The 57,671-nt window shown below is 25.5% G+C and carries 52 protein-coding genes, 3 tRNA genes and 1 pseudogene (1 of these 56 running past the window's edge); 28 read left to right on the forward strand and 28 right to left on the reverse strand.

Going from position 1 to position 57,671, the window contains the following annotated elements; translation table 11 throughout:
• Both HF862_RS00005 and HF862_RS00010 read right to left on the reverse strand, forming a co-directional pair.
• A tRNA-Ala gene (locus tag HF862_RS00005) sits at positions 1-77 on the reverse strand.
• A 97-nt stretch (positions 78-174) separates the two neighbouring features.
• Entirely contained in the window at positions 175-1,338 is a 1,164-nt protein-coding gene (locus HF862_RS00010) for an aminotransferase class V-fold PLP-dependent enzyme (RefSeq protein ID WP_035945548.1), read from the reverse strand.
• Positions 1,339-1,546: 208 nt separating this feature from the next.
• Between HF862_RS00010 and HF862_RS00015 the strand changes: the two genes are divergently transcribed.
• From HF862_RS00015 to HF862_RS00025, 3 genes are all read left to right on the forward strand, one after another.
• The gene (locus tag HF862_RS00015) at positions 1,547-1,822 is read left to right on the forward strand and encodes an HU family DNA-binding protein (RefSeq protein WP_170185881.1); all 276 of its coding nucleotides are present in this window, start codon (positions 1,547-1,549) and stop codon (positions 1,820-1,822) included.
• A gap of 225 nt (positions 1,823-2,047) precedes the next feature.
• Positions 2,048-4,129, forward strand: coding sequence for an elongation factor G (gene fusA / locus HF862_RS00020; RefSeq protein ID WP_027128957.1), 2,082 nt, complete (start codon positions 2,048-2,050; stop codon positions 4,127-4,129).
• Positions 4,130-4,491: 362 nt separating this feature from the next.
• Positions 4,492-5,685, forward strand: coding sequence for a MalY/PatB family protein (locus HF862_RS00025; protein ID WP_170185882.1), 1,194 nt, complete (start codon positions 4,492-4,494; stop codon positions 5,683-5,685).
• A gap of 102 nt (positions 5,686-5,787) precedes the next feature.
• Here HF862_RS00025 and HF862_RS00030 read toward each other — a convergent pair whose 3' ends face one another.
• The 4 genes from HF862_RS00030 to HF862_RS00045 all read right to left on the reverse strand — a co-directional run bounded on the left by HF862_RS00030 (position 5,788) and on the right by HF862_RS00045 (position 11,035).
• Complete coding sequence (locus HF862_RS00030) at positions 5,788-6,276, reverse strand: prolyl-tRNA synthetase associated domain-containing protein (protein ID WP_170185883.1); 489 nt, start codon at positions 6,274-6,276, stop codon at positions 5,788-5,790.
• Positions 6,277-6,369: 93 nt separating this feature from the next.
• Positions 6,370-8,424 carry a glycoside hydrolase family 13 protein gene (locus HF862_RS00035; protein ID WP_170185884.1) on the reverse strand — a complete coding sequence of 685 codons (2,055 nt, stop codon included), beginning with the start codon at positions 8,422-8,424 and terminating at the stop codon, positions 6,370-6,372.
• A gap of 140 nt (positions 8,425-8,564) precedes the next feature.
• Positions 8,565-9,404: a YitT family protein gene (locus HF862_RS00040; RefSeq protein ID WP_206038957.1), complete on the reverse strand. Its 840-nt coding sequence runs from the start codon at positions 9,402-9,404 to the stop codon at positions 8,565-8,567.
• Between the two features lie 14 nt (positions 9,405-9,418).
• On the reverse strand, positions 9,419-11,035 hold the full coding sequence (locus HF862_RS00045; RefSeq protein WP_170185885.1) for a putative manganese-dependent inorganic diphosphatase: 1,617 nt from the start codon (positions 11,033-11,035) through the stop codon (positions 9,419-9,421).
• A gap of 182 nt (positions 11,036-11,217) precedes the next feature.
• Here HF862_RS00045 and HF862_RS00050 point away from each other — a divergent pair, with 182 nt between their 5' ends.
• Positions 11,218-11,733, forward strand: a complete 516-nt coding sequence (locus HF862_RS00050) for a shikimate kinase (RefSeq protein WP_170185886.1) — start codon at positions 11,218-11,220, stop codon at positions 11,731-11,733.
• 13 nt (positions 11,734-11,746) lie between these two features.
• A complete protein-coding gene (locus HF862_RS00055) occupies positions 11,747-12,520 on the forward strand; it encodes an SDR family NAD(P)-dependent oxidoreductase (RefSeq protein WP_170185887.1) in 774 nt (257 codons plus the stop codon).
• A gap of 43 nt (positions 12,521-12,563) precedes the next feature.
• On the opposite strand, the gene HF862_RS00060 is transcribed toward HF862_RS00055, so the two are convergent.
• From HF862_RS00060 to HF862_RS00070, 3 genes are read right to left on the reverse strand one after another with little or no spacing between them, the layout of a single operon-like run.
• Positions 12,564-13,337: an ABC transporter permease gene (locus HF862_RS00060; protein WP_170185888.1), complete on the reverse strand. Its 774-nt coding sequence runs from the start codon at positions 13,335-13,337 to the stop codon at positions 12,564-12,566.
• Positions 13,330-14,169 (reverse strand): ABC transporter permease, encoded by an 840-nt coding sequence (locus HF862_RS00065; protein ID WP_170185889.1) that lies wholly within the window; start codon positions 14,167-14,169, stop codon positions 13,330-13,332. Before HF862_RS00065 ends, HF862_RS00060 begins: the two co-directional genes overlap by 8 nt.
• 1 nt (position 14,170) lies before the next feature.
• Positions 14,171-15,286, reverse strand: coding sequence for an ABC transporter ATP-binding protein (locus tag HF862_RS00070; RefSeq protein WP_170185890.1), 1,116 nt, complete (start codon positions 15,284-15,286; stop codon positions 14,171-14,173).
• 202 nt (positions 15,287-15,488) lie between these two features.
• Between HF862_RS00070 and HF862_RS00075 the strand changes: the two genes are divergently transcribed.
• The 3 genes from HF862_RS00075 to fabG all read left to right on the forward strand — a co-directional run bounded on the left by HF862_RS00075 (position 15,489) and on the right by fabG (position 17,730).
• Positions 15,489-15,583: transfer RNA gene (locus tag HF862_RS00075), tRNA-Sec, on the forward strand.
• A gap of 28 nt (positions 15,584-15,611) precedes the next feature.
• On the forward strand, positions 15,612-16,991 hold the full coding sequence (pepV, locus tag HF862_RS00080) for a dipeptidase PepV (protein ID WP_170185891.1): 1,380 nt from the start codon (positions 15,612-15,614) through the stop codon (positions 16,989-16,991).
• Between the two features lie 13 nt (positions 16,992-17,004).
• A complete protein-coding gene (gene fabG, locus HF862_RS00085) occupies positions 17,005-17,730 on the forward strand; it encodes a 3-oxoacyl-[acyl-carrier-protein] reductase (protein ID WP_170185892.1) in 726 nt (241 codons plus the stop codon).
• 144 nt (positions 17,731-17,874) lie between these two features.
• Here the strand turns inward: fabG and HF862_RS00090 are convergent, their stop codons facing one another.
• From HF862_RS00090 to eutH, 4 genes are all read right to left on the reverse strand, one after another.
• The gene (locus HF862_RS00090) at positions 17,875-18,285 is read right to left on the reverse strand and encodes a septal ring lytic transglycosylase RlpA family protein (protein ID WP_240934725.1); all 411 of its coding nucleotides are present in this window, start codon (positions 18,283-18,285) and stop codon (positions 17,875-17,877) included.
• 637 nt (positions 18,286-18,922) lie between these two features.
• Positions 18,923-19,555 carry an O-methyltransferase gene (locus HF862_RS00095; protein WP_170185893.1) on the reverse strand — a complete coding sequence of 211 codons (633 nt, stop codon included), beginning with the start codon at positions 19,553-19,555 and terminating at the stop codon, positions 18,923-18,925.
• Between the two features lie 15 nt (positions 19,556-19,570).
• A complete protein-coding gene (gene rsmB / locus HF862_RS00100) occupies positions 19,571-20,869 on the reverse strand; it encodes a 16S rRNA (cytosine(967)-C(5))-methyltransferase RsmB (RefSeq protein WP_170185894.1) in 1,299 nt (432 codons plus the stop codon).
• 13 nt (positions 20,870-20,882) lie between these two features.
• Complete coding sequence (gene eutH / locus HF862_RS00105; protein WP_170185895.1) at positions 20,883-21,965, reverse strand: ethanolamine utilization protein EutH; 1,083 nt, start codon at positions 21,963-21,965, stop codon at positions 20,883-20,885.
• Between the two features lie 199 nt (positions 21,966-22,164).
• Between eutH and HF862_RS00110 the strand changes: the two genes are divergently transcribed.
• The 8 genes from HF862_RS00110 (at position 22,165) to HF862_RS00145 (ending at position 33,772) form a co-directional block, all read left to right on the forward strand.
• On the forward strand, positions 22,165-22,710 hold the full coding sequence (locus HF862_RS00110) for a toxin-antitoxin system YwqK family antitoxin (RefSeq protein WP_170186214.1): 546 nt from the start codon (positions 22,165-22,167) through the stop codon (positions 22,708-22,710).
• Positions 22,711-22,843: 133 nt separating this feature from the next.
• A complete protein-coding gene (locus tag HF862_RS00115; protein ID WP_170185896.1) occupies positions 22,844-23,818 on the forward strand; it encodes a CCA tRNA nucleotidyltransferase in 975 nt (324 codons plus the stop codon).
• Between the two features lie 48 nt (positions 23,819-23,866).
• Positions 23,867-25,150 carry a 3-phosphoshikimate 1-carboxyvinyltransferase gene (gene aroA / locus HF862_RS00120; protein WP_170185897.1) on the forward strand — a complete coding sequence of 428 codons (1,284 nt, stop codon included), beginning with the start codon at positions 23,867-23,869 and terminating at the stop codon, positions 25,148-25,150.
• Positions 25,151-25,167: 17 nt separating this feature from the next.
• A complete protein-coding gene (locus HF862_RS00125; RefSeq protein WP_170185898.1) occupies positions 25,168-26,175 on the forward strand; it encodes a hypothetical protein in 1,008 nt (335 codons plus the stop codon).
• 12 nt (positions 26,176-26,187) lie between these two features.
• On the forward strand, positions 26,188-27,363 hold the full coding sequence (gene coaBC, locus HF862_RS00130) for a bifunctional phosphopantothenoylcysteine decarboxylase/phosphopantothenate--cysteine ligase CoaBC (RefSeq protein ID WP_170185899.1): 1,176 nt from the start codon (positions 26,188-26,190) through the stop codon (positions 27,361-27,363).
• Positions 27,364-27,450: 87 nt separating this feature from the next.
• A complete protein-coding gene (locus HF862_RS00135) occupies positions 27,451-28,677 on the forward strand; it encodes an exonuclease subunit SbcD (protein WP_170185900.1) in 1,227 nt (408 codons plus the stop codon).
• A complete protein-coding gene (locus HF862_RS00140) occupies positions 28,677-31,727 on the forward strand; it encodes an SbcC/MukB-like Walker B domain-containing protein (RefSeq protein WP_170185901.1) in 3,051 nt (1,016 codons plus the stop codon). The genes HF862_RS00135 and HF862_RS00140 overlap by 1 nt, the downstream gene beginning before the upstream one ends.
• A gap of 95 nt (positions 31,728-31,822) precedes the next feature.
• Entirely contained in the window at positions 31,823-33,772 is a 1,950-nt protein-coding gene (locus HF862_RS00145) for a fructose-1,6-bisphosphatase (protein WP_170185902.1), read from the forward strand.
• 78 nt (positions 33,773-33,850) lie between these two features.
• Here HF862_RS00145 and HF862_RS00150 read toward each other — a convergent pair whose 3' ends face one another.
• The 9 genes from HF862_RS00150 to hemL form a co-directional block, all read right to left on the reverse strand.
• Positions 33,851-35,413 carry an AbgT family transporter gene (locus HF862_RS00150; RefSeq protein ID WP_170185903.1) on the reverse strand — a complete coding sequence of 521 codons (1,563 nt, stop codon included), beginning with the start codon at positions 35,411-35,413 and terminating at the stop codon, positions 33,851-33,853.
• A gap of 24 nt (positions 35,414-35,437) precedes the next feature.
• Entirely contained in the window at positions 35,438-35,914 is a 477-nt protein-coding gene (locus HF862_RS00155) for a nucleoside recognition domain-containing protein (RefSeq protein ID WP_170185904.1), read from the reverse strand.
• Positions 35,915-35,916: 2 nt separating this feature from the next.
• Positions 35,917-36,540: a nucleoside recognition domain-containing protein gene (locus tag HF862_RS00160; protein WP_170185905.1), complete on the reverse strand. Its 624-nt coding sequence runs from the start codon at positions 36,538-36,540 to the stop codon at positions 35,917-35,919.
• Positions 36,541-36,556: 16 nt separating this feature from the next.
• On the reverse strand, positions 36,557-37,732 hold the full coding sequence (locus tag HF862_RS00165) for a M20/M25/M40 family metallo-hydrolase (protein WP_170185906.1): 1,176 nt from the start codon (positions 37,730-37,732) through the stop codon (positions 36,557-36,559).
• Between the two features lie 19 nt (positions 37,733-37,751).
• Positions 37,752-38,723, reverse strand: a complete 972-nt coding sequence (locus HF862_RS00170; RefSeq protein ID WP_170185907.1) for a methyltransferase domain-containing protein — start codon at positions 38,721-38,723, stop codon at positions 37,752-37,754.
• Positions 38,724-38,932: 209 nt separating this feature from the next.
• Positions 38,933-40,234 carry a 3-phosphoshikimate 1-carboxyvinyltransferase gene (aroA, locus tag HF862_RS00175; protein ID WP_170185908.1) on the reverse strand — a complete coding sequence of 434 codons (1,302 nt, stop codon included), beginning with the start codon at positions 40,232-40,234 and terminating at the stop codon, positions 38,933-38,935.
• A gap of 10 nt (positions 40,235-40,244) precedes the next feature.
• Positions 40,245-41,303, reverse strand: coding sequence for a 3-dehydroquinate synthase (gene aroB, locus HF862_RS00180; RefSeq protein WP_170185909.1), 1,059 nt, complete (start codon positions 41,301-41,303; stop codon positions 40,245-40,247).
• A 14-nt stretch (positions 41,304-41,317) separates the two neighbouring features.
• Positions 41,318-42,721, reverse strand: a complete 1,404-nt coding sequence (gene hydG, locus HF862_RS00185; RefSeq protein ID WP_170185910.1) for a [FeFe] hydrogenase H-cluster radical SAM maturase HydG — start codon at positions 42,719-42,721, stop codon at positions 41,318-41,320.
• 52 nt (positions 42,722-42,773) lie between these two features.
• The gene (hemL, locus tag HF862_RS00190) at positions 42,774-44,072 is read right to left on the reverse strand and encodes a glutamate-1-semialdehyde 2,1-aminomutase (RefSeq protein WP_170185911.1); all 1,299 of its coding nucleotides are present in this window, start codon (positions 44,070-44,072) and stop codon (positions 42,774-42,776) included.
• 148 nt (positions 44,073-44,220) lie between these two features.
• Between hemL and HF862_RS00195 the strand changes: the two genes are divergently transcribed.
• The 12 genes from HF862_RS00195 to HF862_RS00250 all read left to right on the forward strand — a co-directional run bounded on the left by HF862_RS00195 (position 44,221) and on the right by HF862_RS00250 (position 53,376).
• Complete coding sequence (locus HF862_RS00195; RefSeq protein ID WP_170185912.1) at positions 44,221-44,631, forward strand: thioesterase family protein; 411 nt, start codon at positions 44,221-44,223, stop codon at positions 44,629-44,631.
• A gap of 48 nt (positions 44,632-44,679) precedes the next feature.
• Complete coding sequence (locus HF862_RS00200; RefSeq protein ID WP_240934726.1) at positions 44,680-45,618, forward strand: MoxR family ATPase; 939 nt, start codon at positions 44,680-44,682, stop codon at positions 45,616-45,618.
• A 12-nt stretch (positions 45,619-45,630) separates the two neighbouring features.
• Positions 45,631-46,440 (forward strand): DUF58 domain-containing protein, encoded by an 810-nt coding sequence (locus HF862_RS00205; protein ID WP_170185913.1) that lies wholly within the window; start codon positions 45,631-45,633, stop codon positions 46,438-46,440.
• Positions 46,437-47,090, forward strand: a complete 654-nt coding sequence (locus HF862_RS00210) for a hypothetical protein (RefSeq protein ID WP_170185914.1) — start codon at positions 46,437-46,439, stop codon at positions 47,088-47,090. The genes HF862_RS00205 and HF862_RS00210 overlap by 4 nt, the downstream gene beginning before the upstream one ends.
• Positions 47,083-48,039: a VWA domain-containing protein gene (locus HF862_RS00215; protein ID WP_170185915.1), complete on the forward strand. Its 957-nt coding sequence runs from the start codon at positions 47,083-47,085 to the stop codon at positions 48,037-48,039. Before HF862_RS00210 ends, HF862_RS00215 begins: the two co-directional genes overlap by 8 nt.
• 12 nt (positions 48,040-48,051) lie before the next feature.
• On the forward strand, positions 48,052-49,011 hold the full coding sequence (locus HF862_RS00220; RefSeq protein ID WP_170185916.1) for a VWA domain-containing protein: 960 nt from the start codon (positions 48,052-48,054) through the stop codon (positions 49,009-49,011).
• Positions 49,001-49,966, forward strand: a complete 966-nt coding sequence (locus HF862_RS00225; protein WP_170185917.1) for a hypothetical protein — start codon at positions 49,001-49,003, stop codon at positions 49,964-49,966. Before HF862_RS00220 ends, HF862_RS00225 begins: the two co-directional genes overlap by 11 nt.
• A complete protein-coding gene (locus tag HF862_RS00230) occupies positions 49,944-51,581 on the forward strand; it encodes a BatD family protein (protein ID WP_170185918.1) in 1,638 nt (545 codons plus the stop codon). Before HF862_RS00225 ends, HF862_RS00230 begins: the two co-directional genes overlap by 23 nt.
• Before the next feature lie 56 nt (positions 51,582-51,637).
• Positions 51,638-51,714 (forward strand) — tRNA-Arg (locus HF862_RS00235).
• Positions 51,715-52,032: 318 nt separating this feature from the next.
• On the forward strand, positions 52,033-52,332 hold the full coding sequence (locus tag HF862_RS00240) for a hypothetical protein (RefSeq protein ID WP_170185919.1): 300 nt from the start codon (positions 52,033-52,035) through the stop codon (positions 52,330-52,332).
• A 440-nt stretch (positions 52,333-52,772) separates the two neighbouring features.
• On the forward strand, positions 52,773-53,090 hold the full coding sequence (locus HF862_RS10135; protein WP_370456835.1) for a DNA topoisomerase: 318 nt from the start codon (positions 52,773-52,775) through the stop codon (positions 53,088-53,090).
• A gap of 10 nt (positions 53,091-53,100) precedes the next feature.
• Positions 53,101-53,376 carry a hypothetical protein gene (locus HF862_RS00250; RefSeq protein WP_170185920.1) on the forward strand — a complete coding sequence of 92 codons (276 nt, stop codon included), beginning with the start codon at positions 53,101-53,103 and terminating at the stop codon, positions 53,374-53,376.
• Positions 53,377-53,775: 399 nt separating this feature from the next.
• Here HF862_RS00250 and HF862_RS10140 read toward each other — a convergent pair whose 3' ends face one another.
• The 6 genes and pseudogenes from HF862_RS10140 to pncA form a co-directional block, all read right to left on the reverse strand.
• Entirely contained in the window at positions 53,776-54,249 is a 474-nt protein-coding gene (locus HF862_RS10140; RefSeq protein ID WP_369694273.1) for a GNAT family N-acetyltransferase, read from the reverse strand.
• 51 nt (positions 54,250-54,300) lie between these two features.
• A pseudogene (locus HF862_RS10145) lies at positions 54,301-54,696 on the reverse strand (GNAT family N-acetyltransferase); the annotation flags it as partial.
• 105 nt (positions 54,697-54,801) lie between these two features.
• Positions 54,802-55,443, reverse strand: a complete 642-nt coding sequence (gene pcp / locus HF862_RS00260; protein WP_170185922.1) for a pyroglutamyl-peptidase I — start codon at positions 55,441-55,443, stop codon at positions 54,802-54,804.
• A 22-nt stretch (positions 55,444-55,465) separates the two neighbouring features.
• A complete protein-coding gene (locus HF862_RS00265; protein WP_027128997.1) occupies positions 55,466-56,380 on the reverse strand; it encodes a DUF979 domain-containing protein in 915 nt (304 codons plus the stop codon).
• Positions 56,380-57,042, reverse strand: coding sequence for a DUF969 domain-containing protein (locus HF862_RS00270; protein ID WP_170185923.1), 663 nt, complete (start codon positions 57,040-57,042; stop codon positions 56,380-56,382). Before HF862_RS00270 ends, HF862_RS00265 begins: the two co-directional genes overlap by 1 nt.
• Before the next feature lie 214 nt (positions 57,043-57,256).
• Positions 57,257-57,671, reverse strand: partial view of a bifunctional nicotinamidase/pyrazinamidase gene (pncA, locus tag HF862_RS00275; protein ID WP_170185924.1) — the 3' portion only. Its footprint extends 209 nt past the window's final position; the window shows 415 of its 624 coding nt (coding positions 210-624); its start codon lies beyond the right edge, outside the window; its stop codon occupies positions 57,257-57,259.

Genomic DNA, 57,671 nt, shown 5'->3' on the forward strand with positions numbered 1-57,671 from the left:
TGGTGGAGATAAGCGGGATCGAACCGCTGACCTACGCAGTGCAAGTGCGTCGCTCTCCCAAACTGAGCTATATCCCCGAACAAGGTATATCATACCAAAAAAAATACTCTTTGTCAATAAAAAAAATATAAAATATTTATTAAAAATGATAAAAGCTTGAAAATAAAAGAAAAGTTATAAGTTATTTTTTAAAAAATTATCTATTTTTTTTAAAGAATTAACACAATAGTCAATTTCTTCTATTGTATTAGAAAATCCAAATGAAAAACGAACACATCCAAAATCATATGTTCCTAAATATTTATGAGCTAAAGGAGCACAATGGAAACCTCCTCTTGTAAAAATATTAAATTCTTCAGAAAGAATATTAGTTAATTCAGAGGCGTTTATTCCTTTCATATTAATACCTACAACAGGTCCTCTAGGAATATTAAAATTATCATATATAATAATAGAATCTATTGAAGAAATTTCTTCAATAAAATATTTAGTAAGTTTGTATTCATGCTTAAAAATAGTATCAAGTCCTATAGAATCAATATAATCTATACCTGCTCCAAGACTTAAAATACCAGGAACATTAGATGTACCAGCTTCTAAAACTTCAGGCATTTTTGAAGGTTGTCTAGGAAGTTTTGAATAACTACCTGTTCCACCTTCTATAATAGGAGTAAGGTTTATGTTTTCGTTTACATATATTCCTCCTATACCCTGAATACCTAACAATGATTTATGTCCTGTGAAACAAAGAATATCTATATTATATTTCTCTATATCTATTTTATAATATCCAGCACTTTGAGAAACGTCTACAACAAAAATTAAGTTATATTTTTTACAAATTTTTCCAATTTTTTCTAAATTAAAAATATAACCTGTAACATTTGAAATATGATTAATAATAACAGCTTTTGTGTTAGGTGTAATATTTTTTTCTAAATTTTCCATGACTATTTCATCATTTTTATCAGGAGTAATATAAGAAACTTTTACATTTTTCTCATCTTTTAGATAATTTATAGGTCTAAGAACAGAATTATGCTCTAATACTGATGTAATGATGTGACAATCCTTTAAATTAATCCCTTTAATAGCAAAATTAAGGGCTTCAGTAGAATTTTTTGTAAAAGCTATTTGTAAAGGATTTTTAATATTAAAAAAATTAGCAAGTTTTTCTCTAACTTCAAAAACTTTTCTTTCAAGTTCTATAGATTTTTTATGTGAACTTCTGCTAGGATTTCCATTAAAAGTAGTTAATGCTTCAACAACAGAGTTTATAACAATTTGTGGTTTTGGATTTGATGTAGCACTGTGGTCGAAATAGTAATTTTTTTCCATAAAAATATAACACCTCAAAATAAAATTATAATAAAATTATATCATATTTATAAAAAACATAAAAGAAATAAAATCAATGAAAATATTAAAAAAAATAAAAAAAATCACTTGTCAATATCTGTAAAATATGATATAACTTATAAGCTATGCAAAAAATTTTTAGGTTATAATTATTTAAAAATTTATATATATTTTGGAGGTAAAAGTAATGACAAAAAAAGAGTTAGCAAACATATTATATTTAAAGGAAGTATTTGATACTAAATTAGAAGCAGAGAAAAAAATAGATTCTATATTAGATTTAATTCAAGAAACACTATTATCTGGAGAAAACGTTAATTTTATCGGTTGGGGAAAATTAGAAGTAGTACAAAGAGCTCCAAGACTTGGAAGAAATCCTAAAACTGGAGAAGAAGTTCAAATTGAATCAAGAAGAGGAATCAAATTTAAACCTGGAAAAAATTTCTTAGAAAAATTAAACTAATATAGAAAATTAATATAGATTTTAAAGAAAAGAGGATATCATTAAGATGTCCTTATTTTTTTATAACAAATAATTTTTATATAAAATAATGAATATATATAAATCTAATTGTATTAAAAATATTAAAAAAATTCAAAAAATACTTGATTTTTTAAAATTTATAAGCTATATACATAATATGAGGTTAAAATTGCTAAAATAATTTTTACAGGAGGGGTTATAACTATGAAAAACTATACTACTGATCAAATTAGAAATGTAAGCTTTTTAGGACACAGAGGCTCAGGAAAAACTTCACTTGTTGAAGCACTTTTATATAGAGCCAAAGTTGTTGCAAAACCTGGTGTTATTGAAAAAGGAAATACTTTATCAGATTATGATGATGAAGAAATAACAAGACAATTTTCAATAAATACTTCTGTTATATCTTTAGATTATCAAGATAAAATTTATAATATTTTGGATACTCCAGGATATGCAGATTTTAGAGGAGAAGTTTTATCAGCTTTAACTGTTTCTGAAGGAGCTGTTATTGTTATAGATGCTAGTGCTGGAATAGAAGTTGGAACAGAAAAAGCTTGGAGATTGTTAGAAGAAAGAAATATACCAAGAATAATATTTATTAATAAAATGGATAAAGGAGCTATAAATTATAAAAAAATTCTTACTGAATTAAAAGAAAAATTTGGTAAAAAAATTGCTCCATTCTGTATCCCTTTAGGAGAAGGAGAAGAATTTAAGGGATTTATAAACGTTGTAGAAAATAAATGTAGAATCTTTACAGGAGATTTATGTGAAGATAGACCTTTAGTAGAACATGAAGATTTTGAAAGTGTAAAAAATCTTCTTGTAGAAGCTGTAGCTGAAACAAGTGAAGAAGCTATGGAAAAATTCTTTAATGGGGAAGAATTTACTCATGATGAAATACAACAAGGACTTCGTAAAGGAGTTGTAAATGGAGATGTAGTTCCAGTAGTTGTAGGTTCTGCTATTGGAGGAATAGGATTCCAAACTTTATTTGAAATGATATATGATTATATGCCTACTCCTGTTGAATCAAAAGGTGGAGAAGTTTTAGGAATAAATCCAGATACTAAAGAGGAAATAATAAGAAAAGTTGACATGCAAGAGCCATTTTCAGCTTTTGTATTTAAAACTATAGTTGACCCATTTATTGGAAAAATATCTTTATTTAAGGTTAATTCTGGAATAGCTACAAAAGATGTAGAAGTTTTAAATGCTAGTCAAAATAAAAAAGAAAAATTAAGTAACCTTTATTTTGTAAGAGGTATAAAACAAAGAGATACAGAAAGAGTAGTGGCTGGAGATATAGCTGCTACTACAAAACTTACATATACAAAAACAGGTGATACTTTATGTGATAAAAATAGTCCAATAGTTTATGAACAAATGAAATTCCCAAGACCTTGTATATTTATGAATGTAATACCTACAAAAAAATCTGATGATGAAAAAATAAGTACTTGTCTTCAAAAGTTATCTGAAGAAGATCCAACTTTAAAAGTTATAAGAAATTCTGAAACTAAAGAATTGTTAATTGGTGGTCAAGGAAAAACTCATCTTGAAATAGTTTTAAGTAAATTATTTAATAAATTCCAAGTACAAGCAACTTTATCTAAACCAAAAGTAGCTTATAGAGAAACTATTAGAAAAGAAGTTTCAGTACAAGGAAAACATAAAAAACAGTCTGGTGGAGCTGGACAATATGGAGATGTATTTATTAAATTTGAACCATTGTATGATAAAGAATATGAATTTGTAGATAATATCAAAGGTGGAGTTGTACCAAAACAATATTTACCAGCAGTAGAAAAAGGATTACATGAAGCTGCACTTAAAGGACCTTTAGCAGGATATCCTGTTATAAACTTTAAAGCAACATTATTTGATGGATCTTATCACCCAGTAGATTCTAATGAAATTTCATTTAAACAGGCAGCAATTCTTGCTTTTAGAAAGGCTATGGAAAGTGGAGCATCACCAGTATTGTTAGAGCCAATTGTAAAAATGGAAATAATAGTTCCTGAAGAATATACAGGAGATGTAATGGGAGATATGAATAAAAGAAGAGGTAAAATTTTAGGAATAGACCCATTAACTTATGGAGAACAAAAAATTTCTGTTGAGGTTCCACAAAAAGAAGTACTAGAATATGCTATTGATTTAAAAGCTATGACTCAATCTAAAGGAAGATTTGAATTTGAATTTTTAAAATATGATTATGTACCAAATGAGGTAGCAGATAAGGTTATTGAAGAAGTTAAAAAAGATAAAGAAGAAAAATAGTATCATAGTATAACCTCAAGAAGAGAGACTTATAGAGAAATCTGAAGGTCTCTCTTTTATTAATAAAAAGTGAAATAAAAAAAGTAATGTTATCAATGCGGGCGAGACATAGATAACATTACTTATGTAGGGAGTATGGGGTTTTGAATTATCCCTTATGAAATAATTATATCATATAATAAAAAAAAAGTACAGTATTATTTTGAAAAAAGTACACTTTTGAATAAAAAAATATATATTAGTGCATCATTTCAAAACTATAATGTCTGAAAATTATAAAAATGTTTTAATAAAAATATATAATAAAGATAAAAAAATATGTTATAATTTAAATATAAGTTAAATGAATAGAGGAGGGAAAAATGAAATATAATTTTGATGAAATAATTAAACGTGGAAAAAGAAATTCTATAAAATGGAATAGTAAATATTATAAGGCTATGTTTAATAATCATGAAGATTTACTTTCTATGTGGGTAGCAGATATGGATTTTAGAGTATCTGATGGAATACAAAATAGATTAAAAAAACTTATAGATCATGGAATATATGGATATGGGGCAATAGATGATGAATATTATGAGGCAATCATAAGATGGAATAAACTTAGAAATGGTTGGGATATTCCTAAAGAAGCTATATGTCATACTCCGGGAATAGTACCAGCTATAAATTATATTTTACAAACTTATACAAAAGAAAAGGATAGTGTAATGATATTTACTCCAGTTTATGGACCTTTTAAAAGAAGTATTATAAATAATAAAAGAATTGTAGTAACATGCCCATTATTAAAAGATGAAAATAATAATTATAATTTAGATTTTCAAAAAATGGAAATGTTAATAAAAGAAAAAGATGTTAAAATGATAATCTTCTGTTCTCCTCATAATCCTATTGGGAGAGTATGGAGAAAAGAAGAAATAGAGAAAGTAGCAGATATTTGTTTAGATAATAAGGTTTTAATGATATGTGATGAAATTCATTCTGATTTAATTTTTGGAGATAATAAATTTGTTTCTTATGGAAATTTAGATGAAAAATATTTAGAAAATGGTATTATCTGTAATGCAGTAAGTAAAACTTTTAACCTAGCTGGAATGCAAGTATCGAATATAATCATTCACAATACTGTATTGAGAGAAAAATATAAACAAACACTAGCCCTTTATAATATAGGAGCACCAAATGCTTTTGCTATTGAGGCTGTAAAAGGAGCTTACTTAGAAAGTGATGAATGGTATAAAGAAATGAAAGAATATATTTATAATAATATGGTATTTGCTAAAGAATATATTGACAAAAATTTACCTAAATTAAAATATAATATACCTCAAGGGACATATTTAGGTTGGATAGATTTTAATGCTTATAACTTATATGGTAAAGAGATGGAAGATGTTTTTGAAGAAAAAATTAAAGTTGGAATAGATTATGGACATTGGTTTGGAGAAGAGGGAAAAGGATTTATAAGAATGAATTTTGCTTGTCCAAGGGAGGTTGTAATAGAAGCTTTGGTTAGAGTAAAAAAATATATAGATACTCTTGAAAAATAAAATTTTATAATAAAAAATAGGAGATGATTAAAATTTTTTAATGTCTCCTATTTTTGTTTTTTTAAAATTATTAATTTAAAGAAATTTTAAAAGTAAAATTAATTATAATTCGACTATTTCTATTTTATTTCCATGATTTTTTATTATTTCAAATAAATCTTTTATTTTCATCCAAATAGTTGCTGTATTATCATTAGGATGTACTCCAATTAATCCAGGTTCTTGAAAAAAGTCTTTATCAAAAAATACTTGTACTTTTTTTTCATTATCATTTAATATACCAAAAGGTGTTACTGAGCCAGGAGATAAATTTAAAAAAATCATTAACTCTTCTTCAGAAGCAAACCTTAATGGACGAGTTTTATATAATTCTCTAAATTTTTTTAAATCAGTTTTTTTATTTCCTTTTATTGTAATTAAATAATAATTTCTTTTTTTATCATCTCTCATAAAGATATTTTTTGCATCAGCTTCTGGGTATGGAAGCTTTATTTCAGCAAGTTCTGCCATATTGTAAACTGCCTTATGTTCACTTACTTCATACCAAATATTGTTTTCATCTAAAAATTTATATATCTCTTCTTTATTCATAAAATTTCCCCCTTATCATATAGCATAAAATTTCCCCTATCATATAGTAAAAAGATTGTCACATTATTTTGTAACAATCTTCTTATAAAATTTTTATAAACTGCAAATATCCGTATTAGAAATAATTAAATATCCTAAGTCTTTTATATTGAAATTTAATTTTCTAGAAGCAGGAATATTTCTTTTTCCATAGGATAATTCGTATATAAATTTACATTTTTTTACAGATAGAATATCATCAAAAGCAGAAAAATCAACATCTATATTAAAAGATGTAAGAGGATTTCTGCTAATTATAACTATAATAAAATTATCCATTCCCCTATTTTTTCCAAATTGGTCAACTCCATTATCTAAGAATCGAATATATCCATAAATGTCCTCATTTAGATAAAACTGTTTAAAATCTCCTGTAGAAAGTAAAGAGTGCTTATTTCTCATTTTTGTTAAGAATTTATACCAAGATAAAATCTCTTGATTTTCTCTTCCCCAAGGGTAAGTTCTACGGTTATCAGGGTCTTTTCCACCTTTTAAACCAGCTTCATCTCCATAATAAATAAGTGGAACTCCTGGGAATGTCAATTGTACAAGACTAAATAATTTTAATAATTCAAGACCTAATTTTTTTATCAAGTCCTCTTTCATAATAAGTTTATCCTTATGAAGTCCCTTTTTATAAAGATAATCTTGCATAAATCTTCCAATATCTTCACAAACTGATAATATTCTTTCAACATCATGACTTCCTATAATATTAGTTAAAGCATAGAAATTTTCTTTTGGATAATTTTCTCTCAAATTCATAAACAATTTACAAACTTTTTCAGCATTTCCTTTATTATAGAAAAAATCTAAAAGAATTTTTTTAAATGGATAGTTAGTAACAGTATCTAACTCTTTCCCACACATATACTCTCTTCTTTGGTTATAGCTAATTTTATTAGTTGCATCTTCCCAAACTTCTCCAAGAAGAACAGAATCTTTATCTATTTCATGGCATTTTTTTCTCAAAAGTTTTAAAAATTCTCCAGGTAATTCATCAGCAACATCTAAACGCCAACCTTTTATACCAGCTTTCAACCATTTTGCTACAACACTATCTTCATCTCTTATAATATAATCTAAGAAACTAGGGTTTAACTCATTTACACAAGGTAAATCATCATTTCCCCACCATGAAACATATTCATTTGGATAATTTTTAAAAGTATACCAATCATAATATGGTGAACCTACAGAGTTATAAGCTCCTACTGAATCATAATGGTTAAATCTATTGAAATATTTACTATCTCTACCTGTATGGCTAAATACTCCGTCTAAAATAACATTTATATTATTTTTTCTTAAAGTAGTTATTAAATTATTAAAATCTTCTTCAGTTCCCAATATAGAATCTACTTTTTTATAATCTCCTGTATCATATCTATGATTACTAGCAGCTTGGAAAATTGGGTTTAGGTATATTAAATTTATTCCTAACTCTTTAAAATAATCAACTTTTTTTTCTATTCCTTTGAAATTTCCACCAAAGAAATCCCAACGAAGAATTTCTCCATAAGTTCCTTTAATATAGATAGGGGTATCATACCAATTTCCATATATAAAAGTATTTTCTTTGTGGTCTGATAAAGCACCATAAGGGTTTCCATTAAAAAATCTATCTGGAAAAATTTGATAAATAATAGATTCTTTATACCAGTCAGGAGTTTTACTTTCAGGATAGAAAGTTGTCATTTGATAACTATGAGGATTATCAGAATAAACTTGTCCTACACCACCTAATCCATCATAATTATTTCCATAATATTTAAATTCTCCATTTTTTAAAATTATTTCAAAATAATAAAAAACAAGTCTTGGTTTATCCCCAACTTTATAGGTATATGTATATATATCATCAGGTTCTCCTAAATTTTTTTTGCATGTCATATGATACCTATATTCCTTTGGGGGCTTTGAAATATCTAAATTATCTATAAAAAAATGGATAAATACAGAATCTATCATAGCTTTTTCATTTATTTTTATATTAAAAGTAACTGACTCATTACAAGGAACAGCACCAAAAATAGACTTATAATTTGTATCTTGTGAATTAAAGAATATATAATTATCATCCCAAGCTAAATTTAAAAGTTCTACCATAATTAAACCTCTTTTTAAATTTATATAGTTGTATATTTATATTATAGAATAATTTTAAAAAAATGTACATAGAAAAATGAAGAAACTATTGAAATTAAAAAAGAGCTAAAAGAAAAATTCTGATAGCTCTAAAAAATATTTTATTTTAAATTTTTAAATCCTTTTCCAAGAACTTCAGCGACATCTGTGATATATACAAAAGCATTTTCATCTATAGACCTAATTATTCTTTTTATTGTAGCCACTTCATATCTACTTACAATACAAGAAAGCATATTTTTTTCTTCACCTCTGTATCCACCTTGTGCTTTTATAATAGTTGTTCCTCTTTTTGCCTCTTTCATTATTATATCTTTTATCACTAAAGACTTATCAGAGATGATTGTAATAGCTTTAGAACTGTCAAATCCATCTTGGATCATATCAATAACTTTTGTACATGCAAAAACACCAACAAGAGTATACATAAATATTTCTTTTCCAAAAAGAAAGCCAGAAATACTTAAAATAAGAAAATCCATAGAAAAAAAAGCTTTTCCTACAGGAATATCAAAATATTTAGTAAGAATTTTTACTATAATATCAGTTCCCCCACTAGAACCACCAGCAGCAAACATAGATCCCAAACCAAGTCCAACAACTATTCCACCAAAAATAGAAGCAACTAATTTATCTTCTAAAGGGTTTATGGGAATTTTAGTTAAAATATTAAAAGCTAGTGAAGTAATAATAGTACCATAAAAAGTTTTTAATATAAATTTTCCACCAATTAACTTGTAACCTAATATAATCAATGGAATATTTATAAGAGCATAAGTAATTCCCATATCAAATCTAAAAAGATAATATAGAATAAGGGAAATGCCTGTAACACCACTACTTCCTAATGAATTTGCTCGATAAAAATAATGTATACCAAAAGCTATTAAGAAAGCTCCAACAGTTATAAGAAATAAATCTCTAAAAAAATATTTTTTCAAAATTTACCTCCTAATCAATCAAGATTTTGGCTAGTAATCATAAGTACAGGAACAACTTGTTTTTTTCTAGAGATTATTCCATTAAGCCATACAATATTATTTTCTAGTTTTACATCAAAAGCTTTTTCTACTAAGTTTTGTTTTTCACCAACTGCCAAGAAATAAGAACCAGATTTAATAATATCTGTAATTATTAATATTGATAAAGAATAATCATGAATTTCATTATTAACATTCATTATATCTTCAAAATCTTTTTTCTTCTCTAAGATACCTTCAATATCTACAGTATTTATTTGAGATATAGATATTTTTACACCATTCATTGTAAATTCTTTCATATCTATTGATAAAATATCTTGTGAAGTCATATTTTTTAATGAAGTTCCAGCTATAAGCATTTTCATACCATAAGCTTCAAAATCTTTTTCTTCACAAAGTTTTGAAAGTTCTTTTACTGCTTCAATATCTTTTGTTGTGCAAGTAGGTGATTTAAAAAGAAGTGTATCAGAAAGAATAGCACTCATCATAAGTCCAGCCATCTCTCTAGACGGAATAATTCTTGCTGCCTTATATAAATCATAAATAATTGTAGATGTACAACCAACTATTTCAGCATTAATTTGTACAGGTTCATCTGTTATAAAGTTACCAAATTTATGATGGTCAACCACTTGAAGAATTTTTGCATCTTGTAATCCTTCTACAGATTGCTCTTTTTCATTGTGGTCTACTAAAATAACTTTTTTTCTTGTGAAATTAATTAAGTTTTTAGTTCTAATTGTTCCATAAACTGTTCCATCTTTTTTTGTAACAGGGAAGTTTGTTTGTGTTGCTTCTTTCATAATATCTCTTATATCATGTAAAAATTCATCAATTTTAAATGAATAGAATTTTTCTTTAGGAATTATAGAAGAAACAGAAAGAGATTGACTTATAAGACTTATAATTTTAAAAAGATTTGAATGAACTCTCATAATTGCACATTCAGAAGTAACTCTAGGACTTATAAAATCTTCCTCACTGCAAGAAACTATAATAACTTTAGCTCCTGCTTTTATAGACCTATCAATTCCATCAGCAATATATGTTGTAACAACTATATCTCCAGGTAAAACTTCATCAAGTTCTGAAACTGATTTTAAATTACCTTGAATAATTCCAGAAGGATAATTTCCACTTACAATTTCACCTTTTAAAACATTCATTAGGTTTTCATAAGTTGTAGTATATTTTCCAAATAAATCAGAGTGCTCTAAGTTAAGATAAGTATTAGCTATGTCTGATACATGTAATAAACCTTTTAGTTGTCTATTTTCATCAATTACAGGTAAACTTGAAAAGTTTTCTTTAGTCATAGTGTCTAAAGCACCTTTTAAGGAATCATTGATAGATAAAACTTTTTTCTCTACTCTTGTTAAATCAGAGATTTGAGCACTAACAGTTGTTAAAAGTTTTGGTTTTTCTATTTTAAAATAATCTAATACAAAGTTTGTTTCATTATTAGTTTCACCTAGTCTACAAGGAACAGCATTTTCTCCAAGTTGATTTTTTAAATTTGCCAAAGCAATAGAAGAACAAATTGAATCTGTATCTGGGTGCCTATGTCCAAAGATTAATATAGGGTCCATAAAATCCTCCTTTATAAATAATCTCAATATATTAGTATTATAACCTATATTTTAAAAATGAGCAAATTATTTAAATAAAAATATTTTTGAACTAAAATTGATTAAAATGAATAATTATAACAAAATAAAAAAATTTGTGATAATAATTGAAATGTGTTATACTAGAAAATGGAAGGTGAAGTATGAAAGAAAATATTGCATTGATAGGCTTTATGGGTAGTGGAAAAACTACTGTAGGTAGAGCTTTGGCAAAAGCTTTAGAAATGAAATTTGTAGATATAGATAAAGAGATTGTAAAACTTGAAAAAAGAAGTGTAGCTGAAATTTTTCAAGAAAATGGAGAACAATACTTTAGGGAATTAGAAAGAAAGATAATCGATAAGGAATCTAAAGATAACAATATAGTTATCTCTACAGGTGGAGGGGTAATTATAGATAATGAAAATATAAAAAAATTAAAAAATACATCTTTTGTTGTATATCTTAATTGTGATATAGATTGTATTTTTGAAAGAGTAAAAAATAAAAAACATAGACCTCTTTTAAATGTAGAAGACCCATATAAAAAAATAGTAGAATTGTATAATAAAAGAGAGATTCTTTATAAAATTTCTTGTGATTTTAGTGTAGATATAAATAGAGAAAGTTATCTTTATGATACTGTAGAAAAAATTAAAAATAAATATATCAATAGTTAGCAGGAGGAAAGAGATGGGTAGATTAGAAGGAAAAAAAGTATTTATTACTGGAGCAACAGCTGGTATAGGAAAAAGTTGTGCCATAAAGTTTGCCAATGAAAAAGCTCGTTTAATCCTAATGGTTAGAAACGAAGAAAAAGGAAAAAAATTAGTAGAAGAGATAAATGTAAAATATCCTAAAGTAGATGTTACTTTATTAATTGGTGACGTTAGAGATGGGAAAGTTTGTGAAGAGCTTGTAAACTCTTTACCAGAAGACTTAAAAGATATTGATGTATTAATAAATAATGCTGGTTTAGCTAAGGGATTAAATAAAGTTTATGAAAATTCTATTGAAGATATAAATACAATGATAGATACAAATATAAAAGGACTTTTATTTGTTACAAGAGCCATTGTTCCTTTTATGGTAAAATATAATAAGGGACATATTATAAACTTAGGTTCTGTAGCTGGTGTTCATGCTTATGCTGGTGGAGGAGTTTACTGTGCCACAAAAGCAGCTGTTAAATTTATTTCTGATGCCTTAAGACTTGAACTTATTGAAACTCCTGTAAAAGTTACAAACATTCAACCAGGGATTGTTGAAACAGATTTTAGTTTAACAAGATTTAATGGAGATATTGAGAGAGCAAAAAATGTTTATAAGGGAATTGAAGCTCTAACTCCAGATGATATAGCAGATATAATAGTTTCTACTGTTAGTTATCCTGATAGAGTTCAAATATCTGAAGTAACTATTGTGGCTCAAAATCAGGCTGATAGTAGAGCAATATTTAAAAAATAAACTAAATAGAAAAGAGGGTGTAATTTTTTAACACCCTCTTTTTTTAATGAATAAAATATTTTTGTAATCTTGTTGTAGATAATGTAAGTATAGTTGCAAATCCTATAAATAATACTGATAGAGAGTTTATTACAGGAGATACTCCTATTCTTATCATAGAATAAATTCTAAGTGGTAATGTTGTAGAACCTGGTCCAGCCACAAAGAATGTTGCCACAAAATCGTCAAAAGATAAGGTAAAGGCAATTAAGAATCCAGAAATTATTGCTGGTATAAGAAGTGGTAATATTATTTTTTTCAAAGTTTGAAATTCTGTAGCTCCTAAATCATAAGAAGCTTCTACTAATGAATAGTCTATTTCAGCTAATCTTGATAAAACTATAAAAAGTACAAATGGAATATTTACTGTTGTATGAACTATTATAATACTCATAAGTCCAAGTTGTAATTTTATAGTTACAAATAATATTAATAATGAAACTCCCATAATTATTTCTGGAACAATCAATGGTAAAAATACAATTATTTTTAAATATTTTTTAAATTTAAAATTATGCCAATGGAGTCCTATTGCTCCTAAAGTTCCAATAATTGTAGATATTGAACTAGAAATTAAAGCAATAAATACACTGTATCTAAAGGCTCTCCAAAGTTCATCTGAATAAAGGAAAAGTTCTCTATACCATCTCAATGAAAAACCTTGCCAAACCATAGCTTTACTATCATTGAAAGAATAAACTACTAAAACTATAAGTGGTAAATAGAAAAATACTATAGAAAATAAAAAGAAAAATAATGATGTTCTTCTCTTATCCATTTAACTCACCTCTTTCCTGCTTTATAAGTCCTATTACTAGAATTATAATTGTAACAAAAATAAGTACAGATGAGATAGTTGAAGCCATTGGCCAGTTTCTTGTTTCTGTTAAATGACGGGCAATAACATTTCCTAAGAAAATAGAGTTTGTTCCTCCAACAAGTTTTGGAACTATATAAGAACCTAACATAGGAACAAAAGTAAAAATACTTGCTGTCATTATACCATTTTTTATATTAGGTAAAAATACTTTAAAGAAAGATTGTTTATTAGTAGCTCCTAAATCTCTAGCAGCTTCCATTAGAGAAAAATCAAATTTATCTATAGTTGCATATAATGGTAATATTGCAAAAGGTAAACTTGTATATACTGAAATAAGTATAACAGCCCAAGTATTATAAAGAAATTGTATAGAATGATCTATAAATCCAAATTTCTTTAATATCATATTTACAAATCCATTACTTCCTAAAATTGCCATCCAAGCATAAATTCTTATAAGAAAGTTTGTCCAAAATGGAATTATTATTAAATAAATAAGTTTTTCTTTATATTTTGAACGGACTATAAAATAAGCTGTAGGTACTGCAATAATTATTGTAACTATAGTTACTAATATACTTATAAAAAGTGTCTTATAAACAATTGATAAAAATACTGAATTTTTAAAAATAGTGAAAGATTCAAGAGTAAATTCTAATTCTACTCCTCCATAAACTCCTTTTTTTAGGAAAGAATATACCAAAACAATAAGCATAGGGATTAAGAAAAAAGCTGTTAGCCATATTGTTATAGGTACTGTATATAAAACTCCTTTTTTACTGTTTTTCATTTTATTTTACCTCAACGAGATAACTATCTTCAAAGTTCCATGATATAAATGCTTCTTCATCCCAGCTTACATCTGTATCATCATCTTCAAAGAAAATGTCATGTTGCTTAAATGCTTTTATAAGTAAGTTTTTATCTCCGTTTACCCATGTAAAATATTTACTTTGGAAACCTGTATAAATAACCTCATCAACATAAACACTTAATGTATTATATTTCCAACTTAAATTTTCAGGTTTTTTCTTAGTAACTTTTATTTTTTCAGGTCTAACTGAAACTACAACCTTATCTCCTACTTTTACATTTCTATCCATTTCAAAAAGAATTTCTCCAAAATTAGGATTTATAAGAGTTGCACAAGTATCACTATTTATTTTTGTAACTTCTCCCTCTATAAAGTTATTTTCTCCTATAAAATCAGCAACAAACATATCTGCTGGTGATTCATAAACTTCTGCTGGTGTTCCAACTTGTAAAATATTTCCTTGGTTCATAATAGCTATTCTATCTGAAATAGACAAGGCTTCTTGTTGGTCGTGAGTTATAAATATAAAAGTAATTCCAACTTCTTCATGAATATTATCTAATTCAATAAGTAAGTTTTGTCTAAGTTTAGCATCTAGTGCTGATAAAGGTTCATCAAGAAGTAATACTTCTGGTTTATTTATAAGAGCTCTAGCAATAGATACCCTTTGTTGTTGCCCTCCTGATAATTGATTAGGTTTTTTATTTGCGTGTTCTTCCAAATCAATCATCTTTAACATTTTAGCAACTTCTGTTTTTATATATTCTTCACTTTCCTTTTTTAATCTTAAAGAAAATGCTATGTTTTCAAAGACAGTTAAATGAGGAAAAAGAGCATATTTTTGAAATATAGTATTTATAGGTCTAAGATTTGGAGGCAACTTGGTTATCTCCTTGTCTCCTAAATAAACTACACCAGAGTCAGGCTCTGTAAATCCTGCAAGAATTCTTAAAAGAGTAGTTTTTCCACATCCAGAAGGACCTAAAATTGAAAAAAATTCTCCTGGTTGAATATTTAAATTAATATTCTTCAAAACTTGGACTCCATCAAAATTTTTTGAAAGATTCTCAATAGAAATACCTTTTTTTTCCACTTATCAACCTCCTAATTACATTATTAAAATTGTCAAATTTTTTAGTACATCCTTATTATTTTATCACATTTAAAAAAAAATTACAAATTATTCTTCTCAATAAAAAAAATATATATTGACATAAATAAAAAAAACATATAAAATACATACGTAATCTGGTTTATTTTTTTTAAATTTTTTGATATACTATTATTAGAGAAATGGAAGCGGCAGAAAACTGGTGTTTTCAGCAGTCTTCAAAACTGTATTGGTGGGACATAGTTCCATGATAGGTTCGATTCCTATACGCTTCCGCCATAATATATTAATAAGAGGTGTCAAGTAAATGGATATTCAAAAAGAAGTATTAAAATATAAAGAACAATTAATTTCGTCACTTCAAGAATCAATTCAAATAAAAAGTGTTGAAGAAGAACCAAAATCTGGAATGCCTTTTGGTGAGGGACCAGCTAAAGCTTTACAACATTTCTTAAAAGTGGGAGAAAACTTAGGATTTAAAGTTGAAAACTTTGATAACTATGCTGGACATATAATTTTTGGAGAAGGAGAAGAATCTCTAGGAATATTAGGACATGTTGATGTTGTACCAGAAGGAACTGGTTGGGATTATCCACCTTATTCAGGAATGATTGTTGATAATAAAATGTATGGTAGAGGTACTTTAGATGATAAAGGACCTTTAATGATATGTCTTTATGCAATGAAATGTTTAAAAGATATGGGAATTCCTTTAAAAAAACAAATTAGAATGATAGTTGGGGCAAATGAAGAAACAGAATGGGGTTGTATGAAACATTATTTCAATACATTAAAAATGCCTGAGCCTACTTTATCATTTACACCGGATAGTAGTTTTCCTGTTACTTTTGCAGAAAAAGGAATATTAAGAGGACTTCTAAAAATAAAATGTGATGATAATTTTTCTATTCAGGGTGGAAAAGTATTTAATGCTGTTCCTGAAAAAACTTTCTTAACTTTACCTTTAGAATATAAAAATCTTATTATAGAAGAATTAGAAAAATATAATTTTGAAAATGAATATAAAATAACTTGTGAAGAAAAAAATAATAAATTAGAAATTATATCTTATGGAAAGGCTGCTCACGCTGCTCATCCAGAATTAGGATATAACTCTCTTTCAGCTTTATTATCATTTATATATGCTATTGGATTAAAAGTTACAGGTCTTTCTGAAATGGCAAAATATTTTGGAGAAAATATAAAACTTGAGTTCAATGGAAAATCAGCAGGACTTTACTTTAAAGATGAGCCTTCTGGTGAAATAACTATGAACTATGGAAAAGCTTATGTTGAAGATGGATATTTATATGTATCTCTTGACACAAGATATCCTGTAACAGTAAAAGTAGAAGAATTAGAAAATAAATTATTTGTATTACTTAACAAATATGGAATTGAATTTGTTGGTGGAAAAAAAGAAAATCCTTTATATATTAAAAAAGATAGTTTCTTGGTACAAGAACTTACAAATATCTATAAAGAAATTACAAATGATAAAGATTGTGAACCTGTTGCTATAGGTGGTGGAACTTATGCTAAGGCTGTAAAAAACTGTGTTGCTTTTGGTGCCTTACTTAAAGAAACACCTGATACTATGCACCAAAAAAATGAATGTATTCCTTTAGACACTTTGGATACATTATTAAAAATATATGTAGAAGCAATTTATAGATTAGCTAAATAAATTAGGAGGAAAAATGAATAGAATTGAAGGAAAAGTAGCTTTAGTTACTGGAGGAGCTGCTGGAATTGGAAGAGCAATAGTTGAAAGATTTGCTGCTGAAGGGGCAAAAATGGTTATTGCTTGTGATGTAAATCCATGTGAATATGAACAAGAAAATGTTGTTGGAAAAATATTAAATGTTACAGATAGAGAAGGAATAAAAGCTTTAGTCAAAGAAATAGTTGAAACTTATGGAACTATTGATATTTTAGTAAATAATGCTGGAATAACTAAAGATGGACCTTTCTTAAGAATGAGTGAAGACCAATGGGACGCAGTTATAAATATAAACTTAAAAGGTGTATTTAATGTAACTCAAGCTGTAGCTCCTGTAATGACTAAAGCAAAAAAAGGTTCTATAATAACTTTATCTTCAGTTGTTGGTTTATATGGAAATATTGGACAAACTAACTACTCTGCTACTAAAGCTGGAGTTATTGGAATGACTCAAACTTGGAAAAAAGAATTAGCTAGAAAAGGAGCTCAAATTAGAGTTAACTGTGTTGCACCTGGATTTATTCAGAGTCCAATGACTGATAAATTATCAGAAAAAGCTGTTGAAGGAATTTTAAGTGGTGTACCATTACAAAGAATGGGAACTAAAGAAGATGTAGCTAATGCTGTATTATTCTTAGCAAGTGACGAATCTTCTTATATTACTGGGGCAGTTTTACCAATTTCTGGTGGACTTTCATTTTAGTTTTATAAAATAATAAAAAATAAAAGAGGGTGTTGTTATTACAACACCCTGTTATTTTTTATATAAAATTATTAATAAAAATTTGTTCCTTTTTAAATAAAAAAGATTATATAAAAGTTTTATTTATATAATCTCTTATTTATTTTAGTTTAAATATTTTTTATATTCTTTTGTAGTAAACTTAGGACTTCCTTGTTTATATTTAAAAATATTTTCTTGACTAACCACTTTTATTTTAGCATTTACTAATCCTTTATCAAGAGAAGCAATCTTAGAGAAAGCTGCCTTACTCAAATCTAATTTTCTACCGTATTTTTCAAAACCACCTCTATCTATAACTACCACTTTAATAGATTTTTTATTTTCTTTATTAGTTACTTTTAAAACAGTTCCAAAAGGATATTCATTAGAAGCACAAGTATATTGACTAGAATCATAAATATATCCACTAGCTGTTAACTTTCCTTCAAAACCCTTTGCATACCAACTTACTTTATTAGCATATATTGAAATTGATAAAATTAACATTAATAAAATAATAAAAAACTTTTTCAAATATAACCTCCTATTTATTTTTCTGATTTTTAACTATTTTTGCTAAAATAGATTCAAGTCCAATTAAAACTATTGGCATTATGATATTTAAAATTATTTGAATATTTAATTAGGAGTAAATAATTCCATCAGATGATCTCATTTCTCCTATCATTATTGCATATGGTAAAAGTAAAACGATAATACTAATAATTATGATACTACAACTATAAACCTTTGATTAGTATAGTTGTTAATAATATTTCTGAAACACTATACAACTAGAAATATAATCATTGTTAGTGTACACTAATTAAGTTTCTTTTTATTTATCATATTTTTTCTTTTTTTATTTTGAATTTTTCGTTTCATAAAAAACATCACTAACTCTAAAATTATATCATAAATTTTAATTTAAAAAAAGTTTTTTATTTAATAAATTAAAATTGTATTAATTTTTTAACTATATTATTAAAATTTTTTAACTAAATTTATAAAAAATATCTAAATTTTTTATAAGTACTTTTTTTGATTAATATTCAGTTGTAATTCCTTTATTATTAGGAATTCTATTTAATTTTTTCTTAAATTCTTCACATTCTTTTTTATTTATTCTAGAGAATTTTCTTCTATAAATTTCAGTAATATTAAGTCCATATTATTTTTTACAACGAATTAATCCCACACCATCGCCAAAAGGTAAAAGGGTAAAATCGTAGTTCCTATAAAGATAATCTATAAATTCATCTAATTTTCTTACAATAGTTTTAAATCTTTTTGGATATTCTTTATATAAATATCCTCTAAACATAATATTATCAATAAAAACTATTCCACCATCATTAAGCATTTTATAAGAATCTTCAAAGAATTTCTTATATTGTCCTTTAGAAGCATCTATAAATATAAAATCAAACTTATCATCTAATTTTTCTATTTCAGTTGTTGCATCTCCTAATATCATCTTTACATTTTTTAAAGAAGCTTTTTCAAAATTTTTCTTAGCCTCATTAAATCTCTCTTCATCAATCTCAATAGTTGTAAGTATTCCATCATTTTTTTCAATAAGTCTTCCCATTAAAATTCCTGAATAACCAATGGCAGTTCCAACTTCTAAAACATTTTTTGCATTGATAGTTTTTATCATAAACTCTAAATATTTTGCAACCTCTTTTGTTACAATAGGAACATTATTTTCTTTAGCATATTCTTCAAGTTCTAATATAAGTTTATCTTCCTCTTTTATTTTATCAATTATATATTGATTAGCTTCTTTTAATTCTTCTAACAATTTTTTCTCCTTATTTTAACTAATTTTTTTAAGTTTTGCTATATAAAAGTTGTCTACAATCTCTTCTTTATAATCTATTAAAAATCCTCCAACTTCGTCATATTCTCCTGCTACATTTTCAGGAATTTCAACTTTAATATTTTGGAAATTTTTATGATTTTCTAAGAATTTTTTTACATTTAAAGTGTTTTCCTCTTTTGTAATAGTACAAGTACTGTAAACTAACTCTCCACCAACAACTAAATTATTACTTACACTTTCTAAAATTTCATATTGTAAATTTGAAAGTTCTTCTACATTTTCAAAATTTTTGTTGTATAGAGCCTCTGGTTTTTTTCTTATAACTCCATAACCACTACAAGGAGCATCAACTAAAATTTTATCAAATTTCTTTCCTTGCTCTTTTATTTTTCTAGCATCAAGTTTTACAGCCTTTATGATATCTATCCCCATTTTTTTACTATTTTCTTCTATAAGTTTAATTTTATGAGGATAAATATCAAGAGAAAGAAGTTCCCCTTTATTTTTCATAAATTCAGCTATTAAAACACTTTTACTTCCAGGAGCTGCACAAGAGTCTAAAACTGTTTCTCCTTCTTTTGGATTTAGATTTTTCACAGATAGATATGAAGCAGCATCTTGAGCAATTATTTTTCCATTTTTAAATTCATCAAAATATATTACAATTCCAGAATCTAAATAATAAACTGTATCAATTTTTTTTATAATATTTATATCTTTCTCTTTTAAAAGATTTTCAAATTCTTCACAAGAATATTTAAGAGTATTAACTCTAACAGCCATATAAGGTATTTTCTTTAAAGAAATTAAAACTTTTTCTATATTTTCACCATATTCTTCAGATATTTTTTCACAAAACCATTTAGGATATGAGTATAGAATATCATAAGCTTTCTCATTTTTTAATTTTTCTAAAATTTCATTTTTTTCTCTGTCATAGTTTCTTAAAACACCATTTACAAATCTTCCTACAGGAACACTAAATTTTTTCTTTGTAAGTTCTGTAGCTTCCCAAATAATTCCTTTTACGTCACTATTCATAAAAGTCATTTGATATATTGAAATTCTAAAAAGTTGTCTTTGCCATTCTTTTTTTATCTCTTTTACTTTTTGATTTATAATATAATCTAAAAATATTTTATTTCTAATAACTCCATAAAAAACTTCTGTTATAAAGCCTCTTTCCTTTGGGCTTAAAGTATTTTCTCTAAAATATTCATTTAAAGCTATATTAGAAAATTTTCCTTGTTCTACCTCTGATAATAAAACTATTATCCTTTGTTTTATATTCAAAATAACCTCCAGATTAATTATTTTTTTCTAATTTATATAATAAATTTCCTACAAACATTGCCAAAAATCCCCCTGAAAGCTTTGCTACAATCACAGGAACAACCATAGATTTTTCTATACCAGCTGTAAAACCTAAATGACTTCCAAAAACAAAGGCTCCACTTACAGAAAAGGCTATATTCATTATTTTTCCCTTAGGGTCCATATCTTTTACTAAAGCAAGCATGGGAATATTGTGAGCAAGACAAGCTATAAATCCAACCACAGAATTTTCATTCACATCTAAAATATTTCCAATTTTTATTAAAAATTTTTTAAAAATATTTGTTATAAAATATACAAGAGGAAAAGCTCCTGAAAGTACCATTGCAATTTTACAAACCGTTTCACCAGCTTCTAAAGCTGAAATCATATTATTTATTATAACTATTCCTGTCAAAACTCTAATACTTTCTAAGGCAAAACCTATTGTTATTAATATTGTAATAATTTTTCCAAAAATTAAAAATCCACTAGCTATTTTTTTTGGATATTTAAAAAGTAAAATTCCTAAAATTATTGTTAAGATAAAAGTTGGAATTAAATTTAAAATTAAAAATTTTATATTAAATCCTGCTACTAATCCGCCTAAGAAACAACCAAAAGGAACTGTAATTATTCCAGCTAAAATTCCTTTTGAAAGATATTTTTCATCTTCTTTTTTTATTATTCCCATAGAAACAGGAATTGAAAAAGATAGAGTAGCTCCTAATGTAGCACTTAAAATTAAACCTCCTAAATATCCACCCTCTTTACTATGAGCTAATTCCATTCCTAAAGAATAACCTCCCATATCATTGGCAAGAATTGTTCCAGGAAAAAGTCCAGGGTCGATACCAAAAAAGTTATATAAAGGAGAGATAATTGGATTTAAAAAATTGGCAATTACAGGAGAAAGACAAATTATTCCTATCATAGAAATTCCCAATGAACCCATTGCCATTATTCCCTCTTCAAATTTTTTTCCATAACCTAATTTATTTCCAAAAATTCTATCAATAGCCCCAACTATCATAAATAATATCATAATATATATAATCAAATCATTTATTTGCATTTTTTCCCCTATCTAAAAATATTCTTCATATATGATACCGTAATTTTAAATGAATGTCAAACTATCTAAAAATTTTGTTTTATTAAAAATAAATACTTTTATCTGTTGACTTTTTTATGAATGCAAGGTATACTATTAATATCAAAATGTTAAAATAAAATACATTTCTAATTCACTTTTTTTCAAGGAGGCGGTTATGATGGTTAATCAATACAATGGTGAAGGAAAAAAAGAAGGTTTATGGGTAAAATACTTTGAAAATGGCAAAGTAAAAGAAGAAAAAAACTATGTAAATGGAGTTAGAGAGGGTGAATATAAGTGCTACTATTCTAATGGACAAGTAGAAACTAGAAAACATTACAAAAATGGAAATTTAGATGGAGTTTATGAAACTTTTTTATCTAACGGAGCTAGAGATACTGTTTATCATTTAGTTAATGGAGAGATGGTTGGAAGATATGAATCTTTTTATCCAAATGGACAAACTAAAAAACTTGTAGAATATATAGATTCTAAAAATACAAAAACAAACTTATCTTTCTATATGGATGGAAAAGTTCAAAAAGATTGTAATATAAAAGATGGAAAACTTTCAGGTGCTTATAAAGAATACTATTCTAATGGACAGTTATATATATGTGCTTTCTATGAAAATGGTGAATTAAATGGTGAATATAAAGAATACGATGAAAGTGGAGCTTTAGTAAAAGAGTGTGTTTATAAAAATAATAAAATAGAAAAATAACTTTTAAATAAAAGAGATATTGTCAAAATTCAGTATCTCTTTTTTATTTGTGTAATTTTTATATTTAAATTTTTGTAGAAAGTCTAACAGTCTTTTATTTTTTTATGGTATATTATTATTGAGGTGATATTTTATGATAATTGAAAAATTAAAATCTCTCAACAGTAATATTGATAATTTTCTTTATGAAGATACAAAAACTACCTTAGAAAAAATCTATTTCATTTTTAAAGAAAAAAATTTTCAAGGTTATTTAGTTGGTGGAATTATAAGAGATATAATTCTTTCAAAAAATACTTTTGATATAGATATAGTATCTCCAAATTTTTTAGAAATTGGAAATTATATAATAAATAATTTTCCTGTAGAAAAATATCGAATAAATGAAAAATTTTTAACTTTTAATATAAAACTTAAAAATGGACTTAATGTGGATATAGCTTCTCCTAGAAAAGAAATTTATCCTTTTTCTGGAAGTTTACCTGTAGTTTCTCCTTGTGATATAGAAGATGATATTATAAGAAGAGATTTTTCTATAAATTCTATTTATTTAAATTTACAAGATTTTAAAATTTTTGATAGATTTAAGGGAATTGAAGATATAAAAAATAAAAAAATAAAAATTTTACATAATAAAAGTTTTTATGATGACCCTACCCGTATTTTACGAGGAATTAAGTTTGCTAGTAGATATAATTTTTCCTTTGATGAAAATACAGATTTATTAATAAAAAAAGCTATAAAAGAGAATTATTTAAAAAACATCTCAAGCGATAGACTTAAAAATGAACTTTTGCTTTTATTTAAAGAAAAAAATATAGATTTAATTTTAAATTATCTAAAAAATTATAATGTATTAAATTTTTTAGATATATTTATAAATACAAAAAATATAAAAAAATATATAATTTTTTACGATTCTTTTAATAAAAAAATAAAAGATAAATTTTTAATTGAATCCTTTGAAAATTTTATTTTTATAACTATTTTTTTTACTTTAGATAATCAGAATAGAGAAGTGTTATTTAAATTATTTAATATCTCTAAGAAAAAAATTAGAAAAATAAATGAATTTTTCCTTTATTACCTTGATATTTTCCCCTCTTAAATGATATAATAGAATTAGGTGTGGTTTATTTAGGAGAGGTGAGATGTAATGAAAGAAGAATATTCGATTAAAACTAGAGAAAATTTCCATACAGAAATTAGTATACCGGGGTCTAAGTCTATGACTACAAGAGCATTGATTCTTGCTTCTTTATCAGAAAATCCTGTTATACTTAAAAATCCACTTTTTAGTGAAGATATAGTTCAAATGATTGAATGTCTTACTAAATTAGGAAATAAAATTCTAGTTTCTGATGACAAAAAATATATTAAAATATCTGGAAATAAAAAAAGAGAATTTGGTAAAAAAACTTTACATGTAGGTAATTCAGGTTCTGTTATGAAATTTTTAATTTCTTATATTGCAACTGGAAGAGGAGAGATAACTATAGATGCTTCATCTAGAGTCACAAGTAGACCTATTCGTGAATTTGTTGATAGCATGAGAGAATTAGGAATTGAAATAGAATATTTAAAAAAATCAGGTTTTCTACCTATAAAAATATATTCTCAAGGAACAAAATCTAATATAATAAAAGTTCCAGGAAAAAATAGTAGTCAGTATTTATCTTCTGTTCTACTTTCTGCTTCACATTTTAATAGTGATATAGAGGTATTAACATCTCATAAAATCAGTTCAAAATCATATATAGATATTACTTTAAAAATGTTGCATGATTTTGGAGCTAAAATAGAAAAAACTGAAAATGGATATTTAGTTAAGAAAACTAATTTTGATACAGTAAAAGGTTATCTTATAGAAGGGGATATGGCTTCTGCTTCATATTTTTTAGCAGCAGCTCTTATAACAAATAGTACAATAAAAATAAATAATTTCTCATATAATAGTATTCAAGGAGATTATAAATTTCTTGAAATTATGGAAAGCCTTGGACTTAAAATTATTGAGAGGACAAAGACTTCTATTACAGTACAAGGAGTTGAATCTTATGAAGGTTTTTCTCTTGACCTTAATAGAACTCCAGACCTTGTTCCAACTCTTTCAATAGTAGCATTATTTGCAAATTCTCCTTCAGAAATACATAATGTTGCAAATTTAAGAACAAAAGGAAATGATAGATTAAATTCTATTCGTACAGAGTTAAAAAAAATATATGGAAGTGTTACAGACCTTCCAGATGGAATAAAAATTATTCCTAAAAAAGCAGGAACTTATAAAGGTGGAGTTATGGAAACATATAATGATCATAGACTTGCAATGAGTTTTTCTTTAATTGGTCTTAAAGTAAATGAAACATCAATTGTTAATAGTCACTGTGTATCTAAAGTTTTTCCTAACTTTTTTGAAGAATTTGAAAATATATATAAATAATTATTTATGGAGGAAATATGGGATTATTCTTTAACAAAAATCTTGAATTTAAAATAGAAGAATTAAATAACAAAATAGAAGAGTTAAACAATAAGATAAAAACCTTAAATAATATTATTGCTGAAAAAGACCAAGAGGTAGACATATTAAAATTAAAGTTAAAACATAGTGAAGAGAATACTCTTTCTGTAGAATCTTTTGAATATTTACAAGAACAAATAAGAGTTTTAACTTCAGAAAAACAAACTCTTACTAATAAAATTCAAGTCCTTGAAAAAAGTTTAGATGATTCTAAAAATTCTATTCTTTCTATGGGACAACTTGAAGTTATGGAAAAAAATTTAAAAAAGACTAAGGAAGAAAATAAAACTCTTAGTGAAAAAGTAAATATTTTAGAAATGAAAGTTAAAGAAGTAGAAAATTCTTCTGTTTCTCCTAAACAAATGGAAATTATGGAAAAAAATTTGAAAAAAGCTAGAGCAGAAAATTTAGAGTTACAAGAAAAACTATCTCATTATCAAGAGACAGCTAAAGAGGTTGTAAAAATTCAGGTTGAACATAGACCAATGGAATTTTCTGAAAATGCTATTTTCTTAGATAAATTTAAATATAAGATTTTAATTGAAGATTTCTTTGAAGGAACTAAATTTAAAGAAGTTCGTGAATTTCTTCTAAAAAAAGAATATGTTTTCTTAAATGACATTAAAAATTTTAAAGAGATTGAAGGAATTGACAAAAAGAAAAACTTTAAAGCTGCTTGTCTAAAAGTCCAAAACTTCGAAAAAGGTATTGTTCCTTTAGAGGATAGAGTTTTACTTTGTAAAGGAGCAAAAGTACAAAAAATCTTTAAATCATTTAGAAAATTTACTAATTATCTTGTTGAAAATAATTTAGAATATATGGACAATCTTGATGGAGCTGATTTTAAGGCTCTTTCTGTAAAAGCTAGTATTATGAGTAAATCTGTAAAAGATATTATGAATACTGCAGAAGAGTATTTTAATACTTACAAGATAAAAGAATAGGGGGAGATTCCTTTGAAAAATATATTACTTGGTGTTTGTGGTGGTATAGCAGCTTATAAATCTGCTAATATAGTTTCTAAATTTAAGAAAAAAGGTTATAATGTAAAAGTTATAATGACAAAAAATGCCACAGAAATTATAACACCTCTTACTCTTGAAACTCTTTCAAGAAATAAAGTTGTAGTTGATATGTGGGATAAAAATAGAGGATATGAAGTTGAACATATATCTTTAGCTGAATGGGCTGATATAGTTTTAATAGCTCCAGCTACTTATAATATCATAGGAAAAATTGCTAATGGTATAGCTGATGATATGCTTTCAACAGTTGTATCAGCTTGTACAAAACCAAAATATATAGCTCTTGCTATGAATGTAAATATGTATAATAATCCTATTCTTCATGAAAATATTCAAAAATTAAAAAAATATAATTATAATTTCATTGATGCTGATGAAGGATTCCTAGCTTGTAATACAAATGCTAAGGGAAGATTAAAAGATGAAGATGAAATTGTTGAAATTATAGAAAATGCTTTAAATGATGAAAATAAAAATTTATTAAAAGGTAAAAAAATTCTTATTACAGCTGGTCGTACAGAAGAACCTATTGACCCTGTTAGATATTTAAGTAATAATTCTAGTGGTCAAATGGGATATGCTTTAGCAAATCAAGCTGTAAAAATGGGAGCTTCTGTAACTTTAGTTTCTGGTCCTACAAATCTTCCAATTCCAAAAGGACTTTGTGAATTTGTACAAACAAGAACGGCTATGGATATGTATAATGCTGTAATGGAAAGATTTGATAGTCAAGATATAGGAATAGCTTGTGCAGCAGTAGCTGACTATAAACCTAAATTTTATTCAGAACAAAAAATAAAAAAAACTGATGATGATTTAGTTATTGTTTTAGATAGAAATCCAGATATATTATTTAATATGGGACAAAAGAAAACTCATCAAATTTTAATTGGATTTGCTGCTGAAACTGAAAATATTATAGAAAATGCCAATAAAAAACTTATTAAGAAAAATCTTGATATGATAGTTGCTAACAATGCTCACAATATGAGAAGTTCTAACAATTCAGCAACTTTTATAAAAAAAGATGGAACTTCAATAGATATTCCTGAAAAAACAAAAATTCAATTAGCTGTTGATATTCTAAAAGAGATATCAAAATTCTAAAACTTAGGAACACTTATATCTTATACTTAAGATATAGGTGTTTTTTTTATATAAATATAGTATAATAAATATGAAAGAGGTGATAAAATGAAAATACTTCATACATCAGATTGGCATCTTGGAAAAAAATTAGAAACTGCTAAAAGAATAGATGAACAAAAAAAATTTATAGATACATTGGAAAATATAGTAGAAAATGAAAATCCACAAATTATTTTAGTAGCTGGGGATATATTTGATACTCCTAACCCATCATCTGAAGCTGAAGGATTATTTTTTGATGCAATGAAAAAAATATCAAACTTTGGTAAAAGAGCCATTATAATAATTCCAGGAAACCATGATGGTGCTGAAAGATTGGCTGCTTCTAAAAATTTAGCTAGAGAATTTGGAATTATAATATATGAAAAACCTTTTGAAGTTAAAGAAGTTGGAAAATATGGAGAGTTTCAAGTGGTTAAATCCTTTGAAGGTGGACTTCTATTAAATATTGACAAGGAAGAAATATATATTTATTCTTTGCCTTATACTAATGAAAGCGTAATTGATGAAGAATATTTGAATATAGAAACTTTCAAATATAAAAAAAATCCTGATGAAATATCTTCAGAAAATATAGATTACTCTAAAAAAATTGGAATAATTTTAAAAAATGGAATAGATTTTGTAGAAAATTTAAATATACCTAAAATAATAATGTCACATTTATTTATTGCTGGAAGTAGTGGAGATGGAGATGAAAAACCTATTGAATTAGGTGGAAGTAAGGCTGTAAATTTAGGAGATTTGCCAGAAGCTGATTATATAGCCTTAGGACATATTCATAAACCTATGAAATATATTTCAAAGAGAGCTTGTTATTCAGGTTCTCCAATAGAATATAGAGTAACAGAAAATAAATATTCTAAAAAAATATTTATGGTTGATGTAAAAGGAAAATTACAAACTGATATTAAAGAAATTCAATTAGAAAATTATAAGCCTATAAAAATCTATGAAGTTTCTAGTATTGAAGAGGGAATAACTCTTTCAAAGGAGTTTATGGAAAAAAATCAATGGATATATTTAAAAATTCATACTGATAAATATCTTTCGAGTAAAGATATTAGAGAAATTAATAAAAATAAAAATATAGTTGAGATTATTCCTATTCTTGAAGGGCAAGAAAATGAAAATGGCCAAAATATAAATATTGATTATAGCCAGCTTAATATAAAAGATGCTTTTATTGAATTTTATAAATCTGAAGATGGAATAGAGCCAAGTGGTGAAGTTGTAGATTTATTCTTAAAACTTTTGGAGGAAGATAAATAATGAGACCAATATTATTAGAAATAGAAGGATTACAAAGTTTTAAAGAAAGGCAAAAAATAAATTTTGAAAAACTTGGAGAGGCTGGGATATTTGGAATATTTGGAGAAACAGGAAGTGGAAAATCAACTATTCTTGATGGAATGATTTTAGCTCTTTATGGAGAAATTCCCAAATCTTCAACTTTTGCCAATAATCAAGGAGGAATTAGAAATCTTTTGAATACTTCTTCTGATAAAATGGAAATTTATTTTAAGTTTGCTCTTGATGAAGATATATTTGAAATTTCTAGAAAATATTATCTTGGAAAAAGTAAAGGAGAATTGGATTTAAAAACTAAAGAGATAATTTTAAAAAAAAATGGAGAAGTTATTGCTGAAAAAACCAATGCTTTTAAAGAGAAAATAAATGAAGAATTTGGTTTAGAACTTGGAGATTTTACTAGAACTGTAGTTTTGCCTCAAGGACAATTTAGTGAATTTTTAAAATTAAAAGGAGTTGCAAAGAGAGAACTTCTTGAAAGAATTTTTAATATGGAAAAATATGGGAAATCTCTACAAGAAAAAGTCAACGAAGAAAAAAAGTTTTGGGCAAAAGAGATAGAAAAATATGAAAATCAAAAACTTGGTTTTGGTGAAACTTCTAAAGAGGAGATTGAGAGCTTAGAAACTAGAAAAAATCAAGAGAAAGAATTTTTAAAAGAAAAAGAAGAGGAAAAGGAAAAATTTTTAAAAGAGTATAAAGAAAAAGAAGAACTAAAAAATCTTTTATTAAAAAATGAAGATTTAAAAAAAGAAAGAGTATTTCTTGATTTAAAAAAGGATGAGATAGAACTAAATAAAAAATCTTTAAAAAGAAGTCAAGAGGCTTATGAGTTAATAGAACATATTGAAGTTTTTGAAAATATAAAAAATAAAATAGATATAAATAATGAAAAATTAGAAAAACTTTTAGTAGAAAAAACTTCTTTTGAAAATAAAATAAAAGAGTTTAATAAAGATATAGAAAATAATCTTCTAAAATTAAATGATGTTACTAAGGAAAAAGAAACTGTTGACTATAACAAAGGTGAAGAGATAAAATTAGGAAAAATAATATTTTCTAAGAAAAATCTTATTGAAAAAGAAGAGGAAAAAATAAACAAAAGTAAAGATTTAGAAAATCTTAAAACTGAAATTAAAAATATTAAATTAGATTTAGAAAACAATAAAAATAAAGCTTTAGAAATTGATAAAAAAAGAGAAGAAATTTCTAATATAGATGAAAGTATATTAGAAAAACTTTTAAATGAAAAACAAGAGTTTGAAAATATAATTAAAAAATATAAGGAAAATTCTAAAAAGAAAGAAAATTACATTAAAGAAAAAGAGGAACTTTTAGAAAAAGAGATTTTATTTTCTACTAAGAAAAATCAAATAATTGATGAAATAGATGAGTTAGAAAAATTAAAAATTGAAAATATAGCCTTACAATTAGCCATTAATTTAAAAGAGGGAGAACCTTGTCCTGTATGTGGTTCTACATTTCATCCTCATTTAATTATTGAAACAAGCAATTATGAGGGAGATATAAATAAAGATATAAAAAGTCTTAATATAAAAAGAGAAGAATATATAAATGAAGAGGGAAAAATAAAAGGAAAAATAGATACTCTTACTAGAAATATAGAAGATTTATCTATTTATTTTAAAGATAGATTAATTGATGAAAATATAACTTTAGAATTAGAAAATAAAATTCAAGAGTTAGAAAATATGTATTTAAAAGAAAAGAAAAATATTGATGAAATAAACAGTCAAAAATTATCTATTGAAAAAGAGGAGATTTTAATTAATAACACTATTAAAAATTTAGTTGAGAAAATCTTAGAAAGAGAAAAAAATGTTAAAAAGCAAGAAAAGGAGATTGAAAATATAAATGAAAAAATAGAAGATATTAAAAATTCCATATCTTTAGAGGGGGAAATATATATAAATAATTCCATAGAAAATCTTGAAGTTAGAAAAAATATCTTAGAAGAAAATGGAAAAAAAATAGATAGTTTAACAAAAGTTGAAAAAACTCTCGAGAAGGATATATCTCTTTTAAAAAGTAATCTCGAAAAATTAAAAAAAGAGTTTGATGAAGTTTTATTAGATGAAAAGGCTATAACTACAGAAAACTCCATATTTGATAAAGATAAAATAGAGAAAGAAAATATAATAAATTCTCTTTCTAATAAATATAACTTTAAAAATAATGACGAAGTTAAAGAAAGTTTTTTAGGAAAAGAAAAAGAGGAAAGTTTAAAAGAGGAGATTGAAGAATATACAAATAATTATCAAAGAATTATAACTCTTTTATTAGAGAATGAAACTCTTATAAAAGGAAGACAACTGAGGGATGAGGAGTGGGAAGGATTAAAAATAAAATCAAATGAGATTGAAACTACTTTAAATAATTTAAGAGTATCTATTTCATCATTAGAAAGGGATATAAATGAGAAAAAAATCTTGTTAGAACAGTTAGAAAAAATAGGAAAGGAAATTTTAAAGGCTCAGAAAAATTTTGATATAGCAGAAGATTTATATAAAAAATTAAAATCTGGAGATTTTATAAAGTTTTTAACTACAAAGAGATTAAAAACAATAGTTGCCAATGCTTCTGAAAGATTAAATAGGATAAGCAATGGAAGGTATCAATTAGAATCTGATGATGAATGTGATTTCTTTGTAATAGATGTATTTAATAGTGGAGATAGAAGAAGAACAGGAACTTTATCAGGTGGTGAAACTTTTATAGTTTCTCTTTGTCTTGCTCTTGCTCTTTCAAAGCAATTACAACTTAAAGGAAAAGTTCCTTTACAATTTTTCTTCCTTGATGAAGGTTTTGGTAGTCTTGACTCAAAACTTTTGGATAAAGTTATGGATTCTATTGAAAATATAAAAAATGAAGAAAGACTTACAATTGGAGTTATTAGTCATTTAGAAGATTTGAAAGTGAGAATTATAAAAAGATTGGAAGTAGAAAAAGCAATTCCAGGTGTAAGAGGTAGTAGAATAAAATTAATTTAAAAAAATATTACTATAAAATTTTTTTTATGATATAATATATCATAAATTAATCAAAAAAGTGTAAAAAAATTATATTTTTTAGAAAGGTTGGTATTATGGACGGAGATAAATTAAAATTTTTACAATTATTATCTAAATCATTTCCAACAATTGCAGCTACTACAAGTGAAATTATAAACTTAAAAGCTATCTTAAATTTACCTAAAGGAACAGAACATTTTTTAACAGATATTCATGGAGAGTATAGAGCTTTTAATCATGTACTTAGAAATGGTTCTGGAGTTATAAAAGATAAAATTGATGATATTTATGGAGATACTTTAGAAGAAAATTTAAAAAAACAATTAGCAACAGTTATTTATTATCCAGAGGAAAAAATAAATCTTATTCAAAAACAAACTGCTGATATGAAAGGTTGGTATAAAATTACTATTCTTAGATTAATTGAAGTTTGTAGAATAGTAAGTTCAAAATATACTGATTCTAAAGTTAGAAAAGCATTGCCAAAAGATTTTGCCTATATTATTCAAGAATTAATTCATGAAAAATATTCTGATGATAAAAAGGATTATGTAAGAAATATTATTGATACAATTATTGAGCTTGATATTGCTAAAGAATTTATTGTATCTTTATCTGGGCTTATCCAAAGACTTACAATAGATGTATTACATATAGTTGGAGATATTTATGACAGAGGTCCTAAACCTCATCTTATAGTTGATAAACTTATGCAACATCACAATGTTGATATTCAATGGGGTAACCACGATATGCTTTGGATGACAGCAGCAGCTGGACATAAATGTGCAATAACTAATGTTGTAAGAATTAGTAGTAGATATTCTAATACTGATATTTTAGAAGATGTTTATGGAATTAATATGTTGCCACTAGCAAGATTTGCTATGTCAACTTATGCAAATGACCCTTGCACAAATTTTTTACCAAAAGAATCAAAAGATTCTGATGTTTCTTTAATGGCAAAAATTCATAAGGCTATATCTATAATTCAATTTAAAATTGAGGGGCAAACTATATTAAAAAATCCTAATTTTAATATGAATTCAAGACTTCTTTTGGATAAAATTGATTATAAACGTGGAATTTTAAAAGTAGATGGTAAAGAATATCCATTAACTGATACTAATTTTCCTACAATAAATCCAAAAGACCCATATGCCTTAACAGAGGAAGAAAATGAAATTCTTGAAAAATTAAAACAAAGTTTCATTCATAGTGAAAAATTACAAAAACATACTAAGTTTCTTTTCTCCAAAGGAAGTATGTTTTTAAAATACAATTCAAATTTATTATTCCATGGTTGTATCCCTGTTGATAAAAATAAAGAATTTACTAAAATGGAATTATTTGGAAAAACTTTTTCAGGAAAAGCATATCTTGAAGAATTAGATAGAATTTGTAGAGAGGGATATTTTAATAAAACTGATAGTAAAATGAAAGAAGCTTGTATGGATATGATGTGGTATCTATGGTGTGGAGAAAATTCTCCATTATTTGGAAAAGATGCTATGAAAACTTTTGAGAGATATTTTACTACAGATAAAGATTTACATAAGGAAAATAAAAATTATTACTATTCATTATATGAAGATAAAGATTTTATAGATAAAATTTTTGCTGAATTTGACCTTGACCCAGAAAAATCTCATATAATAAATGGACATATGCCAGTAAAAGAAAAAAGAGGAGAGAGTCCAATAAAAGCTAATAAAAAATTAATTGTAATAGATGGTGGATTCTCAAAAGCTTATCAAAAAGAAACAGGACTTGCTGGTTATACTTTAATATATAACTCTTATGGATTAAAACTTGTATCTCATCAGCCTTTTGAAGATGTTAATACAGCCATTGCAAATTGTATAGATATTCACTCTTCTACTAGAATTATTAAAAGAGTTTTAGAAAGAAAAAAAGTTAAAGATACAGATGTTGGAGAAAATATCCAAAAACAAATTAATGATTTATATGAATTATTAAATGCTTATAAGAGAGGTTATATAAAAACTAAAGAAGAAAAATAAAATAAAAGGAGTTACAAATTAATTGTTGATTTGTAACTCCTTTTTTAGCTTTCAAGAACTTTTAAGGGTATATTTTGACTAAAAATGTAAATAAACTCCTGGACCAATTGGTAAATCTAATAAATACCAAATTATCATTGCTATGACTAAAGTTATTAATATAGCCACAGAATATGGAATCGTTAAAGAAAAAACAGTTCCAAATCCTAATTTTTCTCCTTCTTTTAATTTTAATTTTCCTTCAGCCTCATAATCAGCTAATAAACCTAAAACAACAGGGATAAGGTTTTGTACAGAGGAAACAATATTAGTAGCTGAATCTCCTATTCTAAAAGCTAATTGTGCATAGGCAGGAGATATATTTAATAAAGCAAATGTTGGAACTACTATTTGAGATAATACTAACCATTTTGTAGAACCAGAAGTCAAAAATAAATTTAAGAATGAAGTCATTAATGTAACTATTAAAAGTAATATTAAAGGAGAAACATTTAATTCTTTAATAACATTAGAACAAGCAAAAGCTAAAATTTTTAAAGAATTCGATTTGTTTAATAAATGTATAAAAATTGATGCAGGTAATAAAGTCACCATTAAAGGAATAGCTTGAGATAGTCCTTTTTGTAAATATTTTGGAATATCTCTAGAAGATTTTATTTTTTTAGTACCTATTCCATATCCAACCCCTACAAATAAGAAAAGAAAAAATATAATCATTACTATTGAGGATAATAGAGGGGATTTTGGTAAAAATCCTCCATCAGAATTTCTAAAAAATGCATTTTGAGGTATTGTTAGAATTCCCATAATTATAACAAATATTATAAAACTATAAAAAGAATATTTTAAACCTCTTTCTTCATCTTCAGTTAATTTATATTCATTTAATTGAGAAGTAGAAAGCCCTTCATAATCTCCCTCAACTTTCACTATAATTTTTTCTGTAACAAAAGTTATTACAAAAGTTAATAGTAAAGTAGCTGCAGCCATAAAATAATAATTACATAAAGGATTTACTGTAATATTATAACCTACAGAATGAGCTGCTTGTTCTGTGATACCAGCTAATAAAGCGTCTGTTCCAGCAACAAAGAAATTTGCTGTAAATCCTCCAGAACAAGCTGCAAAGCCAGCTATAATTCCTATTTTTGGATTTCTACCTAAAGCACTAAATAAAATTCCACCCATAGTTATAGCAAATATAGTCCCAGCATCAGACATAATATTTGCATTTACTGCCATAAAAATGAAAACAGTAGTTATTACATTTTTAGGAGTTTTTAATAAATATTTTCTCATTAAAACATTGAAAAAACCTATATTATCTACTACACCGATTGCCATCATCATTAAAACAACAATTTTCAATGATGGGAAATTAATAAATATAGTTGGGATACCACTTATCAAATCTCTTAAATTTTCATATGTTAAAAGATTATTAATATTAATAACATTTTCTGTTTGAGTTTTTATATCAAAATAACTAATACTTACACCAAATTTAGATAATATAAAAGATAAAAATAATATTATTATTGAGAAAATTGTAAAAAGAATAAAGGGATGAGGTAATTTATTCCCTAAAGTTTCAACTAATTTTAAAAAATTAATTAGAAAACTTTTATTATTTTTTTTCATAAATTTTCCCCCTTTTTAATTTTTTTATTTAAAAAATTCTAGAATAATTTTTGTTATAAACATAGATATAGAAGCATCTATTAGTGGAATTACTAAAAGAAGTTTATAATATTTTTTGGCAACTCCTGATACAAGAACTATTCTTGCATAATGTCCTACTAAAGTCCCCATTAAAATTACAGCAGGATATAAAATAGTAGCTTGTTCTTGATTTATAACTCCGTTTTGAAATAACATTAATCCTGTAGCTGCCCCAGCTGCCTTAGCGAAGAAAGCGGCAATAATAACTAAGGCTGCTTCTCCTGGAAGTCCAAAAATTTTCATAATTGGATTTAATCCGATAGCAATAATATCCATTAAACCTGTTGTTTCAAGAAAAACAATTAAAGCATAGGCTAAAACCATAGCTGGAGCTATTTGTTCTAAAGCTATATTTAATCCTTTTTTAGCTCCTTTCATAAATATTTCTACTGAACTAGGAGAATTTTTTATATTATCCATAATTATTTCACCTCTTTATTCCTATTTTTATATATAATAAATCTAACTATATTCGCACCTATTATTTTCATTACAAATTGAATTAATATAATTCCACCTAAAGGAAGTATAGAAATTGATAAAAGAGGTCCTCCAGCTGAAATACTATTTGTTACTACTCCAGAAGCAGCATATTGGTAAGCAACAAATATGGCTCTTTCTTCGTCATTAATATAATTTTGATCATAAAGTTCTTTTGTCATAACAGCACCTATATCAGAAGATGTAAATGAACTAACAAAAGCTAATCCAGTTACTCCAGGAATTCCCATTAATGGTTTTAATATAGGTTTAAAGAATTTTGCAGCAGCCTCAAGAGCCCCTAATTCTTGAGCTACAGCAATTAATCCAGAAGATAACATTAAAGAAGGAACTAAAGTAAGAGCTACTAGAAATCCTTGTCTAGTTCCTCCTCCTCCTTTTCCTGTAAAATCAACATTTTCATAAATTTTTCCAAATTTTCCTAAAAGATAACTAAAATCTAATGCTTTTAAAGTTTCATGATTTTTTAATAAACCAGAAAACATAGCCATCAATATAAATAAAGATATCCAACCAGTTATTGCTCTTTTTCTTTCTGTAGTCATTTTTTAAACCTCCTAATTAGAAACTTTCAGGTAAAGTTAAAATACTTTTTACAATTAATTTTGCTCTTTCAACTAAAGAACTTATTACAGCTCTTTCTCTTAAACTATGATTTTCATATCCTTTTACACCCATTCCACAAATTGTAGGAATTCCTAAAGCAACACTGTAGGCTGCATCAGAACCTCCACCTAAATAACAAGAATAAGGAGTTCCGAAGCCTAATTCTTCAGAGATATTTTTTACATGTTCAAATAATTTATGATTTTTTTCATTTTCTTCCATTGGGTCAGAAAGTGAAAGTTTTTCAAGAGTAGCTGTTGTCCCTGGAACAAAAGATGTTTCTGTCATTTCTTTTAAGAAAGTTTCTATTTTTTCTAAATCTTTTAATTTTCTAAATCTAACATTAACTGTTAAAGTACACATTTCAGGAATTGTATTTTGACTAGTTCCACCTTCTATAACTCCTACATTGTAGTGAATTCCGTTATAATCGTTTTCTTTTTCAATATTAATAATTTTATAAGCTCCTTCTCTTATAGCACTTATTCCTTTTTGTGGTTCATTTCCAGAGTGAGCAGCTTTTCCTTTTATTGTGATTTTATAGTTTGTTGTTCCTTTTCTTCCTACCACTATTCTTCCATCAACAAATCCTGTTTCACAGTCCATGGCAGCTTTAAATCCTTTTAATTCATCTAAAAAGAATTTTTTTCCTTCTCCATTACTAAATCTATGCCCTACTTCTTCATCTCCAGAAAAAGCAAGTTTTACAACTTTGTCATAACCTATATGATGTAGTGCTCTAGCTACAAGACTAGCCACTATAACTCCACCTTTACAATCTAAAACTCCTGGTCCATAGATTATTCCTTCTTTTTCATCTACTTTAACAATTTCTTCTCCAAATAATCCTTTTTTATGAACAGTGTCAAGATGTCCTAAAAGAGCCATTTCTAATTCAGTTGATTCTGTTGGATACCAAGCAGTTATACTATTTGCTCCTACTGAAAATTTGTGAATTTTAGTAGTCATTCCAAATTTTTTTAAATTTTCATCTAAGAAAGCTATAGCATTATTTACTCCTTCAATATCAGCAGATTGACTTTCTTTTTTACATAAATCAATCCATAATTGTTTCATTTCATTTTCTTTTTCGTTGATAAAATCAAAGGCTTTTTTTATATTATATTCCATAATACCCCTCCTAAACTTTTTATTTTATATTAATTATTTTAATTAGTAACATTTTTTGTTCAAAAGAAAGATTATTATTTTCAAAACTTAAATTCATTCCTAATTTTATATTATTAATAGCAAAACCTTTCATTATGTTATAAAGAATATTTTCATCATCAGAATAATTGGATAATGATATCCAATCTTTAAAATTACGTTTTTGTTTCCAAAGTTGTATTTCAGGATTAATAAAACTCTCATCTTTTAACATTTTTTTCAATGAATTTAATGTAAAAAATTTATTATGAGAAAAATCTCTTATTTTATTAAAACTATCTTGAAGTTTTGCTTCTTCTTCATTTTCATTTGCAATAATATCTATTATTATTAATTCCCCAAAATTTTTTAAAACTCTTTTTATTTCTTTCAAAACTACTACAGGATTATTAAAATGATGCATTGAAAGTCTAGTTACAATAGTATCAAAAGTATTATCTTCATATTTTAAATTGTGAGCATCTCCAACTAAATAATTTATATTACTTATTCCTTTTTTATTGCATGCTTTTTTTATTTTTTCAATCATAAGAGGACTTATATCTAAAGCATCCACTATTTCAGCATACTTAGAGAGTTCTAAAGCTATTACACCAACACCACAAGCCAAGTCTAAAACTCTTTTATTATTATATGGATAGCCACTATTAATAATTTTTTGAATTTCTGTTTTATTATTTATAAATTCAAATTTATTATAATCTTCTGCTTGTTTATTAAAGGATGATTTATTTTTTTCTAAGGAAGTTTCAACTTTTTCAATATTTATACCTAAAGCATCAAATATTTTCTTTTCTGAGTCAAAACTTATTTTTCTTCCATTTTCATAGCGATTTATAGTTTTAAAACTGACTCCTGATTTTTTTGCTAATTCAGTTTGAGTTAATTTTTGTTCCTTTCTAATTTTTTTTATTATTTTATAATAAACAGTCTCTTTAATAATTTCAATCATTTTTAACTCCTATATTTTATTAGTTATAATGTTAAATTAACATTATGATTTCTGTCAATAATATTTTTTAAAATAAGGTATTACAATATTTTATAACGATATAAATTAAATGTTGTCCTATAACTGTCCTAAAATTTTTTTGGAAAAATTATATAAAAAAAGAACCTTTTTATTGGAATTTATCCAAAAATGGTTCTTTTTTTATATTTTTATTTTAATCCTTCTATTTTTCCACCAAGATTTATAAAATCATTCCAAAAATTTGGATAAGATTTATCTACACAGTCAGCCCCAGATAAAATAAGTTTTTCTTTACATTTTATAGAAGCGATTCCTAAACTCATGGCTATTCTATGGTCATTCCAACACTCTACTTTACCACCACTTAAAAATTTTTTACCTTTTATAATAAGTCCATCAGAAAGTTCTATAACTTCTCCACCTATTTTATTTAATTCTGTAGCAATAGCATTTAGTCTATCACACTCTTTTATACGAAGTCTACTAGCATTTATTATTTTTGTTTCTCCCTCACTAAGAGCAGCTAAAACTGTAAGAATAGGAATAATATCAGGACAATCATTAGCATCAATAATTGTACCTTTTGTATGAGAATAACTAGAAATAATTTTGTCTTTTTCTATTTTTAAATTTACTCCCATTCTTTTTAAAATATCTAAAATCTTTTTATCTCCTTGAAGAGAATCTATATTTAAACCTTTAGAAATAATATTCTTATCTGTTAAAGCTCCAGCCACTAACCAAAAAGCTCCTTGAGAAAAATCTCCCTCAACATCAGAATTTATATTTTTATATTTTTGATTTCCCTTTATAATATATTTTTTATGATTATGATTTTCTATAGAAATTCCATATTTTTTTAATGTATCTAAAGTTAAATCCACATAACTTGCTGATTCTAATGATGAAGTAATCTCTATAATAGAATCATTTTCTAATAGAGGTAGAGCAAATAAAAGCCCTGAAACAAATTGAGAACTTATATTTCCTGGTAAAAAATATTTTCCACCTTTTAATTTTCCATTTATTTTTAATGGAAGATTTATTTTTTCATCATAAGCTATAAAATTTATATTATCCTGTTTAAAAATTTCAAAATATGGGTCTAAAGGTCTTTCTTTTAATTTTCCCTCTCCATTAAAAATAATTTCTTCCTCAGATAAAGCTCCTAAAGGAATTAGAAATCTTAGAGTTGAGCCTGACTCATTACAATAAATATTTTTATTTTGAAGTTTAATTTTTCCATTTACTCCCTCTATAAGAAAAGCTTTTCTATCTTTTATTTTTGAGGGAATCTCTTTTATACTAGCTCCCAAATTTTTAAGTCCATTACAAGTAGCCTCAATATCTTTTGACATACTTATATTATCAACTATACTTTCTCCTAATCCTAAGCAAGCACAAATAATTTCTCTATGTCCTATACTTTTAGAAGAGGGAATAATAATTTCTCCACTTAAAGAGTTAGGAGTTATAATTATATCTTTCATAAACTCTCCATTAAATATATTTTTCTATATCTTTAAAATCTATTTTCATTATTTTTCCATTTCCTATTTCAGAAAGGACAATAAGATTTATAGATTTTCCAAAATTTTTTTTATCTCTACCAATTGTATCTAAAGTTTTTTCTCTATTAATTTCACAATCTGTAGGTAATGAAAATTTTTCTAAAACTTTTTTTATCTTTTCAAAAGTTCCTTTTTGTGTAATTCCTAATTCTTCCATAATTTTAGTAATTTTACACATACCAATAGACACAGCTTCTCCATGAGTAAAAGTTTCAAAGTTATAGTTTTTTTCTATTGCATGACCTATTGTATGTCCAAAGTTAAGAATCATTCTTTCTCCTCTGTCAAATTCATCATTTTCCACGACTTTTTTCTTAACCATACAACAAGCTTCAATTATATTTTGAGATTTTTCTAAAACTTCTTTTTCATCTTTCATATTTTCAAAAAGTGAAAATAAATTTTTATCTCTAATACAACTACATTTTATAGCTTCTCCTAAACCATCACGGAAATATTTTATTGGTAATGTTTTTAAAAGTTCTGTATCTATATATACAGCTTTTGGTTGATAAAAACTTCCAACCAGATTTTTTCCCTCTTCTAAGTCTACAGCCACTTTTCCACCAATACTACTATCTATTTGTGCAAGTAAAGATGTTGGAACTTGTATAAAATCAATTCCTCTTAAAAATGTAGCAGCTACAAAACCTCCTAAATCTCCTACAACTCCACCACCTAAGGTTATTATTAAATCTCCTCTAGTGATTTTTTTATCTACAAGTTTTTTATAAATTTCACTTGCCATATTGAGATTTTTACTTTTTTCTCCAGGGGGAATAATAAAATAACTAACTAAAAAATTTTCTTTTTCCAAAACTTTTACTAATCTTTCAAGATAGAAAGAGGCTACATTTTCATCTGTTATTACAAAAATTTTATTATATGAAAAATTTTCTTTTATTTTTTTCCCTATTCTATTTAAAAGATTTTTATCTATTTCTATCTTATATGATTTTATTCCTAAATTTATATCTATAGTTTTCATAAATACCTCTTTAATTAAACTGATATATCTCTAGCTCCATTTTCTATATCTTTTAAGTAACCTTTTATTTTTTCTTTGAATTTTTCATCTTTAACTTTTTCAAGTTCTTTTAAAATAGTTTCATCTCCGATTTTTCTTAAATTTTCATCAGCATAATCTAATAAAAATTCTTTTAAAGTCATCATTGCATTAGCTTCACACATAACATTAATTTTTCCACTTTTAGCAATTTCCATAAATCTATCACCTGTTCTACCAGAACGGTAACAAGCTGTACAATAACTTGGAATATATCCACTTTTCATTAAACTTTCTAACATTTCCATTGGAGACCTATGGTCACCAACTTCAAATTGGGCTGTATTTTCATTGCTTTCTGAATATCCTCCAACACCTGTACAAGAACCAGCACTTACTTGTGAAATTCCTAATTCAATAACACTATCTCTAAATTTACTTTCTTCTCTTGTAGATAATATCATTCCTGTATAAGGAACTGCCAATCTTAAAACAGCCACAATCTTTTTAAATTCATAATCATTTACAAGATATGGATATTCTTTTAAAGTAACATTACTTGCTTCTCTAAGTCTTGGAACAGAAATTGTATGAGGTCCAACTCCTGTAACTCTTTCTAATTCATTTGCATACATAATCATAGCTACAGTTTCATATTTGTGGTCATAAAGTCCATAAAGAACTCCAATTCCTACATCATCTATTCCAGCTTCTCTAGCCCTAAACATAGCTGTAGTGTGATAATAATAATTTTTCTTTGGTCCACTTAAATGCATTTTATCATAAGTTTTTTCATGGAAAGATTCTTGGAAAAGAGTATAAGTTCCAATTTCTGCTGCTTTTAATTTTTTATAATTTTCTATAGTTGTTGCCGCAATATTTATATTTATTCTTCTTATATTTCCATTTTCAAATTTTATAGAATAAATATCTTTTATACAATCTAAAATATAATCTATTGAACAATTAATAGGGTCTTCTCCTGCTTCTAAAACTATTCTTTTATGTCCTAATTTTTCTAAAGCTTTTACTTCTTCTACTAACTCTTCTCTAGTAAGTTTTTTTCTTGTTAAATCGTTATTACAATGTTGGTATCCACAATATTTACAGTTATTTACACAATAGTTACTAACATAAAGAGGAGCAAACATAACTATTCTTTTTCCATAAATTCTTTCTTTAACCTCTTTAGCTATTTTAAACATTTTATTTAAAAGTTCTTCGTTAGCTACTGATAGTAATATGGCAGCTTCTTCTGGAGTAATTCCCTCACATAATCTAGCTTTCTCTAAAATTCTATCTATTTCCTCTTCACTATTAGATTTTAATTTTGCATTTTCTAAAATTTTATTAATGCTTTCCTCATTTAAAAAACTTATATCATATTTTTTTTCTATCATTTTTTTTTCCTTCCTGTAACCCTATTCTTGTATTAAAAATTTTTATTAAAAATTATTTTTTACTAATTTTTTCAAAAGCTTTTCTAGCAACTTTTAAAGTTTTATCTATATCTTCATCACTTAAAGCTAAAGAAATAAAATGTGCTTCAAATTGAGATGGAGGGATAACAATTCCATTGTCTAACATCTCATTAAAGTATATAGCAAAATTTTCTGTATTTGATGAAAGAGCATCTTCTAAATTATTAACCTCTTTTCTATCAGTGAAAAATATTGTATAAAGAGAACCTAATCTATTAATACAAACAGGCACATTATATTCCATAGCAATTTTTTCTAATTCAGTTGTAATATATTTTGTTTTTTCTTCTAAAGTTTTATAAATAGTTTCTCTGTTTTCATATAAATATCCTATTGTTTCAAGTCCAGCTCTTACAGATATAGGATTTCCTGATAAAGTTCCAGCATGATAAACTCTACCAATAGGAGCAACTAAATCCATTATCTCTTTTTTTCCACCAAAAGCTCCTACAGGGTATCCACCACCAATTATTTTTCCAAGAGTTGTCATATCAGGAGTTATTCCAAAATATTCTTGAGCTCCTCCAAGTGATAATCTAAATCCAGAAATAACTTCATCAAAAATTAAAACTGTCTTAGTTTTTGTACAAATCTCTCTTACAAATTTTAAAAATTCTACATCAGGAGTTATTACTCCCATATTAGCTGGAACAGGCTCCATTATTAAACAAGCCACATCTTCCTTTTCTAATATTTCTTGAATTTTTTCTCTATTACCAAATGGAACTGTCAAAGTATCTTGTAGAACTCCAGCAGTAATTCCATTACTATCTTGATAACCATCTGTTAAAAGTCCAGAACCAGATTTTACTAAAAGAGCATCAGAATGTCCATGATAACAACCTTCAAATTTTAAAATTTTATTTCTCATTGTATAAGCTCTGGCAAGTCTAACAGCTGACATTGTAGCTTCTGTTCCAGAAGTTGTAAGTCTAACTTTTTCTATTGATGGGCAAGATTTTGTTATTAATTTTGCAAGTTCTACTTCTAATTTTGTAGGTAATCCATAAGAACTTCCATTTTCAATCTCATCTCTCACTCCTTCAATAACTCTTTCAAAATTATGTCCAAGTATCATTGGTCCCCAAGAACAAATATAATCTATATACTCATTTCCATCTTCGTCCCAAAGTTTTGAACCTTTAGCTTTTTTTACAAAGATAGGAGCCTCTCTATTTACAGATTTAAAAGCCCTAACAGGACTGTTAACTCCCCCAGGAATAAATTTTATTGCTTCATCATATATATTTTTAGAATTTTGATAACTCATTTTTATATCTCCTTTCATACTGTACAAAGATATTATATCACAATTGAATTAATTATTTGTATATTTCTAAATTTTTTATATTTTTATTTAACAATTTTTAGTTTTTTATCAGTCTAAAAAATCGAATTAAATTTTATGGAGGTATATTATGTTTTCAATAGATTATAAAGTTATTGTATCTGATATAAATTATGGAGGTCATATGGGAAATGAGAGAGCTTTAATTATTTTCCAACAGGCTAGAATGGAATTTTTAAATTCTTTAGGATATGATGAAATAAACATTGGAGAGGAAAAGGGAATTATTCAATTAGAATCTCATGTATATTATCTAAAAGAGGTAAAACTTGGAGAGAATTTAAAATGTTTTATAAAAGATATAGATTGTACTAGAGCTTCTTTTGATACTTTTTATGAAGTTGTAAATGAAAAAAATGAAGTTGTTTTAAAAGGTTCTACTAAAAATATGGCCTTTGATTATAATAAACAAAAACCTGGAAGAATGCCAAAAGAATTTGTAGAAGTATTAGATACTTACAAAAAATCATTGACTTTATAGTGCCATATGAGAGGTATAGAATTTTTTAAAAACGAGAGGTGAATTAACTTGGAAACTAACGCTATTATTTCAATTTTAAAATCAGAAATTAGAAAAAAAGTTATTGGACAAGAAAATATGATAGATAAAATTCTTATTGGAATTTTAACAGAAAGTCATATTTTATTAGAGGGATTTCCCGGTCTTGCTAAATCTCTAACAGTAAATACTATTGCTGAAACTTTAGGACTGAAATTTTCTAGAATACAATTTACACCAGATTTATTACCAAGTGACATAATTGGTACTGAAATTTATAATGAAAAAACAGGAGAATTTTATACTAAAAAAGGACCTCTTTTTGCAAATATTGTATTAGCTGATGAAATAAATAGAGCTCCAGCTAAAGTACAAGCTGCACTTTTAGAGGCAATGCAAGAAAAACAAGTAACTATTGCCAATGAAACTTTTTTACTTGAAAAACCTTTTATAGTTCTTGCTACTCAAAATCCAATAGAACAAAATGGAACTTATCCATTACCAGAGGCTCAACAAGATAGATTTTTAATGAAAGTAAAAGTTGAATACCCTACAAAAGCTGAAGAGATGGAATTTTTAAATCTTATCACTGGTGAAAATGATTTTGATGAGATTGAAATTAAAAAAATTCTTGATAAAGATGGTCTAACTTCTTTAAAAAATCAAGTTAAAAAAGTTTATATTGATGATAAATTAAAAGAGTATATTTTAAATATTGTATTTAAAACAAGAGAAAAATCTCAATTTATATCTTGTGGAGCTTCTCCAAGAGCAAGTATAGCTTTAGTAAAAGCTTCAAAAGCTAATGCTTTCTTAGAGGGAAGAAATTTTGTAATGCCAGAAGATATTAAAAAAGTTATATATGATGTTTTACGCCACAGAATAATTTTATCTTATGAAGCACTTGCTTCTGAAAAAAATATTGATGAAATAATTATGGAAATTATAGAATCTGTAGAATTACCATAGAAAGAGGTAATTATGACAAAAGAAGAGTTATTGAAAAAAATTAAAAAAATAGATTTGAATATATCTTCAAAGGCTGATGAATTTTTTGTAGGAAATTATCGTTCTATATTTAAAGGAAATGGAATGGAATTTTCTGATATAAGAAAATATGAAATTGGTGATGATGTTAAAAGAATTGATTGGAAAACAAGTGCTAGACAGAGAAAAACATATATAAAAGAATATGAGGAAGAGAGAGAACTTTCCATATTTCTTTTGGTGGATATATCTCTTTCAAATAATTTTAAAATGAAAGAGGATTTAATTACACAAATTGCTGGAAGTATAGGTTATAGTGCTACAAAAAATAGTGATAATGTAAGTTTAATATTATTTACTGATAAAATAGAAAAATTTATTCCTCCACAAAAAGGGAAAAATCACTCTCTTAGAATTATAGAAGCTTTATTAGATACTAAACCTTTAGGAAAAGGTACAGATATAAGAAATGCTTTAAATTTCTTTAATAAAATACAAAAAAGACATTCTGTTGTATTTTTAATATCTGATTTTTTAGATAGTGGCTATGAAGAAACTTTAAAGCTTATACAACAAAAACATACAGTTATTCCTATAAGGATAATTGATAGAAAATTCCAATCTCTTCCAAAGGGATTTTTATTTAATTTACTAGATTCTGAAAGTGGAGAAACTGTTGTTGTAGGAAATTTAAAAGAGGATATAAATTTTCAAGAAGAAAAAATCCCAAATGTGTTAGATATTTATACTGATGAAGATTATGTAAAATCTCTTATGAAATTTTTTAGAAGGAGGAGCTTATGAGTGATATTTATATAGGTGATAAAGTCAATCTAAATATACAGGGCACTTCCAAAGAAAATATAATTTCATCTTTTAAAGATTATCATATTGACGGGGTTGATAAAGATAATACAATAACTTTCAGAAGTTTTAAAGTTGGAGATAATATAATTGATATTGGAAATAATCAAATAAATTTAAAAGTTGCTTCATCAATTACAAAAGAAGATAAAAATATCTATATGAATTTAACAGATGAAAGTAATAAAATTGTAAATTCTGGAGATTTTCCTTTTATAACTCTTTTGGGAGTTATAATGTTTCTTACAAGTATAAGTTATTTTATTATAAATTTTAGTAAAAAGAAAAAAATTGAAAAGATTATTCCTATTGATGAAAAATGTAAAAATATTTTAGAAAATCTTTCTGATGAAAATTTTCATTTTGAAATCAGTATAGCCTTAAGAGAATATATAGATTATATATGTAAAAGTAATTTTTTAGCAGGGGTCTATAAAGAAAATTCTCTAATCACAAAAGATGATATTGAATTTTTGAAAACTCTTGATTATTATAAATTCTCTCAAAATAAAATAGAGGATAAAAATAGTTATAAGATAAAAGCATTAAAAATTTTTAATAAGTTAAAAGGAGGGGAAAATAATGTTTAAATTTCAAGACCCTTATTTCTTCCTCCTTATCCCTATAATATTATTTTTATTTTTTAAGAAAGAGAGAAAAAAATCTATAACTGTTCCTAGTATTTCAAAAATAAAAAATTATTCATTAAAAAGTAAAAAATATTTTATAGGAAAATATTTGATTTTAATCTCAGCTATTCTTATGACAATAGGACTTGCAAGACCTCAAAGGGTAACTGACCATAAAATAAAAAAGGATGGAATAGATATTGTAATTGCTCTTGATTTATCTAGGTCTATGTTGCAAGAAGATTTTTCACCAAATAGACTTGAAAAGTCAAAGGAACTTTTATCAAAATTTATAGGTAAAAGAACAAATGATAGAATAGGACTTATTATTTTTGGTGGAGATGCCTATACAAAAATTCCTCTTACTTTTGATAATTCAATGGTAAGAGAAACTGTTGAAAAAATAAAAGTTAGTGATATTACAAGTAACAATCAAACAGCCATTGGAATGGGAATTGGTGTATCTTTAAATAGACTTAAAGATTCTACTTCAAAATCAAAAGTTGTAATTCTTATGACTGATGGAGAAAATAACTCTGGGGAGTTATCTCCTATTGAAGCTACAAAACTTGCAAAAAAACTTGGAATAAAAATATATACTATTGGTATAGGAGCTTACGAAAGGGAAGTTCCTTGGTTTGGTGGAATGACAAAAGTTAGAAATAGAGAGCTTGATGAAAATCTTTTGAAAACTATAGCTAAAGAAACTGGCGGAGAATATTTTAGAGCTAGTGATGAAAAATCTTTTAATGAAATTTTTGAAAAAATAAACTCTTTAGAAAAAACAGAACTTGAAAAAGATGAGTTTTTCCAAAAAGAAGAGTTATATATGGGATTTGTAAAAGCAAGTTTACTATTTTTAATTATTGGAATTTTCTTTGAATTTTTATTATTTATAAGATTACCATAGGGGAAGGATATAATGAAATTTGGAAATTTAGAAAATTTAATTTATTTTATTTTTCCCATTTTTATGATGGTTATCTTAATAATGGGATTGAAAAAGAAAAATAGAGGTTTAAAACTTTTAAATCTCTCAAATAATAAAAAAATTTCTCATTTAAAAATATTTTTTATAAGTATTGGGACCGTTCTTGTTTGTATCTCCCTACTTTCTCCTGAAAAATTTTTAGAAGAGCAAAATGTAGAGAGAAAAGGAAACAGTATCTATGTACTTATTGATACTTCTCGCTCTATGCTTACAAAAGATGTTTATCCAAATAGAATTGAGGGAGCTAAAAGAGTTACCAAGGAGATTATAAAAAATCTTAAAGGGGATAAAATAGGAATTATTCCTTTTTCTGATAGTGCTTATATTCAAATGCCTCTAACTGATGATTATACAATAGCAGAAAATTATATAAATGTTATTGATACAAATCTTATTACAGGTGGAGGGACAAATATTTATGAGGGACTTGTTATAGCTAATAATTCTTTTAATGAGATAGAAAGTGATAATAAAATTGTTCTTGTAATTTCTGATGGTGGAGACTATGATAAAAAAGTTTTAGATTTTATAAAAGATAATAAAATTGTAGTTTATACTGTTGGAATTGGAACTTCTAAAGGAGCAGTTATTCCTGATAATCAAACTACTGGTTTTATAAAAGATGAAAAAGGGAATGTGGTTGTAAGTCAATTAAATTCTGATTTTTTAAAAGAGATGTCTAATAATTCTAAAGGAAAATATTATGAGGTAAACAATCTTCAAAATAATACTTTAGAGTTTTTAACAGAGATAAATTCTTTAGAAAAGAATAATATAAAAAATGAAAAATTAGCAATTTATAAAAAATATTATCAAATTTTCTTGGGATTTGGATTGATTTTTATTTTATTAGGTTATTTTCTAAAAGGAAGGGTAAAATATGAAGAATAAAAAATATTTATTTATATCAATTTTTATAACCTCTCTCCTTTTTATAATATTTTCATATAAAGATATGATGATTTATTATTATGTAAAAATGGGAAATAAAAATTACTATTCTAAAAATTATGATAAGGCTAGAGAGTATTACGAAAAAGCTCTTAATATAAAAGATGATTATGGGATAAGAATAAACCTTATAATTAATGATTATGAAGCTAAAGAGTATGAAAAAGTTTTAAAAAATCCTGTAAACGCTGGATTTCTAAAAGGAAATTCAATAGTAAAGCTTTCTGAAAATAAACAAAAGAATAATTCTAATGAAACTTTAAAAGAAAATCAAAAAGATAATTTAGAAAAATCTTTAGAGTATTATAAATCAGCTATGCTTGAAAATGGAGATATGAATATTAAGAAAAATTATGAAATAGTTCTAAAAAAATTAGAAAATAATAACCAAAATCAAAATAATCAAGATAAAAATAAGGATAAACAAGATAAACAAAATAATAAACAAGATGATAAGAATAAAAAAGATAATCAACAACAAAATAATCAGGATAAAAACAATCAAAATAATAATCAGCAAAATCAATCTAATAATAATGACAAACAAAATCAGAATAATAACCAAGATAAACAAGAGCAAGATAAAAATAATAATCAACAAAATCAAGAGAATAATCAGCAACAAGATAAAAATCAAAATAATGATAATCAACAAAATAATCAAAATAGTCAAAATTCTCAAAATCAAGATAAACAAAATGATAATCAAAATAATAAACAACAGCAAAATACAACTAATTCACAAGCACAATTTTCTACAGATATAGAAAAAGCAAGAGATAAAAAAGAATTAGAAATGGTATTAAAGAAATTAGAGGGAAATGAAAAACAATCTTTTAAAAATAATGAAAGACTAATAGGAGTTGGTAAAAATGATACTAAAAATAGATGGTAAATTTTTTAAAATGTTTTCATTTTTTTTCTTATTGACAATTATAAATATTATAACTTTTGGAGCTACACTTACAGTGGACAATCCAAATGCTAGAGTTGGAGTTCCTATAAAAATAACAGTAGAATTTACAGATGAAAAAAAAGATGATTATAAAATAGAGGGAATTGAAAATTTCCAAAGTATGGGAAAAAGCAGTCGTAGTCAATCTAGTTGGATAAATGGAAAATCTAGTAAATCTTATTCAGAAATTTATACTGTATTACCTTTAAATGAGGGAGTTTTTGATTTAATTCTTAATGTAAATGGTAAAAAAGTATCTGATAAAGTTACTATTAATGTTTCTAAAAATAATAAAATAAATACAGAAAATAGTTATGTTACTACAGATAATTCTCAATATAAAAGAGAATATTATATGGGAGAAAAAATTCCTTATTTTGAAAAATTAATTGTTAGAACTTCATTAAATAATTATGGATATACAGGACAACCTGTATTTACAGATTTTAATTTTAAAGATTTAACACCTAGAAATAATCAAGGAAGTCCAATAGTAAAAAGAATAAATACTCCTTCTGGAGAAGCTTTAGAAGTCCTTATTAAAGAGGGAGTTTTAGAAGCAAACTTTTCAGGAGAAAAAAATATTGTTTCAGGTCTTATCTCTTATACAGAAGCAAAAGAGAGTGATTTTTTTAATATTTCTACATCTGAACCAAAATATGTTGGAGGAAAAGATATATCTATAAAAATTATTCCTTTACCAGAAGAGGGGAAACCCAATAATTTTCAAAATATTGTTGGAAGTAGTTTAAAAGGTGAAGTTAATTGGGATAATAAAGCTTCTATTGATGTGGGACAATCTTTTGTGTTAAAACTAAGACTTTATGGAGATGTAAACTTAGAGTTTTTAAATACTATCCCATTTGATAATCAAGATTTTAATATTTATCAATCTATTACAAATTATAGTGAAAAAATTATAAATGGAAAATATGAAGCTAATAAAGATTTTGAAATAGCTTTTATTCCTAGAAAAAATGGAAAACTTAAAACACCAGATATAAAACTTTCATATTTTGATGTAAATGAGAAAAAATATAAAGATTTAGTTATAGAGGGAAAAAATATTGAAGTTATTGGAGAAACTATTCCTACTACTACTCCAAAATCTCCAATAGTTAATAACAATACAAGTAATCCTAATTCTACAACTGTAGAAAAAAATATAATAGAAATTAAAACTCTACCTACAAATGATACAAAAGTCAATAACAATCTATTAATTATCATTGGAATTTTAGGAGTTATAGTTATTGTTGAGGGTGGAATAATTGTAAAACTTTTATATGATAAAAAAAGAAAAACTAAAAATTATAAAGGTTTCTTTAAAAATATGAAAAATTCTAAAGATGATAAAGAATTTTATGAAAATTATTGTATTTATATGAAAGAAAAATATAATTTTAGTCCTAAAGCACATTTTGAAGATATACTTTTAAAGAATGGAGCTAACGAAAAAATTTTAGAGATAAATAGATATATTAGCCAAGCATTATTTAAAAATGAAAAATTAGATTTCAAAAAAATTATAGATATTTTAAGAAAAAATAGTTAATAGATATTTTTATCTATTGTATTAATATTTAAAATATGTTAAAATTTATAAGGTTAGCTTCTATAGCTCAATTGGATAGAGCATCTGACTTCGGATCAGAGGGTTGAGGGTTCGAACCCTTCTAGGAGCGCCATTATATTTGTTAGTTTTATGGTTATTTTTGGTTAGTACCAATATATCATTAAATTTTTTAAGAATGGTCATAGATAATTAATTTGTGATTTATATACTTCTGTTAATTTATCTATTCTTACTCAAATTAAACTTGATTTTTCTTGTATATTAATATCTATTGACTTTATTAAATTATTTTATTTCCCTAGAGTCTATTTTATTTTCTTCAATGGTTTTAGTTAAAAATGACAATTAAATATTGTCTTATACCATTTCCATTGAAAAATATAAAAGATTGTAATATAATTAATTAAATGTTGAGTAATGAGGGGAAGAAATGAAATTTATAGAAGATAAGAAACTAAGAGAGGAAATGTTCTTTAAACTTTGGAACGAGGAAATAAAAATTAATACAAATCATTATGAACTTGTTTTTGGAAATGATATTTTTATAAAAAATGGAATTACAAGAGAAGAACTTAAAGAAATTTTTGATTTTTGTGATAGGTATCATACTCTTTTTAAGTATGTTTATAAAAAAAGTGATAAAGAAGCAAATGAAAAACAAATTAATTATATTTTAGAAAGTTTAAAAGAAAATCAAGTATTTTTAATTAAACATCTTTTTGATTATTAATTATATTAAAAAATAAAGAGGACAGATTTTTTTATCTGTCTTTTAAAATTTTTAATCATTTTTTTCTATATTTTTTTTATCAGGTTGTATTAAAGATAATTCAGCTCTTTTTCTTATAAAACTTTCTGCTTTTTCTAATATTTTATCAAATAAACTATCAATAGTAAAAAATTGACAACAAACAAAAAAAATATGTATAATATGTATTATACACATTAAAGAATTAACAGAAAATAATGATAATATAAAAAATATGATATTAAAAAATATCATTGTTCAAATGATTCACATATAGATTAAGAATTAGAAATAATCGAGCTTTATTTGAAGTTCATAAAGATAAAATTATAGTTATAGTTTTAGATATTGGAAGTCGTGGAGATATTTATAAATAAAAGTTTAAAATAGCAACTTTTAAAAGGAGATTAATTTACCCTATTATTTTTAAAATTTATGAAAGAGAAAAAGAGAGTGAAAATTTTAAAAAAGAAAAATATTATCAATTAGAAACTGATATTTCGGATTCAAAATGTAATTCAATTTCTTTTCCTTATAAGAAAAAATTTAAAAAGGAAGATTTAAATTCTCCTCAAGCAAAAAATATTTTATCTTTAAAATCAATTAAACTTAAAAAAATTGATGAAAATACATGTATAAAAAAACCACCTAAATTATTTAATCTTAGTGATTTAAAAAAGTTTTATCTAAGAAATTTAGTTTTTAATGGCAAATATTCTAATTTAATTAAAGAAAAATAGGGGGGTATTTATGAATCCTAAGATACATATGATATTTTTTTTAATTTTTGATATTATTATATTTACAATTCTTTTTATTATATGGAAAACAAAAAAAAATAAATATGAAAAGATGAGAGTGTATTATTTTAGAGAAATAGAAAAACTTTTAAAAGACAATGAAAATAAAGATAAAATTTTAAATGAAATTTCTAGGAAAGATTTAGAATTTTTAAAAAACTATTATTTTTCATTAATAAGTGGAAAAGATATTATTTCTCATCAAAATTTTAGGTATAGATATTGACATTTAAAAAAAATAGAGTATACTATTATTAGTAAAATAAAGACTAGGAATCCGAACCTAAGTTCAAAAATGAGGACAGATAAGATTTTAGGAATCCGAACCTAAGTTCAAAAATGAGGACAGATAAGATTTTAGGAATCCGAACCTAAGTTCAAAAATGAGGATAGTAAAACAAGAAACCCTATGAATGTAGGGAGAAAAAAAGCCTATAATGGCTTTTTTTTATATACTAGAAAAAGGAGAATAATTTTAGAAAGTTTAAAAGAAAATGAAGTATTTTTAATTAAACATCTTTTTGATTATTAATTATATTAAAAAATAAAGAGGACAGAGTTTTTATCTGTCCTTTTTTATAAATTTATATTGGACTCACATTTTTATATAAAAAATAAAAACAACCTAAAATTCCAATATCATTATATACTCTTCATCAGTTTCAGTTATAACTTTAAATCCTACTTTTTTGTATAATCTTACTGCATAATTTTCTTTTTGGACAGAAAGAGAAACTTTCTTATAATTATTTTCTTTCAAAAATTCTATCATATTTTTTAGAAGAGAGGTACCAATTCCCCTTTTTTGATATTCTTTGTCAACAGACATAGCAAGAGATGGAGTTTTATCATCTACATGACCATAATCATTCATTATTCTTGTCCAAATAATACCAACTATTTTATTATTTAATTCAGCTACTAAGGCTATATCATCTTTAAATTTTCCAAAATCTTTAATATATATTTGTAGTTCAGGTAATTTAGTTATTTCTTTTGGAGGAGGAATCATATTTTTAGGAATATAAATAGCTTTATATAAAAAATCATCAAGTAAAAAATATTCACTCTCTCTTATATTTCTTATTTTGTAATTTATTTTATTTTTTAAAGTAAAAATTTGTACAGGATAGTTAAATTCTTCTGTTAATTCTCCCTCAATAAATCCTAATTTTTTATAAAATAATCTTGCAGCGATTCCCTCAGAAACTCCCTCTCTATAAGTTGAAACCTTTATCTCATCATCTAAATTAAAATTTTCTAACATCTTATTTAACATTGCTTCACCTAAATGTTGTCTACGATAATTTTTATCAACAGCTAAAAAACACAATATTTTTTCCTTCTTAGAAAATAATAAAACTCCAACTATAGTATTATTTTCTTTTACACAGATAGCTTCTTTATTTTTTATAAATTTTTCAACTGTTTTTTTATGTTCTTCTAAATCTGCTTCAGTTTCTAGTCCAGGAAAGTTATTTTTTACTTTTTTTACCAAATCCATCCAATTATTAATATCTTCTAATTTTCCATATTTAATTTCCATGTAACTTCCCCTCCTTTTTTAGCATTATATCACATTTTTTCAAAAAATAAAAAAGAGCTATTATAAATTTTTTATTATAAAATATAATAGCTCTTTTTATTTTAATTAGAATTCTTTTCCACCAGAAACTTTTATATCTGTTTCATTATTTTTTATTGCTTTTATAGAAGACTCTAAACCTTTTGTAATAGTTTTTAAATCCATATATGGAGTATTTTTCTTATCTAAAACTTGTTCTGTAATATAAGGTACATGGATAAATCCACCTCTTATATTAAGATTATTTTTATTAATGTAGTAAAGTAAAGAATACATAATATGATTACATACATAAGTTCCAGCAGTATTTGATACAGCAGCAGGAATTCCAGATTTTTTTATCTCTTCAACCATAGCTTTAATTGGTAAACTTGAGAAATAAGCATTTTCTCCATCTTCAAAAACTTTTACATCAACAGGTTGATATCCTTCATTATCAGGAATTCTTCCATCATCTAAATTGATAGCAACTCTCTCAACACTAAGTTCATATCTTCCACCAGCTTGTCCTACACAAATAACTACATCTGGTTTTACAAAATCGATATTTTCAAATAATTTTTTAGCTGATTTTTTAAATACTGTAGGAATTTGTAATTTTACTATTTCTACTCCATCAATATTATCTGGTAATCCTTTTACAGCTTCCCAAGCTGGATTTATTTTTTCTCCTCCAAAAGGGTCAAACCCTGTTATTAATAATTTCATTTTAATTCCTCCTTATATTGTGTTAAAAAGCTAATAAATACATTAAAATTATATGGATAATAAGTAAAGCTATTGCTATAGGAGCTTGTGATAATATTATACCATTTTTATTTTCCATTTCCAAAATAGAAGCTGGAACTATATTGAAGTTTGCCGCCATTGGAGTAAGAAGTGTACCACAATATCCAGCTGTTAGACCTAAAGCTCCTACTATTGCTGGATTTCCTCCAATATTTATTACAAATGGAACTCCGATTCCAGCTGTAATTACAGCAAAGGCAGCGAAAGCATTTCCCATTATCATTGTAAATACTGCCATAGCTACACAATATCCTATTACTCCAAAAATTTTACTTCCATCTGGAATGATTCCTCCCATTATTCCAGCTACAACTTCTCCAACTCCAGCTTTAGCAAATAAAGCTCCTAAGGCTCCTAAAAGTTGTGGTAAAATTACACTTGGACCCATTTGTTGTAACATTCTTGAAGAATCATAAGGAATATTTTTTATATTTTCTTTTGTTACCAACATAGTTAAAAGTAAAGAAACTAAAGCTCCTATTCCCAACCCAATAAGTCCACCTAATTTTGTAAATTGGGCTATTGAAAAGGCAACAACTCCAATAGAAAGTGCTGGAATAAATATTTTATTTCCTATTTTTTCCTCTTGTGCTTCTCTATATTTATCATCACTGTTTTTTAAACTTCCAAGTTTTACATTTTTAGTAGCTGTTAAAATTCCCATTATTAAAAGTAAAACTCCAACAATTACAGGATTTATATATGGACCAGCCATAAAAATAAATCCAAATATTATCCAGAAACAAGCTGTTCCTAATTTTTTAGAATTTTCCTTATCAAATAAAGCATATACTCCACAAACTATTAAAATTATTCCACAGATTATATACATTATCTCAAGAAGTGTGTTAATCATTAAATATCACCTCTTTTTATTTTTTTATCAAACATATAATTTTTTATTCCAGCCAAAATAATGGCTATAATAGCCATAGGAATACTTGCTTTGGCTATATCATAAGCTTCTACTCCTTGTATTCCTGCCTCTTGTAAAGTTCCAAGAATTAATAAAACTCCAGAAGAAGCTACGAAAACATTTTGTCCATAAAAATTCCCATAGTTTTCCATACTATTAGCTAGTCCTTTTAATTCTTCATCTAATTCTTTTGTTATTTTTTTCTCTTTTTCAGCTGCTCCTTTGGCCATAGGATATACAAGTGGTCTAATAAATTGTACATGTCCTCCTAGTCTTAAAGACATTGCACTTGCTATTGTCCTAATAATTACATAAAGAGTTAATACTTTTCCACAAGTAGCTCCTTGAAGAGAAGATATACATTTAGCTGCTCTTTCTCTTAAACCATTTCTTTCTAATATACCTACAGTAGCTAGAGTTAATAACAATAATGTCATATATCTAGTAGCAACAAAGGCACTTCCCAGTACGCCTAAAATTTCTGTAAGATTCATAGAAGATACAAGTCCAGTAGCAAGACCAGCTATTAGAACTACTGCAATAGTATCTAATTTTAATGTAAATCCTACTAAAATTAATAAAACACCTATTAATTTTATCATTTTTGTTTCCTCCTCCTATTTATATTTTTAATACACACAATGTATATTATACAATAAAATTTATAATTAGTAAATTATTATTTATAAAATAAAAGAAAAAATAATAAATTGTCTTTAAAATTTAATAATATTGTATTAAATTTTTAATAGAATTGATATAAAAAAAGAACTATTACAAATTATTTGTAATAGTTCTTATAAAAATTTATATTTTTTATAAAATTTCAGAGCTATTAATAATAATAGCTCCTTTTTTCTTCATTTCATTAATAGCTTCTAATGAAGAATTAGGAGTTAAATTTACTCCTCTACAACCATCTTCAACTAGATATACTTTATAACCTAACTGAAGGGCATCTAATACTGTAAATTTTACGCAGAAATCTGTAGCTAATCCCATAATATATAGAGTGTCTACATTATTTTTCTTTAAAATAGAGTCTAGTTCAGTTTTATTTAATTTTCCATTATCGAAAAATCCACTGTAAGAATCAATTTCTTTATCTGTTCCTTTAAAAATAATTTTATCTATATATTTAGAATTTAAGTCAGGATGAAATTCACTACCCTTTGTATTTTCAACACAATGGTTTGGCCACCAAACTTGAGGTAAACCATTTAATATTCCA

This window comes from Fusobacterium sp. FSA-380-WT-3A (assembly GCF_012843705.1).
GTDB lineage: Bacteria > Fusobacteriota > Fusobacteriia > Fusobacteriales > Fusobacteriaceae > Fusobacterium_B.

Bases quoted from the DNA above. Each gene is read 5' to 3' on its own strand.
- HF862_RS00240 (WP_170185919.1), top strand. From the start codon at position 52,033: ATGAAATTTATAGAAGATAAGAAACTAAGAGAGGAAATGTTCTTTAAA.
- HF862_RS00110 (WP_170186214.1), top strand. From the start codon at position 22,165: ATGGTTAATCAATACAATGGTGAAGGAAAAAAAGAAGGTTTATGGGTA.
- HF862_RS00150 (WP_170185903.1), bottom strand. From the start codon at position 35,413: ATGAAAAAAAATAATAAAAGTTTTCTAATTAATTTTTTAAAATTAGTT.
- HF862_RS00220 (WP_170185916.1), top strand. From the start codon at position 48,052: ATGAAATTTGGAAATTTAGAAAATTTAATTTATTTTATTTTTCCCATT.
- HF862_RS00165 (WP_170185906.1), bottom strand. From the start codon at position 37,732: ATGGAATATAATATAAAAAAAGCCTTTGATTTTATCAACGAAAAAGAA.
- HF862_RS00010 (WP_035945548.1), bottom strand. From the start codon at position 1,338: ATGGAAAAAAATTACTATTTCGACCACAGTGCTACATCAAATCCAAAA.
- HF862_RS00140 (WP_170185901.1), top strand. From the start codon at position 28,677: ATGAGACCAATATTATTAGAAATAGAAGGATTACAAAGTTTTAAAGAA.
- HF862_RS00170 (WP_170185907.1), bottom strand. From the start codon at position 38,723: ATGATTGAAATTATTAAAGAGACTGTTTATTATAAAATAATAAAAAAA.
- HF862_RS00060 (WP_170185888.1), bottom strand. From the start codon at position 13,337: ATGGATAAGAGAAGAACATCATTATTTTTCTTTTTATTTTCTATAGTA.
- HF862_RS00155 (WP_170185904.1), bottom strand. From the start codon at position 35,914: ATGGATAATATAAAAAATTCTCCTAGTTCAGTAGAAATATTTATGAAA.
- pepV (WP_170185891.1), top strand. From the start codon at position 15,612: ATGGATATTCAAAAAGAAGTATTAAAATATAAAGAACAATTAATTTCG.
- fabG (WP_170185892.1), top strand. From the start codon at position 17,005: ATGAATAGAATTGAAGGAAAAGTAGCTTTAGTTACTGGAGGAGCTGCT.
- HF862_RS00265 (WP_027128997.1), bottom strand. From the start codon at position 56,380: ATGATTAACACACTTCTTGAGATAATGTATATAATCTGTGGAATAATT.
- aroA (WP_170185897.1), top strand. From the start codon at position 23,867: ATGAAAGAAGAATATTCGATTAAAACTAGAGAAAATTTCCATACAGAA.
- aroB (WP_170185909.1), bottom strand. From the start codon at position 41,303: ATGAAAACTATAGATATAAATTTAGGAATAAAATCATATAAGATAGAA.
- HF862_RS00215 (WP_170185915.1), top strand. From the start codon at position 47,083: ATGTTTAAATTTCAAGACCCTTATTTCTTCCTCCTTATCCCTATAATA.
- HF862_RS00035 (WP_170185884.1), bottom strand. From the start codon at position 8,424: ATGGTAGAACTTTTAAATTTAGCTTGGGATGATAATTATATATTCTTT.
- HF862_RS00145 (WP_170185902.1), top strand. From the start codon at position 31,823: ATGGACGGAGATAAATTAAAATTTTTACAATTATTATCTAAATCATTT.
- HF862_RS00045 (WP_170185885.1), bottom strand. From the start codon at position 11,035: ATGGACCCTATATTAATCTTTGGACATAGGCACCCAGATACAGATTCA.
- aroA (WP_170185908.1), bottom strand. From the start codon at position 40,234: ATGAAAGATATAATTATAACTCCTAACTCTTTAAGTGGAGAAATTATT.
- HF862_RS00195 (WP_170185912.1), top strand. From the start codon at position 44,221: ATGTTTTCAATAGATTATAAAGTTATTGTATCTGATATAAATTATGGA.
- HF862_RS00210 (WP_170185914.1), top strand. From the start codon at position 46,437: ATGAGTGATATTTATATAGGTGATAAAGTCAATCTAAATATACAGGGC.
- HF862_RS00125 (WP_170185898.1), top strand. From the start codon at position 25,168: ATGGGATTATTCTTTAACAAAAATCTTGAATTTAAAATAGAAGAATTA.
- HF862_RS00055 (WP_170185887.1), top strand. From the start codon at position 11,747: ATGGGTAGATTAGAAGGAAAAAAAGTATTTATTACTGGAGCAACAGCT.
- HF862_RS00160 (WP_170185905.1), bottom strand. From the start codon at position 36,540: ATGACTACAGAAAGAAAAAGAGCAATAACTGGTTGGATATCTTTATTT.
- HF862_RS00205 (WP_170185913.1), top strand. From the start codon at position 45,631: ATGACAAAAGAAGAGTTATTGAAAAAAATTAAAAAAATAGATTTGAAT.
- HF862_RS00270 (WP_170185923.1), bottom strand. From the start codon at position 57,042: ATGATAAAATTAATAGGTGTTTTATTAATTTTAGTAGGATTTACATTA.
- HF862_RS00230 (WP_170185918.1), top strand. From the start codon at position 49,944: ATGATACTAAAAATAGATGGTAAATTTTTTAAAATGTTTTCATTTTTT.
- hemL (WP_170185911.1), bottom strand. From the start codon at position 44,072: ATGAGTTATCAAAATTCTAAAAATATATATGATGAAGCAATAAAATTT.
- hydG (WP_170185910.1), bottom strand. From the start codon at position 42,721: ATGATAGAAAAAAAATATGATATAAGTTTTTTAAATGAGGAAAGCATT.
- fusA (WP_027128957.1), top strand. From the start codon at position 2,048: ATGAAAAACTATACTACTGATCAAATTAGAAATGTAAGCTTTTTAGGA.
- HF862_RS00030 (WP_170185883.1), bottom strand. From the start codon at position 6,276: ATGAATAAAGAAGAGATATATAAATTTTTAGATGAAAACAATATTTGG.
- HF862_RS00135 (WP_170185900.1), top strand. From the start codon at position 27,451: ATGAAAATACTTCATACATCAGATTGGCATCTTGGAAAAAAATTAGAA.
- eutH (WP_170185895.1), bottom strand. From the start codon at position 21,965: ATGCAAATAAATGATTTGATTATATATATTATGATATTATTTATGATA.
- HF862_RS00065 (WP_170185889.1), bottom strand. From the start codon at position 14,169: ATGAAAAACAGTAAAAAAGGAGTTTTATATACAGTACCTATAACAATA.
- HF862_RS00250 (WP_170185920.1), top strand. From the start codon at position 53,101: ATGAATCCTAAGATACATATGATATTTTTTTTAATTTTTGATATTATT.
- HF862_RS00025 (WP_170185882.1), top strand. From the start codon at position 4,492: ATGAAATATAATTTTGATGAAATAATTAAACGTGGAAAAAGAAATTCT.
- HF862_RS00225 (WP_170185917.1), top strand. From the start codon at position 49,001: ATGAAGAATAAAAAATATTTATTTATATCAATTTTTATAACCTCTCTC.
- HF862_RS00050 (WP_170185886.1), top strand. From the start codon at position 11,218: ATGAAAGAAAATATTGCATTGATAGGCTTTATGGGTAGTGGAAAAACT.
- pcp (WP_170185922.1), bottom strand. From the start codon at position 55,443: ATGAAATTATTAATAACAGGGTTTGACCCTTTTGGAGGAGAAAAAATA.
- HF862_RS00015 (WP_170185881.1), top strand. From the start codon at position 1,547: ATGACAAAAAAAGAGTTAGCAAACATATTATATTTAAAGGAAGTATTT.
- HF862_RS00115 (WP_170185896.1), top strand. From the start codon at position 22,844: ATGATAATTGAAAAATTAAAATCTCTCAACAGTAATATTGATAATTTT.